Raw genomic sequence first — 43,608 nt, forward strand, 5'->3', positions numbered from 1 at the left:
CAGATATATTACTCAAACATTACATTTATATATAGCTTTGATTATTGCAGTTTTTGCCGTCACAACATCCACCGCCCGTACTAAAACCATAAGTCTATTGAATTCTTCCTATGATCCAACACGAGAATTCTTTCATCAATATAACCATTTTTTTCAACATTACTGGAAACAGAAAACAGGTCAGGATGTCATAATATACCAATCCCATAGTGGTTCAGGAAAGCAGGCCAGGGCCATTATTGACGGTATGCAAGCCGATATTGCCACACTAGCTCTTGCCGGAGATATTGATGCAATCAATAAATATCACCCCTTGCTGACCAAAAACTGGCAGGACAATTTTCCCAATCATAGTGTTCCTTATACATCAACCATTGTTTTTCTTGTTCGCAAAGGTAATCCCAAGCATATCCATGACTGGAATGATCTTGTCAAACCTGACATTGCTGTAATTACCCCCAATCCAAAAACCTCTGGTGGGGCAAGATGGAATTTTCTCGCTGCATGGCTTTACAGTTATACCAAAAATCATGACCCACAAGAGGCCTATGATTTTGTCAAACAGCTTTATAAAAATGTTCCCATACTTGATGCCGGGGCAAGGAACGCCAGTCTTACATTTACCCAACGCAACATTGGAGATGTACTTATTTCTTGGGAGAATGAGGCCTATATGGCAACCCGTGAATCAGGGGCAGGACAATTTGAGATAATAACCCCATCCACATCTATCCTAACGGAACCCCCCGTTGCACTCATCGATACTGTTATTGACCAAAAAAAAACAAGGGAAGTAGCAAAAGATTATTTACTTATGCTTTACAGCGATGAAGGTCAAAAAATTGCCGCTCAAAATTATTATCGTCCCATTAATCCACGTATAGCATCCCATTACATCATGTTTCGTCCCCTTCATCTTTTAAAGATCAATGATTTCTTCAAAAACTGGGCAGAGATTAACCAAGAGTTTTTCAAAGATCATGCCATTTTTGACCAAATCATTCACAGTATTAATCAATAAAGCCATAAGGAAAAAATTATGTCTTTTTCCCGATATTCAATTCTTCCAGGGTTTTGGCTTAGTTTTGGATACAGTCTTTTCTGGTTGTCCTTTATCGTTTTATTACCATTGGTTGGACTGATTCTTTACAGCACCCATATCAATAGTCATCAGCTTGTCATGATCTTAACCGATCAACGCTTATTAAGCGCATTAAAACTTTCTTTTTACACCTCTTTCTGCGCTTCTTTACTGTCCTCTATCCTGGGCGGTTTTTTAGCCTGGAATTTAATGCGTTACGAATTCAAGGGAAAAAAAATAATTGATTCAATGATTGATCTTCCCCTGGCATTACCTACTGCAATTGCAGGCATTGCATTAACGGACTTATATGCGCCCAACGGTTTATTCGGTACAATTTTACCCTTCAAGGTTGCCTACACACCCCTGGGCATTATTCTTGCCCTCATATTCGTTACAATTCCCTTTGTAATCAGAACCTTGCAACCCGTTATAAAAGAGTTCCCCCCTTCATTACAAGAAGCGGCTTACACACTAGGTGCAACCCGTTTACAAACATTTATATATATCTTTCTCCCCATTTTATTTCCTGCATGGCTTACCGGTTTTTCGCTTTCTGTTGCAAGAAGCTTGGGAGAATATGGCTCCGTTGTGTTCATTGCCGCAAATATTCCTTACAAAACGGAAATTTTACCTATCTTAATCGTATCAAAACTTGACCAGTTTGATTATACGAGTGCAACTGTAATCAGTCTCTTAATGTTGCTGGTTTCTTTTTCTTTATTATTTTTTTTCAACCTGTTCCAAAAACATTTTAAACCTTACCGCCTAATTCTATCCACATCCCAGCTTTCCCCTTTTAATATTTTTCAGAGGAATACATAAATGCCCTTTTATTCCTCCAAACCTTTTGTAAATTGGCAAAAAAACAGCGTTATCTTTATTACTTGGCTCATTTTTTTAATTATTTTTATCGCACCCCTTTCTATCATTCTAATTGAAGGTTTAGGCAAGGGTATTGTCTTTTTCTGGGTCACCTGTACTTCGTCAGAAGCCCTGGCGGCACTAAAATTAACAATAATAGCGACTTCCTGCGCCGTTTTTTTCAATGGAATCTTCGGACTGATGGCCGGATGGTGTTTATGCAAATATGATTTCAAAGGGAAAAATATACTTTTAACCCTCATCGATCTGCCTTTTTCCATTTCCCCTGTGATTGCAGGTTTGATTTATACCTTACTCTATGGATCGCAAGGTATTTTACATACTTTTTTAATGCATTATCACTTACAAATTATTTATGCAATTCCAGGAATTATTCTTGTAACCATTTTTGTGACTTTTCCCTTTATCGCGCGTTCTTTGATCGCCTTAATGCAAACCCAGAGCAATCAAGAAGAGGAAACCGCCCGTTTGTTAGGGGCATCAGGATGGCTAATTTTTAAAAAAATAACATTTCCCAACATCAAATGGGCATTTCTGTATGGTATTGTTATGTGTACCGCCCGTGCCATGGGAGAATTTGGTGCCGTTTCAATTGTTTCAGGCCATATACAAGGCCTGACCAATACCTTACCCCTTCATATCGAGATTTTATATAATGAATATAATGCCGCGGCCGCATTCAGTATTTCCATTCTCCTTCTTATCATGGCCCTATTCATTCTCATTCTAAGATATTGGTGTGAGAAACAACTTAAACCGTCCCCAAAGAAGGGAAATAGTTAAAATGGGTATTCAGATATCTCATCTCAATAAATGGTTCAATCATTATCATGCACTCAATGATATAAACCTCACCATTGAAAAAGGTGAGCTTGTTGCACTCCTAGGACCATCGGGATGTGGAAAAACAAGCCTGTTACGAATTATTGCAGGATTGGAATTGCCCACCTCGGGACACATCTTTTTTGAAAACCAGGATATAAGCAAGGAAGATATTCGTAATCGACATATTGGGTATGTATTCCAGAATTTCGCTTTATTCCCACATATGAAAGTTATTGACAATATTGCGTTTGGTCTACGCATTAAACCAAAAAAAGTACGGCTTTCCCCCAAAGAGATCACGAAAAAAGCTCAATTTCTTCTGGAAATGGTACAACTTGAACATGTGGCCAATCATTATCCACATGAACTCTCCGGCGGACAATGCCAAAGAATTGCCCTGGCACGTACCCTAGCCATAAATCCCAAAATTCTATTACTGGATGAACCTTTTTCCGCTCTTGATACAAAGGTCCGAAGAGAATTACGACGTTGGCTAACCCGGTTTCATCAAGAAATTCAACTGACAACCCTTTTTGTAACGCATGATCAGGAAGAGGCCATGGAAATTGCTGATCGTGTTGTCATCATGAATAGGGGTATCATTGAACAAATTGGCTCCCCGATTGAAATCCTCAATAATCCGGCCAATGATTTTGTCTATAATTTTTTGGGCGATTCGAATAATTTACGTATTGGGGAAAAAAGCTTTAATTTTCGCCCCTATGAAATTGATATACAAATTAACGATATATCCCCTATAGGATACTATCCAGCAGAAGTCATCGATATACGACCCCTTGGTGCTTTAATGAAACTAGTTTTAAAACCTCAACAATGCACCTCTCACATTGAAGCCCAAATTCCAAAAACAATTCCAAAAATTCATAATCTAAAAAAAGGCCAAATTATTTATTTTAAGCCAATTTTAGATTTTGAAATATGAATATATACAAGGAAATTATAAATTTTATATATAAATCAATAAATTACAAATAAAATGTACAATATTTTATAGTTATTAATTGACTTTATTTACTTAAATAATACAAATTATATTGCTTAAATTGAAAATATTCTATATTTTACAGTTAATTAAAGTAATTTGAGGAATAGTTTTATCATGGATCAGCCCCCTATTGCAGATTATCCTGTTTAGTCATTAACACCAGAATTTCTAACCGCATCTTTTTCAAATTCCTAATAACAGAATTATTATATCAACTTAGGTAACAGTTTACGATGACACCACTTGAATTCTATTCCAAACATCCAAGCGAGCAATATGAACAGAAGCTCGAACAAACAAGATCATTCCTGCAAAAAATAAATCGGGATTATTCACCATTGGTTCAGGCAACCAGTTTAGGGGTGGAGGATATGGTAATCACAGATCTTATCCATCAGCTTGATTTACCCATTCAGGTTTCCATGCTGGATACACTAAAACTGCATCCTCAAACGCTAGCCTTAAAAAGACAAGTTGAAATTCATTATAGTATAAAAATAAAAAGCTACTATCCAAACAAAAGAACAGTCCAGAATTATGTTCAAAAAAATGGTGAAAAAGCGATTTATCGATCAACTGAGCTTCGTAAAGAATGTTGTCAAATCAGAAAACTGGTCCCCCTGACCGACCTTTTACGGAACTATAAAGGTTGGATTACAGGATTACGCAAGGAACAATCAAATTTCCGAGCCAATCTTCAAGCAGTTGAACCTGAAAACAAAGGGAATGATCAACCTGAAGTAAAGCTTAACCCTTTACTTGACTGGACAAATGGAGATGTATGGCACTACGTTAAAACATATCGCGTTCCCTACAATACGCTTCATGATCATTTTTTTGTCAGTATTGGCTGTGAACCATGCACTCGCGCCATCACTCTTGGTGAAGATTTCAGAGCTGGACGCTGGTGGTGGGAACATGATGAAGCGAAAGAATGTGGTCTTCATGTGAGTGCACCCATTTCTCTCAACTCTCATCAGTCTTAACATATTTTAATTATGGTCATTTTATCATGAATTTTCTCATATCATCCTCGAACCCTGCCTTAAATGATCTGGAAGAAGAGGCCATATTCATTATGCGTGAAGTGGCTGGTTCCTTCGAAAAACCAGCCCTGTTATTTTCTGGCGGCAAGGATTCATGTATTTTATTAAGGCTGGCTGAAAAAGCCTTTGGGCAGGGACGCTTCCCCTTTCCGCTTCTTATGATCGATACAGGACATAATTTTCCAGAAGTCATCCAGTTTCGTGATCAGAGAGCAAAAGAATTAAAGGCAAATTTAATTATTCGATCAGTAGAAGAATCAATGAAACGAGGTACGGTGAGGCTATCTCATCCTTTGGAAAGCCGTAATCCCCATCAATCAGTAACATTGTTGGAGGCTATAGAGGAATTTGGTTTTGATGCATTAATTGGAGGGGCCCGCCGTGACGAAGAAAAGGCCCGTGCCAAGGAAAGAATTTTTTCACACCGGGATTCTTTTGGCCAATGGCAACCCAAAGATCAACGGCCAGAATTATGGAACATATTCAATACCAGAATTCATCCGGGTGAAAATTTCCGTGTTTTTCCAATCTCTAACTGGACGGAATATGATGTATGGCGTTATATCGAACAGGAAAATATTCCATTACCCAGCCTTTACTACGCTCATCAACGGCAAGTCATTCCCCGCAAAGGGTTGCTTGTTCCTGTAACAGAGGTGACACAGCCTAAACAAGATGAAGAAATTCTTACCAAAACTGTCCGCTTTCGCACGGTCGGTGACATGACCTGTACTTGCCCTATTGAAAGCAATGCAAAAACAGCACGCGATATTGTCAGGGAAACAGCTACCGTCACGATCAGTGAACGTGGTGCAACCCGTATGGATGACCAGACCTCAGAAGCCTCAATGGAAAAACGTAAACTGGAAGGTTATTTCTGATCTCTCTATCCCCGTTTTTATTTCTTAAGGAATGCATCATGATATCTTCTCCCGTAAATTCAACCTCTCATTCACATCATACATTAAAATTCCTGACCGCCGGAAACGTTGACGATGGCAAAAGCACATTAATCGGCCGTTTATTACTCGATAGCAAGGCAATTCTTGCCGATCAACTATCTGGTATACAACAACAGTTTTCGACAGACCGTTCCTATGATCTCGCCCGGCTTACAGATGGATTACAAGCTGAACGAGAACAAGGTATTACAATCGATGTGGCATACCGTTATTTTACCACACCAACTCGTAAATTCATTATCGCGGACGCACCAGGTCATGAACAATACACAAGAAACATGGTAACCGCCGCCAGCAATAGTGACGCTGCCGTCATTTTGGTCGATGCGACAAAATTAAACTGGGAGATGGAAAATGTTGACTTATTGCCTCAAACCCGTCGACACACATTACTTGCCAACCTATTAAAAGTCCCTTCGCTGCTTTTCGCCATCAATAAACTTGATGCTGTCAAAAATCCCGATATTGCCTTTGTGCATATTAAAAAAGCACTGAAAAAATTCACTCAGGAAGCAAATATACCTGTTACGCACATCATACCCATTTCAGCATTAAAAGGTTATAATATCATCTCCACTATAGCTGATAACGAAAGATATCGCTTATGTGAAAATGTCTATCACGGTCCCTGTCTTTTAGACGCCTTGACCGAACTTCCCTCCCAACAACATATTGTCAAATGTCCTTTATATTTCCCTGTCCAATATGTACAAAAACTATCTGAAACCCAATCCAGCCCCACCCAACATGGTCAAAGAATTTTTTGGGGGAAAATAGCGGCAGGAACTGTCAAGCCAGAAAATGAAATTATTGTGCAACCTTCTGGACTAAAAGCAAAAATTGCTAAGATTTTTGCCGATGCACTACAAAACGAAATACCCTGTGCTGAAGCGGGTAAATCCGTTGGATTAATTCTTGACCGGGAAATAGACATTTCCCGAGGGGACTGGATAACCTCTCCTTCCATATCTCCATTACAAAAAGAGGTCCAAGCCACCCTGGCATGGTTGGATGACGAACCTTTGATTATTGGAAGACTTTATTGGTTGAAACATGGTCACCGCTGGATCAAGGCGAAAATCTCATCGATTCATAATCATCTAAATATACATAATCTGGAAAAAGAACCTGCCAAGGATTTACAGAAAAACAGTATTGGACAAGTTTCCCTAACCTTGCAACAGCCAATTCCGGTTTTACCCTATAACCAGGCAAAAGATGTGGGTGCAGCCATTTTGGTAGATACGGCCACCAATCGGACTGCTGGAGCTGTTCTCCTCCAAGGCTAGCCGGCAAGCTGTTATTGCACTATCACCCATAAGATATAGAGACTTTTATTTTTTAATAAAATTATCAACCTGGCTTGGCAAATAAACCGGTATTTTTTCCTTTCCCTCAATCGATAACCATGTGGAGGTTGAAATATCTCCACCTGATGGCAAAAACTGATCCGGACTAAAAATCCAGCTCAGTATATCCTGCACCACAATGTTTCTATTTCTACCACGCAACAATAAATGATATCCTCCAGGAATATAATCCTTTCTTACCCAAGAAGGAAATTGTCGCCAGACCTTTTTCATTGAAGAATCAGGGATGAGCTGATCCATATCACCATACATTACAAGGATTGGAGAATGAATATAAGGAGCCGCCTTTGCAGCCTTGCTCATCAAATTGACCAACCCATACAATGCCTTTACACGGGCTTTGTGCAATGATAACGGATCAAAATACAAACGTAACAGGGATTCATCATTATCACTTGCCCTGATGGTTACCGGGGCGCTTTTTCCACTTAACCGCCAATTCGGGGCGATCGTATTGATCATGCGCAAGATAACATCGGCAACCAGTCCCAGCTGTTTATGACCCCACACGGCTGGGGCCAGTAAAATATAACCATCGACTTTTGGAACATTGGGACGTGAGGCCAAACACATGGCGACAGCCCCCCCCATACTCTCTCCCATCACATACAAGGGTGTATCGGGATATCGAGTTTTTAAAAATGATATTTCCTCAATAATATCGTCAATCATCCGACGGCTACCCGCCCAATTCCCTCTTAACGGTGCTTGTCCAAATCCTCTCTGATCCGGGGAATATAAAGTTACACCTGACTTAACAAAATGATCTGCTGAATCTTCCCACGCATCGCGACTATCATTAAATCCATGTAAAGCCAGGATAATTGCCTTTTGTTGTATTGCCCGCCATATACGCACGGGAATACGGGCATGATCCGACATTTCCCACCACAAATCAGGAGGAATCAGCTTTTTATAACGTGCATAGGGATCAGAACCGATAGAGGATGTATTCAAAACAGAACTATTCACTTTAACTTCTGCATAGGCTATATTACAATGTTGGGTCAGGAAATAAATTCCGATCAGAAAAAAATAGCAAGCTTTATGTAAATAGACAGAACTTAAACGGTTTAAGAAAAACATATTTGTCCAAGATAAATTTTATTTTTATAAATGACAAGTTCTGAACCACTTAACAAGGGTATATTCATGAATTTAGAAAAAGATTCTACAACAACCTTACCGACGAAACCTATTGAAACCATTTATACGTCCTCCCAAACCGTTGCTTGTGAGGGTAATCATACACTGTTCGGTCATCCACGGGTTTTTCTAAAACTAAAAAACGGACAGGCAACCTGTCCTTATTGCTCAAAATCATTTGTCTATAAACCATCTGAATCAAATTAACATCTTTCATGACTTCATCTTCTGCATCAAATCAAAAACACTTAATCCTCATTGATGGATCCGGGTTTATTTTTCGCGCTTTTCATGCCATTCCCTTAATGACTGATCCATCAGGAACACCTGTCAACGCGGTTTATGGTTTTACTAACATGATGATAAAACTAATCCGTGATCGTGTGGCCAGTCATATGGCTGTAATTTTTGATGCAGGAAGAAAAACCTTCAGGAATGAAATTTATCCAGCTTATAAAGCACATAGACCCCCTCCTCCTGAAGAGCTTGTTCCCCAGTTTTCACTTGTTCGGGAAGCCTCTGAAATTCTGGGATTACCAACAATTGAAATGGCAGGATGGGAAGCTGATGATCTTATTGCAAGTTACGCAAAAGCAATCGTGGCAGATGGGGGCAAATGTACAATTATTTCTTCCGATAAGGATCTGATGCAATTAATCAACGAACATATTCAAATGCAGGATCCCATCAAGGAAAAAATCATCAAGATTGAAGAGGTACAAGCTAAATTTGGTGTGTCCCCAACAGATATGATTTCCTTACAAGCATTGATGGGAGACCCGGTAGATAATGTCCCTGGAGTTCCTGGCATAGGTCCCAAAACGGCAGCCGCTTTAATTCATGAATATGGACAGTTGGAGGATATCCTTGCTGCCATTCCTACGATGAAGCCCTCCAAACGGCGCGATAATCTTGAAACCAACAAGGAAAATGCACGAATTTCATACCAACTTGTTCAGCTAAAAGATGATATTCCTCTACCCACCCCGATTGATCAGTTAAATTGTTGCAAGGCTGATCCTGAAAAAGTTACCGCATGGCTTCAAAAACATGGATTCCGCTCCATATTAAATCGCTGGACAAAAAATTCTCATAATACAGGCGACATTCCTCATACATCTCGCAGACAGGAAACACAGACCGGTCCCGAACCAAACAAAGCGGTTCTTGCCGCCCCGTATCATCAGTATGAGACCATTCTCAATAACACGCAATTACAGGAATGGATTCACCGAATTCAAACAACCCATTTTTGTGCCGTGGATACTGAAACCGACAACCTTAATGCATTACAGGCAAATCTAATCGGGATTTCCATAGCTGTAGCCCCGGGTAAAGCCTGTTATATTCCCATCAATCATCAAATAGATGGAGAATTATTAAAACCAGAACAAATTTCATTAAAAAATGTCATTCAGTATCTTGGCCCCATTCTGACAGATCCTTCCATCCTCAAGATTTTTCATAATGCTAAGTATGATTTTCTTGTCTTGGAACATAACGGGTTTCCGCAACCTGCCCCCTATGATGACACAATGATTATTTCTTACAACCTGGCGGCGGGAGAGCACAGACATGGAATGGATGAGCTGGCAAAACGCTATTTGAATCATCAAACAATATCTTATGATGCATTAACCGGAACCGGTCGTAAACGTATCCCTTTTGCGCAAGTTTCAATTGAAGAGGCAACAACCTATGCAGGTGAAGATGCAGATGTCACTTTGCGTTTATGGGAAATATTGCGACCTCAATTAAGAACCGCACATGTTCTAGGTCTTTATGAAGAAATAGAACGCCCCCTAATTCCAATCCTGACCAGGATGGAACAGAATGGAATTATGATTGACGCTTCCCTTCTTCAAAAGCTTTCTACTACTTTCACCGAAAAAATGTCAGAAAAAGAAAAAGAAATCTATCATGTTTCCGGTGAAGAATTCAATTTGGCCTCACCAAAACAGCTTGGGGAGATCCTTTTTGACCAGATGAAGTTGCCTGGTGGAAAACGTATGAAATCTGGTACATGGGGAACAGATGTCAAGGTATTACAGGAACTTAGCGATCAGGGTTACGAGATTGCTGAAAAACTGCTGGCTTGGCGACAATTGGCGAAACTTAAATCCACCTATACGGATGCCTTGGTTAAGGAAATAAACCCGGAAACAAAACGTGTACATACCAGCTTTAATATGGTTGGAACCGTTACGGGACGTTTGTCTTCCAATGATCCCAATTTACAAAATATACCTATTCGAACAGAAGAGGGTGGAAAAATCAGGGAAGCATTTATTGCCAAGCCTGGCCATGTTCTTGTTTCCGCAGATTATTCACAAATAGAATTGAGGCTTCTTGCACATGTTGCAAATATTCCCCAATTAAAAGAATCCTTTATTCATAATGAGGATATTCATGCCCGTACTGCCTCAGAGGTCTTTGACGTTCCAATCAATGAAATGCAACCTTTGCTGCGTCGACAGGCCAAAGCCATCAATTTTGGTATTATTTATGGAATTAGTGCCTTTGGGTTAGCCAAACAACTGAATGTTTCATCATCTGATGCCAAACAATATATTGAGACCTATTTTAAACGTTACCCTGAAATAAGGGCATATATGCAAAATACCCAGGAAGAGGCAAAGGAAAAGGGATTTGTTCTAACACCTTTTGGCAGAAAATGCTGGATTGCTGGAATTAAAAATAGCAAAGGTCCACAAAAGGCTTATGCCGAACGCCAAGCCATAAATGCTCCTATTCAGGGGGGCGCCGCCGACATTATAAAATGCGCAATGCGGGATATGGACAAAATCATCACAGAAAAAAAACTCCCCGTAAGCATGTTATTACAAGTTCATGACGAGTTGCTTTTTGAAGTGCGAACAGATTATGCTGAAACATTCGTTAATCTTGTAAAGCAAACAATGGAAAACACTGTTAATCTTTCCATTCCCCTTGTTGTTGAGGCTGGAATAGGTAAAAACTGGGCAGAAGCACATTAAACCATGCCACAGAATCAAAAAAAATCTATTTGGATTATTTCATTCCTATTTATCGCTTTCATTATTGGCATGATGTTCCTCGGGATTAAATTCACTGCCAATCATACAGCCGTTGCGCCTGAAAATTCCAATGTAATCGGAGGGGGTTTTCAACTTATCAGCCCTGCAGGAAGTATCGTCAATGACGGAATATTCAGAGGGAAATGGATGTTGATGTATTTCGGTGCAACACGTTGCCCGCATAATCAATGTCGTAAGGATCTTATAAAAATGGGTGAGATCATTAACCATTTAGAGAATAAAGCATCTCAACTTGTTCCAATTTTCATATCCTTTGATTCTAACTATGATACACCCAGCCGTCTGATGTTAAGTATGAAGGCCTATAATGATAAAATTATAGCCCTGACCGGTGGTGAACTGGCGCTTCGTGATATTTCAATTCTTTATCATGTTTCCATCAAAAAAGCGCCAATCAATAGTGATATAAGTCTTGTTGAACCTTATGATCAGTTCATTCTCATGGATCCAGAGGGAAAATATAGAACCTCCATTCAAACAGGAACAGAAACGCATCAGATTGTAGAGACCCTTGAATCAATAATCCATTAAATATAGTTTATACAAACTGTCCTCATTTCAAAAAGCGTGAAACTGCATAAATTCTTGATATGATTATTCACATATATTTACTTTAAATATCTATAATGAAATAACAAATGATCACGAATAAAACTTGAAACAAAAAAATAGCTGTGGTCATAACCTTTCTGCCATCGCAATTGAAACGGCCAATTCTTTTTGAGGGCAACAGTTTCCAAAATTTCTGGTTGTAACTGTTTTAATAAAAATTCATCCGTTGTTCCCTGATCAATCAATATAGGAAAGGGTTGATCAATATAATGCTCCATTAGAAAACAGCTATCATAGACTTGCCAAGTTTCCTTGCTATCTCCAAGATAATGACAAAATGCCTTACGCCCAAACGGCACCTGCATTGGATTAACAATTGGTGCAAAAGCCGAAACCGAACAAAATCGACCAGGATGTTTTAGGGCAAACATCAAAGCACCATGACCACCCATTGAATGTCCAGCAATAGATTGCTTGCCATTCGATTTAAATTGTCGCTTGATCAATTTGGGAAGCTCAATGGAAATATAATCAAACATTTGATAATTTTGTTTCCAGGGTTCTTGTGTCGCATTAACATAAAAACTCGCTCCCTGTCCCAGATCATAAGAAGGCGCGTCAGGAATTATATCACCTCGGGGACTTGTATCAGGGACAACCAGTATAATTCCCAATTCTGCAGCATATTTTTGCGCCCCTGCCTTAGTCACAAAATTCTGGTCATTACAAGTTAAACCGGAAAGCCAGTATAATATAGGTAAAGTTGTATTCCTGTAATCAAGTGGCAAGTAAACTGAATAACTCATTTCGCAGCCCAGTGTGACTGACCAGTGTCTAAACCGTTTTTGCTGTCCACCAAAAGATTGATGAGTTTCCAATTCAACATATTTCATAATATTTCCTGTCAAACCTATCTGAAACTAGTAATGTAAAACAGTTCGAATAGCCTTTCCCTGATGCAATAAATCAAAAGCCCTATTAATCTCATCAAATGCCAAGTCTTGTGTTATAAAATCCTCCAAAACAAATTTGCCTTGCAGATAATCATTTACAATAACAGGCAATTGTGAACGCCCCTTAACCCCACCAAATGCGGATCCTCGCCATACGCGGCCGGTCACCAACTGAAAAGGACGGGTGGAAATTTCCTCACCTGCCCCGGCAACACCAATGATAACAGATTCTCCCCAACCTTTGTGACAACATTCAAGAGCAGAACGCATTACCTGAACGTTTCCTATACATTCAAATGAAAAATCTACTCCACCTTTTGTTTTTTCAATTACAACTTCCTGTATTGAGGCGGAATAATCTTTAGGATTTATAAAATCGGTAGCACCTAACTTCCTAGCCAATTTAAATTTTTCTGAATCAATATCAATTGCGACAATGCGACCTGCACCCGCCATATGGGCTCCCATAATGACCGACAAGCCAATCGCACCCAACCCAAAAACTGCAACACTATCACCTTTTTGTACTTTTGCCGTATTTTTTACAGCTCCCATACCAGTTGTGATTCCACAACCCAATAAACATACTTTTTCCAAAGGTGCCTGTTTACTGATCTTTGCTACGGAAATCTCCGGAACAACCGTATATTCGGAAAATGTAGATGTTCCCATATAATGATAGATAGGTTCGCCGTCTTTAAAAAAACGGTTCGTACCATCAGGCATCAACCCTTGACCTTGAGTGACACGAATAGCCTGACAGAGATTGGTTTTACCAGAACGACAATATTCACATGTTCCACATTCCGGAGTATATAAGGGTATAACATGATCACCAACAGAAACACTTGTTACCCCTTCACCAACAGCCTGTATAATTCCCGCCCCTTCATGACCCAATATTGCAGGAAATATACCTTCAGGATCTTTTCCTGAAAGCGTGTATGCATCTGTATGACATACGCTGGTTGCAATTATCTTTATTAAAACTTCCCCTTTTTGTGGCGGCATTAAATCAACTGTCTCAATTGAAAGGGGCTGATTGGCTCTCCATGCAACAGCAGCCTTCGTTTTTATCATCTCCATCTATGATCACTCTTCTGATACAAAAATTAATTTATTCAATTAAATATTAAAACCCAGAATTTTATAAACCAAACAAACAGTTTCAAAGTAAAGATTATATCTATAAAATTGAATTTCATGACTCAATTTAGGTTAAAATTTATTATAGTCTTCTGGTTCCAACAGTTTGAAAATAATCAATCCATAAACCCCAAACAGGCATTGATAGAATTTTCTTTCTTTATATATTCTTACTTCAGATAATCTTCCCGAAAAAATATTTGTAATTTAAACCTGTTTCAATTTTAAAAATAAAATGGCAATAATCAAATAAACTATATAATATAAAAACATATATATCGGCTGAACCGATCATAAATATTATTCAATTATACATGAATACTACTTATATATTTTTAGTTGTGTCTTAACTCAAAATGAACCGTGGTTGTTGTCTGAACAAGCGTATCATTATCTTTCAGTGCACTGCATTTTATTTGTTGGACTGCCTCGATTGCAGCCCGATCCAAATCAACAAAACCACTTGTCTCAACAATTTTTACCTGACCAACCTGTCCATTTGACAAAATTTGCAATGCAACCTTTGCAACACCCTGTTCATGTCTTCTACGGGCAGCCAAGGGATAAGTGCTTTTTGGTGATGAGCAGCGTTGCAATGGAAAATTGTGGCTAACTAAAGGTATTGATGATTTGGCTTTTTGTTCCATTCCCCTATCCTGCCTTTTCTGCTGTCCCATTGCTGATTGAGCAGCCATTTTATTTTTGGAAATGTTGCGATTACTCGATTGATCCTGAATGGTTGGCACTGAAATTTTTTGCAATGCGTTCATGGCCGGCAAAGCATTGACAGGACTTCTGGCCACGGGGATGGTTACTGCCTTCAGATCATCCGTTTTATTTTCTGCAATTGCATCCAATGAGGAAAGAGATTTCATCCCTTCTTGAAATTGAACCACAACCATTGAAGAGAGTGGGAAAACTTCTTTCTTTACATGTAAACAAAAAAACATTAGCAGGAAAACAATTATATTAAATAGAACAGCAACCGTACAGGCAAGCTCTATCCCTACTGAATTGACATGTTCAGAAAAAACCAACGTCCTTTTTGGAAATGATGATAAAATCGTTTTCTGATTCAGAGAAGGACAGATAGGTTCCTGTTTCATAATCCTTGATGCCATATTTGCTCAAATATATTAGAGGTAAAGAGCCTTTATTCTATTCTATCTATAAAACAAAACATTCGAATACTAAAAAGAAATTTGACTTTGTCCATAATTTTAATCAAATAAATAATGATGATCTTCAATACTTGACCAAGGCATTAATGATTTTATCCTCTACAACAAATATATGGGTAAAAAAAAATAAAGATTCTTATCCTGTATCTTTATATTCTGTTATTATTGTCCTGTTTCTGTTTATAAGTCATTTAATTCTTTTACCTTTTACATTTACCTCGCTTTGGCATTGTCCAATGATGCAAAATCAGCATGCATCCATGTCAATGACGATGTGTGACACTGCCACTTTCTCCCACTCTAAGATAAGCAAGAAAACGGATCAACACTCCCAACACAATCAACAACATCATGGAATCTTTGTTTGTCCCCTCTGTAATGGATTGGCTGTTCCAAGCCCCTTGTTAAATTTATTACTTATCTTTCCCCAATTGACAATTATTCATCTTTTTTTGAAGCGCAAGGTTTATCAGGCTCAACCTCCCCCGATATTACCCTTGAATACGCAGCTACCCCGTGCACCACCCCTTTATTAACACTGATAGTTCTAATGGTCATACAGATATTATGACCAAATTATTCCTTTGTCATTATTATATCAGGTTAATCTATGTCTTATCGATGGCATTGTACATGTAAATTTTACCTTTTTTTATTATTATGTTCTCTTTACCCCTATAATGGAAAAGCACAAAAAAACATTACACAAAATAAAACCTCTCTTTCAAGAACCAATACCACTGCACCAGTTCCAGAAATACATATTGAATCAGAAGACATCCCAGACTTTTCCACAAATCCACCCAATTCAATTTTTTTAAAAAAGGATAAATTAAAGGATATTGTGAATAACAGTCCAAACCCAATGGATCTTTTCAAAAATCAAATGGGTATCAGCCAATATGGTGCGGGTCGTATTGCCTCTTTACCCGTAATTAACGGAATGGCGGATGATCGGGTGGCCACGTTCATTGATGGTATGCGTATCAATGGGGATTGTCCAAACCATATGAATCCTGCCATTTCCTATCTTAATCCCCATGATGTCGCAACAGCCAAAATCATGGCCGGTATCACACCCGTAAGTATGGGAGGGGACAGCCTGGCCGGATCAATTGATATCCAACGAAAAGATCCTCTTTTTGCAGAAAAAAACAAAAAAATTCTCATCAAAGGAGAAGTCTCAAGCTTTTATCATAGTAATGGTTCAGGCGTAGGAACGGCAGGAAACATTACTGTTGCCAATAAACATTTAAGTCTCCGCTATAACGGGTCATGGTCTCAATCCCGCAATTATCATGCAGGCAGCGGAGGTGGAAAAGTGTATTCTTCTGCTTATAAAACATTCAATCATGATGTGACCCTAGGTTATAAAAAGGATAACCATTTATTCTCTTTGACCTATGGACAATCTGACACACCCTATGAAGGTTTTCCCAATCAATATATGGATATGACCAATAATCGCTCCATTTTTGTCAATGGAAAATATAAGGGTGACTTCGATTGGGGAACAATTGAAGCAAGAGGCTATTGGCAACGTGTCACCCATGCCATGAATATGCTCAGCAATAAAGGCGGCCATTCCGCCACGAAAGGAATGCCCATGAACATTGATGGTCGTACAGCTGGATATAATGTTAAGGCAACGGTATTCATAGATAATCATAACACGTTACGGATTGGCAGCTCTTTCGATCATTCAGGTTTAAATGACTGGTGGCCCCCCCTACAAAAAAACATGATGATGGGACCTCATACCTATCACAATATCAATAATGGCCATCGGGATCGATTGGGAAATTTTGCTGAATGGGAAGCCCAATGGACCCCAAAAGTCACAACCATTCTCGGTTTTCGAAATGATCTGGTCATGATGAATACAGGGAGAATATCTGGATACCAGGGCATCAATGGAATGAATGCCGAGGAACGGAAAGCCATTCATAATTTCAATACTGCAAACCGTGGCCATACCGATACCAATTTTGATGTTACAGCCATGGCACGATGGACAGTCAATAAATCCTTTACCTGGGAAGGTGGGTATGCCCGGAAAAGCCGTTCTCCAAATTTATATGAACGTTATACATGGGGCACATCTCCAATGGCCATGCGCATGATTGGCTGGTTTGGTGATGGAAATGGTTATATCGGCAATCTCAACCTCAAACCGGAAGTAGGCAATACCGTCAGCACAACCTTTGACTTTCACGATCCACACCAGGATATATGGGAGGTCAAGGTTCAACCCTTCTATACCTATATTCACCATTACATCAACGTTAATTACCTTGGGAGTATGCGAACACGTCAAAATACAACTGTCTCAAAATTGCAGTTTGACAATCATAACGCCCAAATCTATGGAATTAACACAGCTGAATCCTATAAATTATGGAACAATAAGAAATATGGTCAAGGCATATTGAAAGGAAATATCAACTGGGTTATGGGTCAAGATCGAACCAATCACAACAGCCTTTATCACATGATGCCATTAAATGGAACGTTAAGCCTTAATGAATATTTTGGTCCATGGGCTGGCAGGATCGAGGCAAATTTCGTCAATACAAAAAGTCAGATTGACCCTATGCGTCGTGAACCGAAAACACCTGGGTATGTTTTGTTCAATATCGGGGGGAGTTATACATGGCGTATGCTTCGCCTGGACGCAAGCATAGAAAATATTGCCAACAAAAAATATTATCTTCCTTTGGGGGGAATGTCCTTAGGGGATTTAATCACAACAAACGAATTGCGTGCCCTGCCTGGTCTGGGTCGTTCTTTTAATATCGCCCTGACTGCCAGCTTTTAACTAAAGTTGCTGTAATTTCATTAGTGTATCTCGAATAACCGTTTCAAGCGGATGGGACATGTCAATTTCTATATGAGGTTCATCCACCTGGAGCGGTTCAAAGCTTTTCAGCTGTGTATCCAGTAAACTTGCGGGCATAAAATGCCCTTCACGTTTTTCAATACGATGAAGGAGAACATCATATGGAACTTTTAAATTTACAAAATAGAAAGGTTTCCCAATGCCCTTGCGCAAAAAATCACGATAGGATCTTTTTAGGGCAGAACATGTTAACACCCCTTTCCCACCATGTTCTTCCGCACATGCCTCCAACCATGCATGACATTTTTCCAGCCATGGCCAACGATCGCTATCTGTTAGGGGTTTGCCTTCTGACATTTTCTGGATATTATGTTGTGAATGAAAAGAGTCCCCTTCCTGAAAAGGCCAGTCAAGATACTGATCCAAACCTTTTGCCAATGTCGTTTTTCCACATCCCGAAACACCCATTATCACCAATAAACAAGGCCTAATCTGTACATTATCATTCGTGGACAAAGACATTGATGTGTTCCTTTACTTATATAAATGCTGAATCCCGTTATAGCCCGCGACTAAAGCTTCATCCGTACAATTAATAAATAAACCGCTTTCGATAACCCCAGCAATCGAAATGATATCTTTCTCTAGTCGCACAGGATCGTCAATAATTCCAAAATCACAATCGAGAATCATGTTCCCACCATCCGTCAGGAAAAAATCAGGATGATCATTCTTGACCCGAACTTTTATTGATGCTCCAATTTTTTCCAAATGTTTCATTGTGGCTTCCCAACCGAAAGGGGTAACCTCAACTGGAACAGGTGTATGCTCACCAAGCTTATCGACTAATTTACGTTCATCAACGACTATAACAAATTTTTTGGCTGCATAGCGAACAATTTTTTCTCGTAATAAAGCGCCACCCAACCCCTTAATTAACTGTAATCCTTGATGCGTAACCTCATCTGCCCCATCAATGGCAATATCCAATTCTGGACATTCCCCCAATGTTGTCAGTTCAATTCCGTAAGATTCGGCCAGCTTGGCCGACGCAATCGAGGAAGGCACACCTTCAAAACGCAAACCTTCCTCTTGCCACCGCTTGCCTAAAGATCGGATAACACATGCCGCGGTACTCCCACTTCCCAATCCAACTTTCATCCCTTGCGAAACTAATGAAGCCCCTATTTTTCCAAGCTGCTCTTTATATTTAACGATTTGTTGTGCATCCATCTCTATCTAGTATTCTTTCGTTATCCAATTACCGACCGCTTTTATTCACCACCGGCCGCTTTATCCAAAATCCAGTGAACCTCTCCTTCCGTTTCAATTTTTGAAGAAGGATATATTGCATTCTCTTCCCTTACCTCACGGAAAATCTTAACCTTGTTTTCTCCACTCACTACAAATATAACCAAACGGCTGGAAGCAATTGCTGGATAGGTCAATGTCATTCTTCTATGAGGGGCGTCTTTTGGTTGACACCAAGAAACCCACTTCTGTTTTTCCTCCAAAACAGCTGTATCAGGAAAAAGTGAAGCCGTATGACCATCTGTTCCCAGTCCCAATAAAACGATATCAAATAAGGGTTCCCCATTCTTCAATACCCTTGATCCATATTCGTGCTGTAAATTTTCTTCATATAATCGCGCAGCTTTTTCCACATCTTCTAAAACAGGCATCGGATGAACATTCCTAAATGGAATATTCACATGATTAAGCAAAGCCTCGGTAACCATACGAAAATTGCTGGCTTCATCCGTATAGGGCACCATTCTTTCATCACCGAAAAACAGATGCAACCGTTCCCAAGGCAATCGATGACTGTAAGTTTCTCCCCCTAATAATTCATATAATTTTTTAGGTGTGGATCCTCCTGATAACGCTATCCTGAAAACCGCATCCTTTTTTTCCTCAATCTGGTGCAAAATGATATCAGCCAGGTAATTAGCCTGTGCATTTGCATCGGGTAAGACAAGAACATATCCGGTTTTCGCATTATGCCCTTTTTCCATATTGTCTGTCATAGATAACTCGTTCTTTATAATTTTTATGTACCCCTTCCCGGGATTCAACAATTCAGGTTACAAAATTAATCCATTATTTCACAACTTAAAATATTTTCATTTAAATTAAAGTAAAAATTGATTAACAGCATAAGCCCATCCATTTTCCTCATTCGTACGTGCAATATGATGAGCATATTGTTTTACCCTTTGACTTGATTGTCCCATAACAATCGGCATTCCTGCAATTTTCAGCATCGGAATATCATTATCCATATCCCCTATACAGGCCGTTTTACTTAACGGAATTTTAAGTAATTCCGCTATTTTCTGAGCTGCAAATCCTTTATTTGCCTTTAAATGAGAGATATCCAGATAATTTTTTGAAGAATGAACTGCGGAAACTTCCCGGCCATGACGTCGTTTTATCTGTTGTGCTAGATTATCAAGTAAAACAGTATCCTGGGAAATACCCATGATTTTTATTGTATCCGTTACATGATCTTGAATGTTTTGAATAATTTTCGGCTGCAATTGCAAGGCTTTTTGTTCATGCTCCACAAAGGCGCTTTCAGTAGTAAATACAAACCATTCAAGACTACTATAAAGCCATATTTCAATTTTATGCTTCTGGAGCATATTGCATATATCGAGAATCAGGACAGGATTCATGCAAATTCTGGAAAAGATATTTCCTTTTACATCAAGAATTTCTCCGCCATTCAATGCGGCAAAAGGCAACTCTATTTTCAATTGCTCCAAATACAAACGCATACCCAAGGCAGGCCTGCTACTTACCAGGGACAATCCAATCCCTGCCTGTTTCATTTTATGAACAGCATGAATGGTTTCATTTGTGACAATTTTATTGTTTGGTATCAATGTTCCATCAATATCCGAAATTAACAACCGAATTGCTGGAGTTGTTTTATTCAAGATTGACACTTTCCAACTGTATTAAAATGTTTTAAAACCATCCAAAAAGCCATTTTTGATTTTCTAATAATCAATTGGAAAAATATTATATTCACAAATTGATAAAAATATGACGATATATAATTGTCAAAATATAAAAACACCCCTTGACCGCAATCGTCAAGGAGTGTCATCAATCACATATTTTAATTTAGTCTCAATGTTTTAATCCCAATACAACAGGATTGACTTCATCCGTTTCAATTGATGCCAGGGCCTCATATTGTTTATAACGACGGTCAATTGCCTTTTGTGCATTTTCCATAATTTCCTCGGCATCATTCGGACGTATCCGTTTTAGATTCCGATATCTGATTTCATTACCCGCATATTCTTTTAAAGCAATACGTGGTCTGGCTGAATCCAGTTGGAAAGGATTTTTACCAATTTTCCGCATCATAGGATCAAAACGGAATAATGGCCAATAACCGGATGCTGTCGCCAATTTTTGTTGGGTCAATCCATGGCGCATATCTATTCCCTGTCCAATGCAGTGGCTGTAGGCAATGATCAACGATGGCCCATCATAAGCTTCGGCCTGGCGAAATGCTTTTAGGGTATGTTGCGGATTGGAACCCAGGGCAACCTGGGCAACATAGACATTATCATATGTCATGGCCATTAACGCCAAATCTTTACGAATTGTTTCTTTTCCCTTTGATGCAAATTTGGCAATTGATCCGAACGGTGTCGCCTTTGAGGCCTGACCTCCTGTATTGGAATACATCTCTGTATCCAGCACGAGGATATTGACATTTTCACCTGACGCTAAAACATGATCCAAACCACCATAACCAATGTCATAGGCCCAACCATCTCCACCAACAATCCAGATACTGCGACGGATAAAGTAATCAGCCAATGCCAATAAACGTTTTGCATCATCACTGTTAAGCCGAGCTAAACGTGTCTTCAGCATTTTTACCCGTGAACGTTGGGCCTGAATTTCAGATTCTTCTTTCTGTGATGAATTCAAAATCGCATCAGCCAGATCCGTACCGACCTCTTCCCTCAATCGCTTCAATAAATGACCGGCCACTTCTAGCTGTTTGTCAACAGCAATCCTAAAACCCAATCCAAATTCGGCATTATCTTCAAACAAAGAATTGGACCAGGCTGGGCCCTGTCCTTCTCCATTTACAGACCAGGGCGTTACAGGCAGATTGCCACCATAGATTGATGAACAACCAGTCGCGTTGGCAACTTGCAAGCGATCTCCAAACAACTGGGTCAATAATTTCAGGTAAGGCGTTTCCCCACATCCGGCACAGGCACCAGAAAACTGAAATAAAGGTTCCAGAAACTGCACACCCCGTACATTCGAAAAATTAACTTTGCTACGATCATCAACCGGTAAAGTTTCAAAAAACAAAATATTCCTTTTTTCTCTTTCAAGCAGGGATTCCTTTGCTGTCATATTGATTGCCCTGGTTTCGGGCTCAATAGGACTTTTCGCTGGACATACATCAACACACAAAGTACACCCTGTGCAATCCTCCACGTAAAATTGCAAAGTATAATTAATATTTGGATATCCCCTAACTTTTAAAGGTGCCGTCTTAAATCCCTCTGGTGCTTTTTCCAGATAACGATCATGGTAAGTTTTGGAACGTATCACACTATGTGGACAAACATAGCTGCACTGACCACATTGCACGCACAAATCCTCTCGCCATTCAGGAACAAAATCCGAAACGTTACGTTTTTCATAAACGGCTGTTCCAGAAGGAAAAGTTCCATCGGCCGGGATCAAGCTTACTGGAATTTGATCCCCCTTGCCCGCAAACATAGGAGCAATAACCTTATGAACAAACTCTGGTGCATCTGCTGGAATAGGACATTCAAGATCGATATTGCTTGATACACGGTCTGGAACCTTTACTTGCTGTAAGCTATCGCAGGCTGCATCAACAGCCCTGTAATTTTGCTGTACAACATCCTCACCTTTTACAAGATAGGTTTTCCTGATCGAATGTTTGATATATTCAATCGCTTTATCCCTTGGAAGAATATCCGAAATTACAAAAAAACAGGTTTGCAAAATCGTATTGGTACGCATACCCAACCCAACTTCCTGGGCAACTTTTGAAGCATTAACAACGTAAAATCTTAATTTCTTTTCAATAATACGCTGTTGTACCAAACGTGGTAAATGTTGCCAAACTTCATCTGCATTATAATGCGCATTCAGCAGAAAAACTCCACCTTCCACCACATGTTCAAGAATATCCTGACGATAAAGGAAATGAAAATGATGACACCCGACAAAATCGGCACGTTGAACCAGATAGGCCGCCTTGATCGGAATTTTACCAAAACGTAAATGGGACACGGTCTGCGCACCGGATTTATGAGAATCATAAACAAAATACCCTTGTGCATATTCCCCTGCATCCTCAGCAATAATTTTCACGCTATTTTTGTTGGCCCCAACAGTTCCATCCGCACTCAATCCAAAAAACATGGCGCGTTTAATTTGATCACTATCAATTGTAAAGGATGAATCATAAATTAAACTGTTATGGGTTAAATCATCCTGGATACCGACTGTAAAACCATGTCGAGGATTCTCTGTCTTTAACTCATCAAATACGGCCTTGACCATTGCAGGGGTGAAATCCTTGGATGAAAGACCATACCTACCACCGATAATCAAGGGCAAATCCCTTCTTTTCCCCCTTGAGACAGCCTCGGCCAAAGTCGCCATCACATCTAAATATAAAGGTTCCCCCAACGCACCTGATTCTTTTGTGCGATCCATAACTGCAATTCGTTTGACTGAAGTAGGCAGGAATTCGAGAAATTTTTCTGAAGGAAAAGGACGATAGAGACGAATTTTTAAAACACCAACAGATTCCCCCTGTTTTATGAGGGCTTCAGCTGTATTGTCAGCAGTTTCGGCAGCGGATCCCATCAATACGATAACATATTCTGCCCGAGAATCCCCAACATATTCAATCAGATCATGGTAACGCCCTGTTAAATCCCCTAAACGCTTTACGTATTTTTCAACAAGTTTGATAACCCGGTTGTAATATGGATTAACCGCTTCACGTGCCTGGAAAAATGTGTCAGGATTATGAGCCGTTCCTCTAATAAAGGGTTTTTCGGGATTTAGGGCCCGTTCACGATGTGCAATGACAAATTCATCATCGATCATTTTAGCCATAATCTCATCAGATATGATATCCAATGTGTTTAATTCATGAGACGTACGAAAACCATCAAAAAAATGAATGAAAGGTACACGTGCCTCCAATGTAACAGCATGCATAATCAAGGCCAAATCATGGGCTTCCTGGACTGATGCAGAACAGCACATGCCAAAACCTGTCATTCTGCTTGCCATGACATCAGAATGATCCCCGAAAATTGACAGGGCAGAAGTTGCAACAGAACGTGCTGCCACATGAAAAACCGTCGAGGTCAATTCACCAGCGATCTTGAACATGTTTGGCAACATCAACAACAATCCCTGTGATGCCGTAAAGGTTGTTGTTAACGCCCCTGTTTGTAAAGAGCCATGTACTGCTCCTGCAGCACCACCCTCACTTTGCATTTCCTGAACAAGGGGAATATTTCCCCAAATATTTTTAATTCCCTTTGCCGCCCATTCATCAATATGCTCAGCCATCGGGGATGAGGGCGTAATCGGAAATATGGCACAAACCTCATTAACACGATAAGCAATATGGGCAACTGCAGTATTGGCGTCCATTATTGTATTAGTCATCTATAACCATCCTCTCTTGAGACGTTATCTGCATGTAATATTAATATATTTAGATATTTTCAGCTGTCATATCAATTGCTTGGCATGGACAGGATTCAAAACAGACCGCACATCCCGTGCAACGATCCATATCCAGTAAATACCCTTTTCCCACTCCGGCTTTGGTTAAAGCATCCTCTGGACAAGCTGCCAGACAGTTATCACACTCATAGCAATTTCCACAGGAAAGACAGCGTTTGGCTTCATACAGAGCTTCCTTTTCATTAAAACCGATTAATGTTTCCGTAAATCCAACACGCTTTTCAACAGGCAATTCCTTTTGTAGGATCTGAGGTGTATCCTCCAATAAGGGAAGATGTAAATCCGTATAATAGGTAATCGGATTTTTTGGGGATACAATAAAGGGTTTATTATCCAGCCAAGCATTAATGAACCGAGCAGCCTTTTTACCAGAACCCACAGCATTCGTGATACTTCGAGGACCGTCAATAGCATCCCCGCCCGCAAATATGCCAGAAACCCCAGTCATCATCTGGGCATCAATAACCAGAGTCCCCTTTGAATCAAATTCTATTCCTTCAATATTTTGCAAAAAATGATTATCAGGTTGCTGTCCCAATGCCATAATAACGGTATCCATCTGTATTTCCTCCATCTCCTCGGATGGTTCCGGACGAGCATCCTGGCCAATGATCATTTTCCGTAAAATTGACCTGTCTTTAAAAACAGAATCAATTGTCCTCATACATTTAAATTGAGTACCTTCTGCCTCTGCATCCTTAATCTCAAATTGATGCGCCTCCATATGCGAACGATCCCAAAAGAAAATAACCGTTACTTTTTGCGCCCCTGCACGAAAGGCTGTTCGAGCGGCATCCATCGCTGTATTTCCGGCTCCATAGACCAAAACGTTTTTACCGATTTTTGGATTTTTCCCAGCACTGACATCACCCAAAAACTCTATGGCTGACAAAAGATGCGCTTCCTTATCAATTGGAATATTTAACAAACTTGGTTTTGTAGCCCCTATTGCCAAAAAGACCGCATCAAACCGTTCCTCCTGCTTTTCTTTCAATAAGTCCCTCACTGGATCATTACATCTGATCTTAACCCCCATCTGTTCAATCCGATAAATATCAAGCTTTAGAATATCTCTCGGTAAACGATAAGCGGGAATGCCATAACGCATCATGCCTCCAGGTTCAGGAAAAGCCTCACGTATTACAACTTCATGCCCCATACGACACAAATGATAAGCTGCAGATAACCCCCCAGGTCCAGCTCCAACAATTAAAATACGTTTACGATTAGGATTATCCGCAACGGAAACTTGCCATCCCCGGTCATTAGCCATATCCCCCAAAAACCGTTCAACAGCGTGAATGGTGACAGATCCATCCAATTCTTTACGATTACATGAACCTTCACATGGATGATAACATGCCCGCCCGTGAACTGCAGGCATGGGATTATTATCAAGAATATGTTCCCAAGCCTCTCTAAACTTTCCCTCTTGAGCAAGGGAAAGCCACCCTTGTATATCCTCACCGGCAGGACAAGCATAATTACATGGTGGTAAATGGCGATTATAAACAGGATATAATTTCCTTACCGGCCCACCAAACTGTTGTTGAGTCATATCAATGACCGGACTCATATCGTGATGTTTTGTTCCCATTAGATGATACCCTTAAATTATATCTTGTAGATTTTTATAATCTTTATGAAAAACCATTATGCTTATGTATGTTGTTAGAAAATTATTATGTCATAAACCATTCAATAGCGAATTTTGTTTAACGTAATGTTAGTAAAATAAATTTGATTTATTTCACTAACTCCATATATTCCTTATATATTTTGTATAAAATTTATAAAAAAAAAGCCTTAATCCTCACGATTAAGGCCTTTTCCAATAAAATTAGAAAATTTATATTATTTCTTTTCTACATGGCCACCAAAACCAAAACGCATTGCTGACAACATCTTTTCGCCAAACGTATTTCCTGAACGGGAACGAAAACGGGTGAATAAAGCGGAAGTTATAACGGGGGCAGGAACAGCCTCTTCAATTGCGGCTTCAATGGTCCAGCGCCCTTCTCCCGTATCTGCAACATCACCTTTAAAACCTGCAAGAGTACCATCCTTTGCAAGCGCATCCGCACATAAATCCAACAACCACGACGGAATAACGCTGCCACGACGCCATACTTCTGCAATATCTGCCATATTCAAATCAAAACGTTCATCTTCGGGTAAACGATCTGATCCTTTGGTACGCATGATATCAAACCCTTCTGCATAGGCCTGCATCATACCGTATTCAATACCGTTATGAACCATTTTGACAAAATGTCCAGAACCTGCGGGACCACAATGAAGATAACCTTTTTCCGCACGGGGATTCAAATTGGCATTACGTCCCTTTGTACGTGGAATATCGCCCATTCCAGGAGCCAAAGAGTCCAAAATCGGATCAATATGGTCAACAGCTTCCTTACTGCCACCATACATCATGCAATATCCACGTTCCAGGCCCCAAACGCCACCGGAAGTTCCAACATCAACATAGTGAATACCTTTTGCTTCCAGCATTTTTGCACGACGTATGTCATCTTTATAGAACGTGTTTCCACCGTCAATAACGATATCCCCTTTATTTAACATATCTCCAAGACTTTTGATTGCCTGTTCTGTCACTGCACCACAAGGCAGCATAATCCAAACAATTTTTGGGGAAGGCAATGCTTCTACCAAAGATTTCAAATCATCGACAATGGTACTTTTAGGAGCTTGATTATGAATTTCCTCACTTTTGCTGCGCGTACGATTTAACAGAACAACTTCATGACCATGACGAGCCAAACGAATTGCCATGTTACCACCCATTCTGCCCAAGCCATACATACCTAGTTTCATAGTTAATTTCTCCATTTTCATCACAATAAGTTTATATCTTGCGGTAATCGTAAGATATAAACGTTGATTAATCTACAGAATATTTAAAATTGATTGGCTTAATTTATCCAATCCAACTTTCATATCCCCTTTTACATGAATACGGATAACCCTTCTATCCCGTTCCGATAATACGTCGAAATCACCACGAGCTTGTGCTTCCTTTACAATTCCAAATGTGTATTTTTCACCGGGAACAGGCAAATCATGATCATCATCGGCAGTGATCTGTAAAAATACACCACTATTGGGTCCACCCTTATAAGCCTGTCCAGTTGAATGCAAAAACCGGGGACCGAATTCAGCCGCTGTTGCAACCTTTTTCTTGTCTCTTATAGCCAGACGTAATTTCTGGATCCACTCCCGTGTTGCCAAATCACGTTCAATATAGGCCAAAACAGCAACATAATTCCCTGCAGCAATTTCATTGAAAAAGTTTTTCAAGGCTTCGGAGATTGTGGAAAGACCTTTTAATTTTGCAATTTCAACCTTACCTGCATAAAGATCAAACCCTTGCTCTTGAACGATTGGGGTAATAGCGGGAAGAGATCCTTTTTCATTATAAGCAGTTGTAATTTTCTTGGTTTCAATCTTACTGGCTTCAACATCGGGTTGATCAAAAGGATTAATTCCAATGAAGGCACCCGCCACAGCGGTTGCAAATTCTGTTTGGAAAAAAGTCTGAACAATCTGTGCTTTATCATGTAGATTTATTGTCACAACAGGCTGTTGAGCCGCTTTTAATTCAGCAATTGCTTTTTCCTGTTGAGGATCAATCTTATTCTCCAACCGTAAATAGATAAATAGACGATCCTTTCCATAGACAGATGGTACAGTCAAGGTTTCCTCATCTATAGGAATGATTCCTTTACCAACCTTACCCGTTGATTCTGCCAAAAGTTGCTCAAGCCATGAACCTAAGGAGCCAATATCAGGTGAGGCTATGATTGTAAATTTATCCCGTTTGAATTCAGCAACACCAACCCCGAAAATTGTCCCGAGTTGAACTCCCGGATTTTGTGCCGGTGGAGATCCTGCAGAACAGGCTTTTTCCATTCGTTGGGCCGAATACAGGATTTCCTGTAAAGGCAATCCCGCCGCGGCTGCGGGAACAATTCCAAAATTAGATAAAACGGAATAACGCCCACCGATTGATTTCAAGCCGTAAAAGATTTTCCAGAAACCATCCTGCTTGGCCACATCTTCCATATGGGAACCCGGATCAGTGACCGCAACAAAATGCTGTCCCACTTTGTCACCCAGCACCTTTTTGGCTTCATTGAAAAAATACGCCTTAAGAATATTAGGCTCCAGAGTGCTGCCTGATTTCGAAGAAACAATAAACAGGGTTGTCGCAATTGTCACTTTCTGCTGGAAGCTGTGCACTTGCTGTGGATCAGTGCTATCCAGGACATGAAGACGCGGAAAACCAGCCTGATGTCCAAAAACCTCTCCCAGAACTTCAGGACCAAGACTTGATCCGCCCATACCTAGTAAAAGGATATCGGTAAAACCTCTATTCCTGACTTCTTTTTGGAATTCCTCCAGTTCAGCAAGATTTTCAACCTGTTGATCAACAATATCAAGCCAACCGAGCCATTTATTCTCATCCTTTCCCGTCCAGACAGAAGATTCACGATCCCACAGTTTGCGGACTGTGCCATTCTTACGCCATTTATCCAGACCAGTTTTTACAGCGGTTTCATAATCTGAGGGTAAATCAGACTGCAAATGAGTTAGCTTATTCCCCTGTAATATCATCTGCTTTTCACCAACAGAACCCAATAATTGATCAAAAGCGTCGGCAAATGAATTAACACCGTCTTCCAACAACTGATCCGTAACTTTTTTTAAATCAAGGTTCAAATGTTCAGCCTCAGCCAGAATCTTTTTAGCTTCATCAATATTTTGTTCCAGGGTGTCAGCCACAGTACCATGATCTCTAAAAGCATCCATGGTGGCAGGTGGAATTGTATTGACAGTATCCCTACCAATCAGTTGATCAACATAAATAGTGTCTGGAAATGTCTTATCCTTGCAACTTGTACTGGCCCATAATAAACGTTGGGGTTTCGCTCCTGCAGCCTCAAGTTTTTTCCATCGGTCACTTTGCATCACTTCAAGATAATGCTGATAAGCAAGTTTTGCATTTGCAATGGCAACCTTGCCACGAATAGCTTTTAATGCACCGCTTTCCTTATCCCCTGCGGCGATCCTTTGATCAATTTGCTTATCAATGGCCGTATCAATACGACTAATAAAGAAAGAGGCCACACTGGCAATATGCGCAATATGATGACCCTTGGCAAGATGCGCTTCAAGCCCCTTGATATACGCTTCAAGAACCTGTTTGTACATATCCAAGGAAAATAGTAAAGTTACATTAACATTGATTCCCTCGGCAATGGCCCCTTCAATAGCGGCAATACAAGGTGCTGTTGCTGGAATCTTGATCATAAGATTCTTTTCAGCAACCCTTTTCCATAATCGGCGTGCGTCTTCCAATGTTGCATGCCCGTCCATAGCGATATATGGAGAAACCTCCAAACTGACATATCCATCCAGCCCATGGGTTTTTTCCCATACAGGATACAATACTGAACAGGCCGCACGGATATCATCAATCGCCATTGTTTCATATAAGGTAACAACATCGGTGATTCCCGAAGAAATCAGTTGTTTAAATTGTTCATCGTAGTCAGTGCCATGCCCCATTGCCTTTTCAAAAATTGAAGGGTTGGAAGTAACGCCCTTTAATCCATCTTCATCAACCAGTTTTTTTAACCCACCGCTTTGTGTAAATGAACGCTGGATAAAATCTAGCCAAGGTGATTGTTTATACTTTTCTAATTTAATGAGAGGGTTTTCAACCATTTCTATTTCTTTCCTTAAATATGCTGCGACAAAAAATCCTTCTTAATAAATTAAGAAGGATTCACAACATTTACCTTGTCAATTGTTCCTGTGCCGCTTGTAAAACAGCTTCAAGAGTAAACCCGAATTTTTTCTGTAGATCACTATAGGGAGCAGAGGCACCAAAACCACGCATAGCGATGATTGCACCGTTTGTTCCAGCATAACGATCCCATCCAATGGGAGATCCCTGTTCAACCGCGACACGTGCTGTTATATCAGGAGGCAAAACCTGATCACGATAAGACTTGGACTGTTCTTCAAAAAGTTCCCATGAGGGCATTGAAACAACCCGAATCTTTTTTCCGGATTTTGTTAAAACCTGATAAGCTTCCATAATCAAACCAACCTCGCTTCCTGTCGCCATGAGAATCAAGTCTGGCTTACCTTCACAATCCGCAATAACATAAGCACCCTTTTTAAGCCCTTCTGCCGAAGCATATTGATGGCGGTCAATTGTTGGCAAATTCTGACGACTTAATGCCAGAATGACTGGTTTAGAATTTTCCTGCATCGCATATTTCCATGCCTCGACAACCTCGTTTGCATCGGCGGGACGAAAAACAACAAGATTAGGCGTTGCCCTAAAGTGAACCAACTGCTCAACTGGCTGATGTGTCGGACCGTCCTCACCAACCCCGATACTATCATGCGTAAAAATATATATGACCGGCAAATGCATCAATGCAGACAAACGGATGGGATTTTTCATATAGTCAGAAAAAATGAAAAATCCTGCGGCATACGAACGCAAACCGCTTAAGGCCATTCCGTTGACAATTGCCCCCATGGCATGTTCACGAACGCCAAAATGAAAATTCCGTCCATCATATGTACCGCCATAAGCAGGATTCTGAAAAACCCCGGCCCCTTCAAAATCCAGATTGCTTTTATTAGAGGGGGCAAGATCTGCAGATCCACCGATTAACCAGGGCACATTCTTCGCAATGGCATTCAATACCTTTCCTGAGCTGGCCCGCGATGCAACCCCTTTGGCATCAGGCGCAAAAATTGGAATATCCTTGTCCCATCCCTTTGGTAGGCGATGATTTAAAATATCCTCGATCTCTTGACCCAACTCGGGATATTTTACCTTATAATCCGCAAACAGCGTATGCCATTTTTGATAGGCTGCAGCCCCTCTTTTACCAATATTGGCTTTAAAATGATCCATTACACCATCAGGGACAAAGAAATCTTTGTCTTCAGGCAAACCAAGATTCTTTTTGGTCGCTTTAACTTCTTCCACCCCAAGCGGTTCACCATGCGCTACTGATTTTCCCGCTTTATTAGGAGACCCATACCCGATAACACTATCAATGACGATGAAACTTGGCATGTCTTTATTTTGACGCGCTTGATTAATCTTATTTTGGAAATCATCGATATCGTTACCATCTTTCACATGATAGATTTTCCATCCTGCAGCTTCAAAACGTTTTTCAACATTTTCTGTAAAGGCAATATTGATATTGCCCTCGATCGTAATACGGTTCCGATCATATACCCAGATAAGGTTACCTAACTTCAAATGTCCTGCAAGAGAGGCCGCCTCATAGGAAATCCCCTCCATAAGATCACCATCACCGCAAAAAGCATAGACATAATAATCGAACAATGGAAATTCTGGTCGATTATAACGTGCAGCAAACCATTCCTGGGCAATCGCCATCCCCACAGACGTTGCAATCCCTTGAGCTAAAGGTCCTGTTGTGGTTTCAATTCCGGTGGTATGCAAATACTCTGGATGACCGGGCGTTTTTGAATTGAGCTGTCTGAATTGACTTAAATCTTCAAGGGTTAAGGCTGGTTTGTTTTCCACTTTACCTTGACGTGTCACTTCCTTAATACCGCTTAAATGAATCATGGCATATAAAAGGGAACAGGCATGACCACCTGACAAAACAAAACGATCGCGGGCCGGCCACAATGGATTCGCAGGATCATAATTTAAAATATTATTCCATAAGGCATATGTCGCGGGTGCCAAGTCAAGCGGCGTACCTGGATGACCAGAGTTAGCTTTCTGCACTTGATCAATTGCAAGTCCACGAATGGTATTAATACATACCTTATCCATATTCATTCAAGTCTCTCCATCAAACAACTTTTAAAATAACTTCGTTGATCATAAATTTAATCGTTTTTTTTAAATCAATTTATATCACCCAATAAAAAAGGAAAAAAAATCGATTGTTCAAATTACAAAAATTTTATCCTACAAAGCTATCAATTAACTTAAGATCGAATTGTTAATATTCCGATAAATTCTGACCCCTGCCAAATGTTCAATTAATAAAACATTTTATCTGTAATCAATTTTATCGATTATATTAAATTATATTAAAATCATACACTTTTATAAAACTTTCTCCTATAAAAGAAATCTTATTTTTCTTGATCTTTCTTTTTTATACGCGGCACTATAAAATAAAAACCAGATTTTTGTTCATTAACTCTCAATAATATGGCAATACCATGACGGTTTCATCTTCTCTTGATTCTAGTTCTTCCCCCGAATTCACTTCACAGGAAATAGAAACGCTTTATTTCAATTCTGCTAGAGAAGGTTCACTTCCTTTGCTTGAAGAATTCATCGCCGCGGGTATGAATATCAATCATCAGAATGAAAAAGGCTATACTCCTCTCATCTTAACCACCTACAATAATCATCATGATGCAACGGCTTTCCTATTAAAAAGCGGGGCAAATCCTAATCTGCAGGATAAAACAGGTGCAACGGCTTTAATGGGCGTAGCTTTCAAAGATCATGTTGAAATGGCCAATCTTTTAATTAAGGCTGGTGCCTCAGTTGATATTCCCAATAATCTAGGACGCACACCTTTGATGTTTGCAATCCTTTTTAACCGAAACGACATGACTGAAATTTTATTAAAAGCCGGGGCGAACCCTCTGCACGCCGATGGGGAAGGCATTACACCCTTAAAACTTGCAGAACAACAAGGAAATAAACATCTAATATACTTACTTGAAAACTATCAAAACATTTAAATTTCATAATTTTTTAAATAGGTATATCCTTATGCAAAATCGTTATTGGAGTTCTTTTGTCAAAAATTTAGTTCCTTACACACCTGGGGAACAACCCAAGGTAAATAATCTTATCAAACTTAATACAAATGAAAATGCGTATGATATATCCCCCAGCGTATTAAAAGCCATACAGGCAAATACCAACAATTTATTAAAATTGTATCCCGATCCTACATCCCAGGCCCTTTGTCAATCCTTGGCTGATTTGCACCATGTCCAACCAGACCAGGTTTTCGTCGGCAATGGCTCTGATGAGGTGCTTGGATTTGCCTTTCATGCCTTATTAAAACATGAAAAACCTGTTCTCTTTCCAGATATAACCTATAGTTTTTACCCTGTTTACTGCAATCTTTTCAATATTGACTATAAAACCATTCCCTTAACCGGAAATTTCAAGATTGACCTTGAACAATATGATGCAGAAGATGCTTGCGGGATCGTCATTGCCAACCCCAACGCTCCAACTGGCTTGCTGATTGACCAGGAGACAATCCGGCATTACCTTGAAACACACCCTGAACAAATTGTTATTATCGATGAAGCCTATATAGATTTTGGTGGAAAATCGGTCATTCCCCTTATCAATCAATTTCAAAATCTTCTTGTTGTTCGAACTTTCTCGAAATTTCACGCCTTTGCAGGATTACGGGTTGGTTATGCAATTGGAAACACACAATTAATTGAGGGTATTAAACGTGTAAAGGACAGTTTTAATTCATATCCCTTAGATCGATTGGCACAAATTGGTGCGATTGCATCAGTAAAAGACATTCAATGGTCTGTTAATAATGCCCGACAGATTATCAAAAACAGAGATTACCTGATCAACGCCCTTTCTGAATTAGGATTCACAACTCTCGATTCAAAATCAAATTTTGTTTTTACATCTCATCCCGAGATATCTGGTGAAAAACTTGCAATTCAGTTAAGAAAAAATAAGATTTTGGTAAGACATTTTAATCTTCCACGCATTCAAAACTGGCTTAGGATAACAATTGGCACAGAAAAAGAATGTCAAATCCTGATACAGGTCATAAGCACAATAATATCAACTAATTGACAATACAAAATAAATAAGATTAACTTAAAATTTATATTAGTAACAATCATTTGAAATGAGGTGTGTTATAATGTCTCATCCCTATTCCCAGCTTTTTTTTTCAAAAAAAAATGATTTATCCAAAATTGTTTTAATTAATTTTGTTATATATCAAGCGCTGATTAATCAACATTCTGCATATGCGGTTGGAAATTCCCCTATTGTTAATCAGGGCGCATCTCCATCAACAAATATTAGCGGTGCAACCCCGGTAAAAAAATCCCCTCCACCAGCCACAATCCTTGATAAGGATACAGGTCAGGCACCCGAAAACAACGATATGTTATTGGGAAATATTTTGGGATTACGTTCCCTTATGGCACAATATGGTCTGACCCTCACCCTGGTGGATGTCAATGAGGTATGGGGAAATCCTTATGGGGGGATCAAGCAGGGTGCTGCCTATACAGGTTTGACCACAGTTACCTTGAACTGGGATCCCGAGAAAGTGACAGGAATTAAGAATGGTCTTTTTAACATTAGCGCCCTGCAACTTCGAGGACGGGCTTTTACGGCAGAAAATATAGGAGCCTATAACTCTACCAGTGGTTGGGAAGGCGATCGCTCGACACGCCTATGGGAACTATGGTATCAACAGGGGTTTTTCGATAATAAAATGACCATTCGCATCGGGAAATTAAGTTTGGACCAAGAGTTTAACATCAGCGATTATGCAACGCTATTCATTAACTCCTCTTTTGGATGGCCCATGATTCCATCAGTCAATACCTATAGTGGAGGAATTGACTATCCCGTTGCCTCTCCTGCAATCCGTTTCAGTTTTCAACCCAATGATCACTGGACGGACCTTTTTGCAGTTGCGGACAGTAATCCCAACAATGTTTCTTTTTGCAATCCATCCGGACCATTTACCTGTGATCCGTATTCCAAGCATCAATCAGGAACACATTTCAATTTTACTACCGGGGTATTCATAACCAATGAAATTCAATATCATCTGAATCCTGGCAATGAAGATGATGAAAAATATACAGCTTATCCTGGAACTTATCGGTTGGGAGCCTATTTTGATAGTTCAAAATTCCCGGATCAACGTTATAACAGGGATGGGGATCCATTAGGAAATCCGGACAATCCCCAAACAATGCTCAACCATCGCCACACCTGGTCAGTTTATGGAATTATGGATCAAATGATATGGAGAAACCCGGGAAACAAAAAAGAATCTCTTGGCATATTTGGAAGAATGCAAATCAGCCCAACTGACCGCAGCCCCATCAATTATGCAGGAGATGCAGGGATTGTCTATAAGGGACTTCTCAATCGGGAACATGATTCCCTAGGTTTTGGCTGGGGATTTGCCCATACTGGCAACCGTGCCAGACATTATGACCGTGATTACCGCAATTTTGCGGATCCATACTGGTGTGTTCGAAAAACAGAACATCATATCGAGCTCGCCTGGCAAATACAGGCCACATCATGGCTAGAGCTAAAACCTGATTTTCAATATGTCTTCCGTTCCGGTGGAGGATTAAATCTTGAGGAAAATAGTAAAAAGAAAATTCCAAATGCCGCCATTTTTGGATTGAGATCTACGGTCAACTTTTAAAAAAAGGTTATATACATTATCGATAAATCGATAATGTATATAACTTGTATTTTATTTTTTTAAAATTTAGGAAATTCTTTTCGAAATACTGTCCGCAAGTTGCGTTAACAGCAAACAGCAAGAAGTTGCACCAGCATCCAAAATGCCTTTTGAACGTTCACCCAAACGACTGGCACGACCTATTTTTGCAACAAGATTGCGGGTGGATTCCTTACCATCATGTGCTGCCTGTTTCATAATAATCAAAGCTTCATGAAATGTTTTTCCGGATTCATTCGCTTTTTTGAATCCTTCAATTGCAGGCATTAAAGTATCAACCAAACATTTATCACCCTGTTTGGCAGAACTAATTTCCTGTAATTCATGCAACCCTTTTGAAAGCATTTCCTTGAATTCATTTGAATTCAAGGTATTTTTACCTTGAATTGCCTCAGCCCATCCAGCAAAAATACTGCCATATAAAGGCCCCATTGAACCACCAATCCCCTCCATCAGGGAATCACTTAATATTTCAAAGGCTTCTGACAATGATAGATTTTTCCCATCAATACGATGTTTGCAAATGTTAAATCCCTTTGCCATATTGATCCCATGATCACCATCACCGATCGCACCGTCAATCTCACTTAAATAATCACGGTTATTCACGATACAGCTGATTAGATCATCAACAATCTCGGTACCATTTTCAATCTTAGCCACTTCTGTCATGCCATTTACTCCTGTACCAAACCCAAAGAACGTGCAGGAACATCAATCAGTTTTTTTAATTCCGCATCTAATTTCATAACGGAAAGCGTCACACCCATCATTTCAAGAGAAGTAAAATAATTTCCTACATAACAGCGATGGATCTTGACATTTTTAGCCTTCAAAAGACGTTCAACCTCTGCATAATAGATATAAAGCTCCATAACAGGTGTTGCTCCAAGGCCGGAAACCAGCACGACCACTTCAGATCCGGGTTCAAAAAGACCTTCCTCCATGATTGGATGAAGCATGGTTTCCGCCATCTCTTTTGCCGTTTCTATAGGAACAACCTTGATTCCAGGTTCACCATGATGGCCAATACCCAATTCCATTGTTCCTTTTTCAATATGGAAATTTGGTTTTCCAACTGCAGGAATAGTACAAGAACTCAAGCCAACCCCAATTGAACGACAGTTATTTATTGCTTTTTGGGCAGCGGCAATAACACCATCAAGATCATATCCTTCGGCAGCGGCAGCCCCACCAATTTTCCACATAAGGATTTCACCCGCAACACCGCGGCGTTTCTCTATTTCACTGGCCGGTGCGGAAGCGACATCATCATTGGCAACAACTGTTTTGACTGTAATACCAGCGGCTGTGGCCTTCTTTATTGCCATCTTGACATTCATATTATCGCCAGCATAATTGCCATATAAACAAGCAACACCAGCACCTGAATCTGCGGCTTTCATCGCATCCAAAAATGCACCAGCAGTGGGAGAAGAAAAAATTTCCCCAATTGCAACCGCATCAACCATATTTTTACCCACATATCCCAGAAAGGCTGGTTCATGACCGGAACCGCCACCTGTAATAATGCCAACTTTACCTTTTTTTTCTGAACCTGAATATTTTAGAACTCTAGAATTATCCGTTTTTTCAAAAAATTCTGGATGGGCGACGACATATCCCTCGATTGCATCTTCAACGACTAAATCTGGATCATTAATAATTCTGTTCATTGTCATTATTTATTCTCATTATTTTTTATTTCTTTTTATTGAATGGTAAATCCACCATCAATGACTAAATTAGCACCATTCACAATAGATGCTTCAGAGCTGGCAAGATAAACAGCTGCAGCGGCAATCTGTTCGGGTTCAGCAAAACGGCGCATGGGAATTTGTGCCTTCATATCCTCACCAACTTTACCTGCCCATGCTTTTTTCCCAAGTTCCGTCAAAACAACGGTTGGAGAAATCGCATTAACATTGATCCCATGAGGTCCCCATTCCAATGCCAATACATGTGTCAATCCAATAACACCTGCCTTGCTGGCACAATAAGCAGCATGTTTTTGCAAGGCGATAACCCCCGCCTGTGAAGCCATATTAATAATGGATCCACTCTTTTGTTTTAACATCACGTTTCCCACTGCCTGGGCAACCCAATAGGTACCAGTTAAATTAATATTAATAGTCGCATTCCACATTTCCTCACTGAGCGTTTCAGCTGCATCAAGCAAAGCAACACCCGCACAATTTACAGCAATATCTATACGACCAAAATGATCAACAACTTTTTTTACTGCCTGATCAACCTGTTTTTTATTCGTTACGTCAACCTGGATACCAATAGCATTATCTGGACCTAGATTTTTTGCAACTTGGTCAATGGTATCAAGTCGGTCCAACAACGCTACCTTTACACCTTTTTGTAAAAAAGTCCGAACAATCTCGTTTCCAATACCGGCAGCCCCCCCGGTAACAAGTGCAGTTTTACCTGATAAATCAAACATTTGATTTGTTGACATAAATCTCTCCTTAATAGGCTATAATGTTTCTTCTATTGCCACACCAACTTCTCGATCAATTGTTTCATTTTTATATTGTTGAACCTTGACAAAAATCATTAATGCTGCAGCAACAAAATAGAGCCCGATATAAATATACATCACCCCGAAATTACCAATGATCCCTTGAAAAAGCATGACAATTGCATAACCAAAAAAGTAACTCATTCCTGCACCAAAATTAAGAATTGACATGGCCGCACCCTTATTTTCAGGGGCAAGATTTGGCATAATGGCTGATAACGGAACAAATGCTGCAAGCAATGCACCATATACAGCGGCGCATATTTTTATGGTGAAAAGATCCGCATGAATAGAAATGCAATAGGTATATGCCATAACGCTCAATGCACAGCCTATACAGCCAAACCACATAACAACGTTACGCCACCCCAATTTGTCACTTGCGGCCCCAAAGATAAGATTGAATACAACATTACCCATCCATAAATACACGGCAACCTCAAGCCACGCATTTTCAGCATATCCCATACCGAATAAAAAAGTTGGCATAAAAACTGAAAAACCGTATGCGGCACTTGTATTAATCATCCGAACAAGACCACCAATCCCCACTTTTGGTTTTTCATAAACAATCGTTAAACCTTTTAACAAATGTTTTAATGAATGGGTTTCATCATCTTCTGGATAATTATTTTGTGCAGATTTTTTTCCACTTAGACTCAGTGCAATAACAGCACCTACAGCAACAAAAATCAATGCCGTCCACAATAAATGAAGGTTTTCCATGTGGAAATAATAAAGCATAATATTTGAATAGCCAGTTCCCAGAACGGAAATCCCACCTGCATAAACAAGCCAGAACATACCGACAGCACCTCCCAACCGTTCACGGGGAGCCTCATATGCAACTGAAACTAGAAAACCATAAGCGAATAGAGGATAAGCAAGTCCCCGCACTGCATAGGTAGGCAATATAACGCTAAAATTATAAGTTGGAATACCAAAAACCAAAAAAAGAAATGACCCTACAAAAAAAAGGACAAGTCCAATGGTCATTACTTTCCGAACCCCGAAAATCTCTGCCAAAACACCTGAAAGCCATGATGAAATGGCAACCATCAATCCATAAACCGTGAAAATGGTAGAAGCCTGATGTGCAGTTAGACCATGCTGTTGTAAAAAGGGAGACAACCAGTTCTGTTCCAGCCCTTCACCAGCCATGAAAATTAATACTCCAAAATAACCCAACATCAATTTTGGAGAAATGAAAAGTCTCTCTATGACTTTGTTCACGCGCAGGCCTCCCTCTTAGTAAATAAATTACTTTCAAATAATTAGATGGCTAAAATTCAATAAATTATAAATTTGGATCGAGTACGACCTTTAAAGAACCCACTCCTTTTTTCATTATGTCAAAAGCTTCCTTAAAATCCTTTAATGGGAAAACATGCGTTACAACGCCCTCCGTTGGAAAATCGCCATTTTGTATTCCCTTGATCACCATGGGATAGCAATAAGGACCCAAATGTGATCCCAAGACATCCAACTCCTTACGATCGCTAATGATACTCCAGTCAACCGATACCGGATCTTTGAATACAGAAAATTCAACAAAACGACCAAGTTTGCGAATCATTGACAGACCCTGTTCTACTGATTTGCCTGCACCCGTAGCTTCAATATAAATATCGCAACCATATCCTTCGGTCATATCCTTGATTTTCTTAACGACATCTTCACGGGCTGGATTCATCACGATATCAGCACCGAATTTCTTAGCCAATGCTAAACGATCATCATTCAAATCAAGAACAACCAGTTTGTCGGGACCGGATTTTTTCAATGCACCAATCATACCTAAACCCAGAGTGCCCGCACCAGATAGTACCACAAAATCTCCCAACTTAACGCTTGCACGTTGCACGGCATGTAATGAACAGGCATATGGTTCAACCAGAACAGCCTGTTTCATGGGAAGATCATCTGGCAAATGATAGTTAATCGCTTCTTTAGGCAATTTTATATATTCTGCCATGCCGCCATTAACGTTGTTTTGAAAACCGTAAAGATCGTGTTTTTCACACATCCAGTATTCACCACGTTTACAGAAACGGCATTCCCAACAAGGAACAATTTGTTCGGAAATAATACGGTCATTCAGTTTGAAATCTTTGATTTTATCGCCATAGGCAACAACATGCCCAATAAATTCATGACCGGGTATCATAGGAGCCTTAATATAGGCAGGTTGCTTTTCATCCCCCCAAAAACTTGGCGCCCCATCAAATGCTTTGGTATCCCCAGCGCAAATTCCACATGCCTCTACTTTAACAAGAATTTCTTCAGAACCAATTTGTGGTACAGGAACCTCTTCCAAACGGTAATCATGTGGCGCATAAGCAACAATTGCTTTCATTGTCTTGGGAATATTATCTATTTTCGTAATAGAAGATTTACCGTTTTTTTCCATCATTTTTCTCTGCTCATCTGTAATGTTTACTATGATGATCAGCCAGAATATATTCAAAAACAAATAAACTTCTTGTGATCTTTTAATCTAAATTACTTGTATATTTATTGGTGAAAAACTTTATAAAATACATGCCATAAATGGGAATCTTTAAAAATATTTTAATACACCAATACAATGAAATATTTTAAAAAATTTTAAGGAATATAAAAATGCCTTCTATTGCTATCGGCTGCGATGATGCTGCTGTTGACTTAAAAAATAAAATCGTAGACTGGCTTCAATCCAACAATATTGAAGTGACAGACTACAGTAGCGATTCCAATCGCGATTCAAATCTGTATCCGGATATTGCCTGGTCTGTAGGACAGGCAATCAAGTCCGGCAAACATGAAAGAGGGATTTTGATTTGTGGCACTGGAATAGGAATGGCAATTGTTGCAAATAAGATACCCGGCATTCGTGCGGCTCAATGCCATGATACCTATTCCGCCGAACGGGCCAGAAAAAGCAATGATGCACAAATCATCACATTGGGTGCCCGTGTTATCGGTGAAGAACTGGCAAAAACAATCCTTCAGGCCTGGCTTGATTCTGAATATGAAAAAGGTAGATCAGAGCCTAAGGTAAAAAGAATTGCGTATTACGAAGATAAAGCAATTTCCGAGTAATCCTACATAATTCCATAGACTATTAATTGGTATCGATTAAAAGTCTATGGAACAGGAGATCCTCGTATCAATCATTTGACGAAACTGTATAAAAAGATAACTGACAGGTCATATCCTCACTGCAGGAAGCGATTTTATGATATTGGCGTGGCTTTATCATTTCAGGTTGATGCACAACTGAATATTCACTTTCTTTCTCAATTTCTTTTTTATCATTCAAAAATTCCATTACCAAAGATCCTGATAATATCTTTAATTTTGCCCAGACACCCTCTTTTGTATTATGGCATTCCTTGAAAGATTTTGGTAAAGTTTTTACATTCCATATTGGCAAAGTTTTATAGCAAACCAATTTACCATCCCCATAATTCTGTTTTACAGCATTCATCATTTCCTCATTATCTATTAAAAATAATCATGATTTAGATTCTATACTTAAATATATTCCAATTTGTTACAAATTTACTCAATTTTATTATCAGACCTATAAAAATCGGGACATTTCAAGACGGGTATTGCAATTTCCTGACCTTTTTTCTGAGATTCAATACAGAATTCGGCCACATAAGTCGCCATATATCCCCGCCATGCATCCGGACCTTGTAATTTTCCAACCAGACATTCATTAATGAATTCCTGTATTTCAATATTATAGGCTTCCAAAAACCAATCCTGCCAATTTGCCAAAATTTGATCATACCGTTTTTCATGCTGGCATATTGAAACAGCAGCAGGAGCGGGTAAGCTGGCCACACCTTCTTCACCCACAATTTCACATTTGATATCGTAACCATATTGACAGTTTACAAATAATTCCACATTAATTCTGATTCCTGATTGGGTTTCCAAAAGTGCAAACTGAGGATCCTGCAAGCCTTTTGGCGCTTTTGATGTTTTACGGATTGGAATCATACTTACGGTAACAAATTCATCGTTCAACAACCAACGAAATATATCCAGTTCATGAATTAAGGTATCCGTTATAACCATTTCAGATGTAAAATTCTCTGGACACTCCTGATTCCTATGTGCCGCATGTATCATCAGGATCTGGCCTAATTTTTTATCTTGAATGATTTTTTTCAGTTCTTGATATCGCCGATCATAAGAGCGCATAAATCCAACCTGAACTAAACGTTTTCCATATGTTTGCTCAGTCTCGATGATCGCTTGACATTCCTCGATTGTCGTTGCCAGCGGCTTTTCACAAAAAATGAATTTTTTTGCCTCAATGCCAGACAATATATATTCCGCATGGGTTTTACCTGAAGAGGCAATGATAATTGCATCCACCTCTTTCGCTTGAATCAAATCGTTCCCTGATTCATATGCTTTAGCATCCAATCCATATGTGGAAATGGCATTCTGTGCAGATTTTTTATCAATGTCACTGACAGCAACAACCTCGACTCCTGATAAAAAGTTCGTACATCGTTTGATATGATCCTGACCAATAGCTCCAGTACCAATGATTCCAATCTTTAACGTTTTGTTACCTGATATTTGTTTAATCATCATCGAACTCTTTTCTTGGATTTTTTATTTAAACAAAATGACAAAAAAATAAATAAAATATTT

General features: G+C 39.6%; 36 protein-coding genes. 16 read left to right on the top strand and 20 right to left on the bottom strand.

What is annotated here, in order from left to right; translation table 11 throughout:
• The 7 genes from U0839_RS01515 to U0839_RS01545 all read left to right on the top strand — a co-directional run.
• A partial coding sequence (locus U0839_RS01515) for a sulfate ABC transporter substrate-binding protein (RefSeq protein ID WP_413549933.1) occupies positions 1-1,021 on the top strand: 1,021 nt, incomplete at its 5' end.
• Between the two features lie 18 nt (positions 1,022-1,039).
• Positions 1,040-1,906, top strand: a complete 867-nt coding sequence (gene cysT / locus U0839_RS01520) for a sulfate ABC transporter permease subunit CysT (RefSeq protein ID WP_155564826.1) — start codon at positions 1,040-1,042, stop codon at positions 1,904-1,906.
• The gene (locus U0839_RS01525) at positions 1,907-2,749 is read left to right on the top strand and encodes a sulfate ABC transporter permease (RefSeq protein WP_155564825.1); all 843 of its coding nucleotides are present in this window, start codon (positions 1,907-1,909) and stop codon (positions 2,747-2,749) included.
• A 1-nt stretch (position 2,750) separates the two neighbouring features.
• Positions 2,751-3,734 carry a sulfate/molybdate ABC transporter ATP-binding protein gene (locus U0839_RS01530; protein ID WP_155564824.1) on the top strand — a complete coding sequence of 328 codons (984 nt, stop codon included), beginning with the start codon at positions 2,751-2,753 and terminating at the stop codon, positions 3,732-3,734.
• Positions 3,735-4,030: 296 nt separating this feature from the next.
• The gene (locus U0839_RS01535; RefSeq protein ID WP_155564823.1) at positions 4,031-4,783 is read left to right on the top strand and encodes a phosphoadenylyl-sulfate reductase; all 753 of its coding nucleotides are present in this window, start codon (positions 4,031-4,033) and stop codon (positions 4,781-4,783) included.
• Between the two features lie 26 nt (positions 4,784-4,809).
• Positions 4,810-5,724: a sulfate adenylyltransferase subunit CysD gene (cysD, locus tag U0839_RS01540; RefSeq protein ID WP_110439299.1), complete on the top strand. Its 915-nt coding sequence runs from the start codon at positions 4,810-4,812 to the stop codon at positions 5,722-5,724.
• Between the two features lie 38 nt (positions 5,725-5,762).
• Entirely contained in the window at positions 5,763-7,094 is a 1,332-nt protein-coding gene (locus tag U0839_RS01545; protein ID WP_155564822.1) for a sulfate adenylyltransferase subunit 1, read from the top strand.
• A gap of 45 nt (positions 7,095-7,139) precedes the next feature.
• Here the strand turns inward: U0839_RS01545 and U0839_RS01550 are convergent, their stop codons facing one another.
• Positions 7,140-8,261 (bottom strand): alpha/beta fold hydrolase, encoded by a 1,122-nt coding sequence (locus U0839_RS01550; protein WP_122122853.1) that lies wholly within the window; start codon positions 8,259-8,261, stop codon positions 7,140-7,142.
• A gap of 66 nt (positions 8,262-8,327) precedes the next feature.
• On the opposite strand from U0839_RS01550, the gene U0839_RS01555 reads away from it, so the two are divergent.
• Genes U0839_RS01555 through U0839_RS01565 form a run of 3 tightly spaced genes read left to right on the top strand, consistent with a single transcriptional unit; the run spans position 8,328 to position 11,929 of the window.
• On the top strand, positions 8,328-8,528 hold the full coding sequence (locus tag U0839_RS01555; RefSeq protein WP_155564821.1) for a zinc-finger domain-containing protein: 201 nt from the start codon (positions 8,328-8,330) through the stop codon (positions 8,526-8,528).
• A gap of 8 nt (positions 8,529-8,536) precedes the next feature.
• Positions 8,537-11,317, top strand: coding sequence for a DNA polymerase I (polA, locus tag U0839_RS01560; RefSeq protein ID WP_413549936.1), 2,781 nt, complete (start codon positions 8,537-8,539; stop codon positions 11,315-11,317).
• A gap of 3 nt (positions 11,318-11,320) precedes the next feature.
• On the top strand, positions 11,321-11,929 hold the full coding sequence (locus U0839_RS01565; protein ID WP_155564819.1) for an SCO family protein: 609 nt from the start codon (positions 11,321-11,323) through the stop codon (positions 11,927-11,929).
• Positions 11,930-12,006: 77 nt separating this feature from the next.
• Here the strand turns inward: U0839_RS01565 and fghA are convergent, their stop codons facing one another.
• The 3 genes from fghA to U0839_RS01580 form a co-directional block, all read right to left on the bottom strand.
• Entirely contained in the window at positions 12,007-12,843 is an 837-nt protein-coding gene (gene fghA / locus U0839_RS01570) for an S-formylglutathione hydrolase (RefSeq protein WP_155564818.1), read from the bottom strand.
• A 27-nt stretch (positions 12,844-12,870) separates the two neighbouring features.
• Entirely contained in the window at positions 12,871-13,983 is a 1,113-nt protein-coding gene (locus U0839_RS01575; RefSeq protein WP_196424072.1) for an S-(hydroxymethyl)glutathione dehydrogenase/class III alcohol dehydrogenase, read from the bottom strand.
• A 401-nt stretch (positions 13,984-14,384) separates the two neighbouring features.
• Positions 14,385-15,155 carry an energy transducer TonB gene (locus tag U0839_RS01580; protein WP_196424809.1) on the bottom strand — a complete coding sequence of 257 codons (771 nt, stop codon included), beginning with the start codon at positions 15,153-15,155 and terminating at the stop codon, positions 14,385-14,387.
• A gap of 161 nt (positions 15,156-15,316) precedes the next feature.
• Here U0839_RS01580 and U0839_RS01585 point away from each other — a divergent pair, with 161 nt between their 5' ends.
• Together U0839_RS01585 and U0839_RS01590 are read left to right on the top strand one after the other, a co-directional pair.
• Complete coding sequence (locus U0839_RS01585) at positions 15,317-15,766, top strand: DUF2946 family protein (RefSeq protein ID WP_196424070.1); 450 nt, start codon at positions 15,317-15,319, stop codon at positions 15,764-15,766.
• A 74-nt stretch (positions 15,767-15,840) separates the two neighbouring features.
• The gene (locus U0839_RS01590; protein WP_155564815.1) at positions 15,841-18,048 is read left to right on the top strand and encodes a TonB-dependent receptor; all 2,208 of its coding nucleotides are present in this window, start codon (positions 15,841-15,843) and stop codon (positions 18,046-18,048) included.
• Here U0839_RS01590 and U0839_RS01595 read toward each other — a convergent pair whose 3' ends face one another.
• From U0839_RS01595 to tkt, 9 genes are all read right to left on the bottom strand, one after another.
• Positions 18,049-18,591, bottom strand: a complete 543-nt coding sequence (locus U0839_RS01595) for a gluconokinase (RefSeq protein ID WP_155566201.1) — start codon at positions 18,589-18,591, stop codon at positions 18,049-18,051.
• A gap of 12 nt (positions 18,592-18,603) precedes the next feature.
• Positions 18,604-19,302, bottom strand: a complete 699-nt coding sequence (gene rpiA, locus U0839_RS01600) for a ribose-5-phosphate isomerase RpiA (RefSeq protein WP_110439287.1) — start codon at positions 19,300-19,302, stop codon at positions 18,604-18,606.
• Positions 19,303-19,343: 41 nt separating this feature from the next.
• A complete protein-coding gene (pgl, locus tag U0839_RS01605) occupies positions 19,344-20,096 on the bottom strand; it encodes a 6-phosphogluconolactonase (protein WP_155564813.1) in 753 nt (250 codons plus the stop codon).
• Between the two features lie 105 nt (positions 20,097-20,201).
• Positions 20,202-21,011 carry a Cof-type HAD-IIB family hydrolase gene (locus tag U0839_RS01610; protein ID WP_413549938.1) on the bottom strand — a complete coding sequence of 270 codons (810 nt, stop codon included), beginning with the start codon at positions 21,009-21,011 and terminating at the stop codon, positions 20,202-20,204.
• Between the two features lie 196 nt (positions 21,012-21,207).
• Complete coding sequence (gene nifJ / locus U0839_RS01615; RefSeq protein WP_230882713.1) at positions 21,208-24,783, bottom strand: pyruvate:ferredoxin (flavodoxin) oxidoreductase; 3,576 nt, start codon at positions 24,781-24,783, stop codon at positions 21,208-21,210.
• A gap of 49 nt (positions 24,784-24,832) precedes the next feature.
• A complete protein-coding gene (locus U0839_RS01620) occupies positions 24,833-26,461 on the bottom strand; it encodes an NAD(P)-binding protein (RefSeq protein ID WP_155564810.1) in 1,629 nt (542 codons plus the stop codon).
• Positions 26,462-26,718: 257 nt separating this feature from the next.
• Positions 26,719-27,702, bottom strand: coding sequence for a phosphogluconate dehydrogenase (NAD(+)-dependent, decarboxylating) (gnd, locus tag U0839_RS01625; RefSeq protein ID WP_155564809.1), 984 nt, complete (start codon positions 27,700-27,702; stop codon positions 26,719-26,721).
• Positions 27,703-27,774: 72 nt separating this feature from the next.
• Positions 27,775-30,615: a bifunctional transaldolase/phosoglucose isomerase gene (locus U0839_RS01630; RefSeq protein ID WP_413549941.1), complete on the bottom strand. Its 2,841-nt coding sequence runs from the start codon at positions 30,613-30,615 to the stop codon at positions 27,775-27,777.
• Between the two features lie 70 nt (positions 30,616-30,685).
• Entirely contained in the window at positions 30,686-32,740 is a 2,055-nt protein-coding gene (gene tkt, locus U0839_RS01635; protein WP_155564807.1) for a transketolase, read from the bottom strand.
• Positions 32,741-33,132: 392 nt separating this feature from the next.
• On the opposite strand from tkt, the gene U0839_RS01640 reads away from it, so the two are divergent.
• The 3 genes from U0839_RS01640 (at position 33,133) to U0839_RS01650 (ending at position 36,380) form a co-directional block, all read left to right on the top strand.
• Positions 33,133-33,666 (top strand): ankyrin repeat domain-containing protein, encoded by a 534-nt coding sequence (locus tag U0839_RS01640; RefSeq protein WP_155564806.1) that lies wholly within the window; start codon positions 33,133-33,135, stop codon positions 33,664-33,666.
• A 31-nt stretch (positions 33,667-33,697) separates the two neighbouring features.
• Positions 33,698-34,768 carry a histidinol-phosphate transaminase gene (gene hisC, locus U0839_RS01645; protein ID WP_155564805.1) on the top strand — a complete coding sequence of 357 codons (1,071 nt, stop codon included), beginning with the start codon at positions 33,698-33,700 and terminating at the stop codon, positions 34,766-34,768.
• A gap of 70 nt (positions 34,769-34,838) precedes the next feature.
• Positions 34,839-36,380 carry a carbohydrate porin gene (locus U0839_RS01650; RefSeq protein WP_155564804.1) on the top strand — a complete coding sequence of 514 codons (1,542 nt, stop codon included), beginning with the start codon at positions 34,839-34,841 and terminating at the stop codon, positions 36,378-36,380.
• Positions 36,381-36,446: 66 nt separating this feature from the next.
• Here U0839_RS01650 and dhaL read toward each other — a convergent pair whose 3' ends face one another.
• From dhaL to U0839_RS01675, 5 genes are all read right to left on the bottom strand, one after another.
• Positions 36,447-37,091, bottom strand: coding sequence for a dihydroxyacetone kinase subunit DhaL (gene dhaL, locus U0839_RS01655; protein WP_155564803.1), 645 nt, complete (start codon positions 37,089-37,091; stop codon positions 36,447-36,449).
• Between the two features lie 5 nt (positions 37,092-37,096).
• Positions 37,097-38,095 (bottom strand): dihydroxyacetone kinase subunit DhaK, encoded by a 999-nt coding sequence (locus U0839_RS01660; RefSeq protein WP_155564802.1) that lies wholly within the window; start codon positions 38,093-38,095, stop codon positions 37,097-37,099.
• Between the two features lie 35 nt (positions 38,096-38,130).
• Positions 38,131-38,886 carry an SDR family oxidoreductase gene (locus tag U0839_RS01665; RefSeq protein WP_155564801.1) on the bottom strand — a complete coding sequence of 252 codons (756 nt, stop codon included), beginning with the start codon at positions 38,884-38,886 and terminating at the stop codon, positions 38,131-38,133.
• Between the two features lie 18 nt (positions 38,887-38,904).
• Complete coding sequence (locus tag U0839_RS01670; RefSeq protein ID WP_231504039.1) at positions 38,905-40,182, bottom strand: MFS transporter; 1,278 nt, start codon at positions 40,180-40,182, stop codon at positions 38,905-38,907.
• 64 nt (positions 40,183-40,246) lie between these two features.
• Positions 40,247-41,362 (bottom strand): MDR/zinc-dependent alcohol dehydrogenase-like family protein, encoded by a 1,116-nt coding sequence (locus tag U0839_RS01675; RefSeq protein WP_155564800.1) that lies wholly within the window; start codon positions 41,360-41,362, stop codon positions 40,247-40,249.
• A gap of 209 nt (positions 41,363-41,571) precedes the next feature.
• Here U0839_RS01675 and rpiB point away from each other — a divergent pair, with 209 nt between their 5' ends.
• Positions 41,572-42,030 carry a ribose 5-phosphate isomerase B gene (gene rpiB, locus U0839_RS01680; RefSeq protein ID WP_155564799.1) on the top strand — a complete coding sequence of 153 codons (459 nt, stop codon included), beginning with the start codon at positions 41,572-41,574 and terminating at the stop codon, positions 42,028-42,030.
• 67 nt (positions 42,031-42,097) lie between these two features.
• Here rpiB and U0839_RS01685 read toward each other — a convergent pair whose 3' ends face one another.
• The gene (locus tag U0839_RS01685) at positions 42,098-42,421 is read right to left on the bottom strand and encodes a DUF1971 domain-containing protein (RefSeq protein WP_155564798.1); all 324 of its coding nucleotides are present in this window, start codon (positions 42,419-42,421) and stop codon (positions 42,098-42,100) included.
• Between the two features lie 71 nt (positions 42,422-42,492).
• Positions 42,493-43,548 (bottom strand): Gfo/Idh/MocA family protein, encoded by a 1,056-nt coding sequence (locus U0839_RS01690; RefSeq protein ID WP_196424069.1) that lies wholly within the window; start codon positions 43,546-43,548, stop codon positions 42,493-42,495.
• Positions 43,549-43,608 lie beyond the last annotated feature (60 nt).

It is taken from the genome of Commensalibacter sp. A3DC, assembly GCF_047307945.1.
Lineage (GTDB): Bacteria > Pseudomonadota > Alphaproteobacteria > Acetobacterales > Acetobacteraceae > Commensalibacter > Commensalibacter melissae.

What these genes read in the sequence shown, in the direction of transcription:
- cysT (WP_155564826.1), top strand. Translation starts at nt 1,040, where the DNA reads ATGTCTTTTTCCCGATATTCAATTCTTCCAGGGTTTTGGCTTAGTTTT.
- U0839_RS01525 (WP_155564825.1), top strand. Translation starts at nt 1,907, where the DNA reads ATGCCCTTTTATTCCTCCAAACCTTTTGTAAATTGGCAAAAAAACAGC.
- U0839_RS01530 (WP_155564824.1), top strand. Translation starts at nt 2,751, where the DNA reads ATGGGTATTCAGATATCTCATCTCAATAAATGGTTCAATCATTATCAT.
- U0839_RS01535 (WP_155564823.1), top strand. Translation starts at nt 4,031, where the DNA reads ATGACACCACTTGAATTCTATTCCAAACATCCAAGCGAGCAATATGAA.
- cysD (WP_110439299.1), top strand. Translation starts at nt 4,810, where the DNA reads ATGAATTTTCTCATATCATCCTCGAACCCTGCCTTAAATGATCTGGAA.
- U0839_RS01545 (WP_155564822.1), top strand. Translation starts at nt 5,763, where the DNA reads ATGATATCTTCTCCCGTAAATTCAACCTCTCATTCACATCATACATTA.
- U0839_RS01550 (WP_122122853.1), bottom strand. Translation starts at nt 8,261, where the DNA reads ATGTTTTTCTTAAACCGTTTAAGTTCTGTCTATTTACATAAAGCTTGC.
- U0839_RS01555 (WP_155564821.1), top strand. Translation starts at nt 8,328, where the DNA reads ATGAATTTAGAAAAAGATTCTACAACAACCTTACCGACGAAACCTATT.
- polA (WP_413549936.1), top strand. Translation starts at nt 8,537, where the DNA reads ATGACTTCATCTTCTGCATCAAATCAAAAACACTTAATCCTCATTGAT.
- U0839_RS01565 (WP_155564819.1), top strand. Translation starts at nt 11,321, where the DNA reads ATGCCACAGAATCAAAAAAAATCTATTTGGATTATTTCATTCCTATTT.
- fghA (WP_155564818.1), bottom strand. Translation starts at nt 12,843, where the DNA reads ATGAAATATGTTGAATTGGAAACTCATCAATCTTTTGGTGGACAGCAA.
- U0839_RS01575 (WP_196424072.1), bottom strand. Translation starts at nt 13,983, where the DNA reads ATGATAAAAACGAAGGCTGCTGTTGCATGGAGAGCCAATCAGCCCCTT.
- U0839_RS01580 (WP_196424809.1), bottom strand. Translation starts at nt 15,155, where the DNA reads ATGAAACAGGAACCTATCTGTCCTTCTCTGAATCAGAAAACGATTTTA.
- U0839_RS01585 (WP_196424070.1), top strand. Translation starts at nt 15,317, where the DNA reads ATGATTTTATCCTCTACAACAAATATATGGGTAAAAAAAAATAAAGAT.
- U0839_RS01590 (WP_155564815.1), top strand. Translation starts at nt 15,841, where the DNA reads ATGTCTTATCGATGGCATTGTACATGTAAATTTTACCTTTTTTTATTA.
- U0839_RS01595 (WP_155566201.1), bottom strand. Translation starts at nt 18,591, where the DNA reads ATGTCTTTGTCCACGAATGATAATGTACAGATTAGGCCTTGTTTATTG.
- rpiA (WP_110439287.1), bottom strand. Translation starts at nt 19,302, where the DNA reads ATGGATGCACAACAAATCGTTAAATATAAAGAGCAGCTTGGAAAAATA.
- pgl (WP_155564813.1), bottom strand. Translation starts at nt 20,096, where the DNA reads ATGACAGACAATATGGAAAAAGGGCATAATGCGAAAACCGGATATGTT.
- nifJ (WP_230882713.1), bottom strand. Translation starts at nt 24,783, where the DNA reads ATGACTAATACAATAATGGACGCCAATACTGCAGTTGCCCATATTGCT.
- U0839_RS01620 (WP_155564810.1), bottom strand. Translation starts at nt 26,461, where the DNA reads ATGGGAACAAAACATCACGATATGAGTCCGGTCATTGATATGACTCAA.
- gnd (WP_155564809.1), bottom strand. Translation starts at nt 27,702, where the DNA reads ATGAAACTAGGTATGTATGGCTTGGGCAGAATGGGTGGTAACATGGCA.
- U0839_RS01630 (WP_413549941.1), bottom strand. Translation starts at nt 30,615, where the DNA reads ATGGTTGAAAACCCTCTCATTAAATTAGAAAAGTATAAACAATCACCT.
- tkt (WP_155564807.1), bottom strand. Translation starts at nt 32,740, where the DNA reads ATGAATATGGATAAGGTATGTATTAATACCATTCGTGGACTTGCAATT.
- U0839_RS01640 (WP_155564806.1), top strand. Translation starts at nt 33,133, where the DNA reads ATGACGGTTTCATCTTCTCTTGATTCTAGTTCTTCCCCCGAATTCACT.
- hisC (WP_155564805.1), top strand. Translation starts at nt 33,698, where the DNA reads ATGCAAAATCGTTATTGGAGTTCTTTTGTCAAAAATTTAGTTCCTTAC.
- U0839_RS01650 (WP_155564804.1), top strand. Translation starts at nt 34,839, where the DNA reads ATGTCTCATCCCTATTCCCAGCTTTTTTTTTCAAAAAAAAATGATTTA.
- dhaL (WP_155564803.1), bottom strand. Translation starts at nt 37,091, where the DNA reads ATGACAGAAGTGGCTAAGATTGAAAATGGTACCGAGATTGTTGATGAT.
- U0839_RS01660 (WP_155564802.1), bottom strand. Translation starts at nt 38,095, where the DNA reads ATGAACAGAATTATTAATGATCCAGATTTAGTCGTTGAAGATGCAATC.
- U0839_RS01665 (WP_155564801.1), bottom strand. Translation starts at nt 38,886, where the DNA reads ATGTCAACAAATCAAATGTTTGATTTATCAGGTAAAACTGCACTTGTT.
- U0839_RS01675 (WP_155564800.1), bottom strand. Translation starts at nt 41,362, where the DNA reads ATGATGGAAAAAAACGGTAAATCTTCTATTACGAAAATAGATAATATT.
- rpiB (WP_155564799.1), top strand. Translation starts at nt 41,572, where the DNA reads ATGCCTTCTATTGCTATCGGCTGCGATGATGCTGCTGTTGACTTAAAA.
- U0839_RS01685 (WP_155564798.1), bottom strand. Translation starts at nt 42,421, where the DNA reads ATGATGAATGCTGTAAAACAGAATTATGGGGATGGTAAATTGGTTTGC.
- U0839_RS01690 (WP_196424069.1), bottom strand. Translation starts at nt 43,548, where the DNA reads ATGATGATTAAACAAATATCAGGTAACAAAACGTTAAAGATTGGAATC.